At 37.9% G+C, this 57,671-nt stretch carries 43 protein-coding genes, 2 tRNA genes and 3 pseudogenes (1 of these 48 running past the window's edge); 12 read left to right on the top strand and 36 right to left on the bottom strand.

The window, feature by feature from the left end:
• Positions 1 to 818 (top strand): annotated as a pseudogene (locus ACFIKY_RS00240) (type ISP restriction/modification enzyme); its annotated part reaches 361 nt to the left of the window's first position; the annotation flags it as partial.
• Positions 819 to 3,261: 2,443 nt separating this feature from the next.
• Here ACFIKY_RS00240 and ACFIKY_RS00235 read toward each other — a convergent pair.
• A complete protein-coding gene (locus tag ACFIKY_RS00235; protein ID WP_375635796.1) occupies positions 3,262 to 4,635 on the bottom strand; it encodes a glutamate--cysteine ligase in 1,374 nt (457 codons plus the stop codon).
• 68 nt (positions 4,636 to 4,703) lie between these two features.
• A complete protein-coding gene (locus ACFIKY_RS00230) occupies positions 4,704 to 5,447 on the bottom strand; it encodes a 16S rRNA (uracil(1498)-N(3))-methyltransferase (protein ID WP_375635797.1) in 744 nt (247 codons plus the stop codon).
• Between the two features lie 235 nt (positions 5,448 to 5,682).
• Here ACFIKY_RS00230 and ACFIKY_RS00225 point away from each other — a divergent pair, with 235 nt between their 5' ends.
• The gene (locus tag ACFIKY_RS00225; RefSeq protein WP_012754785.1) at positions 5,683 to 5,826 is read left to right on the top strand and encodes a hypothetical protein; all 144 of its coding nucleotides are present in this window, start codon (positions 5,683 to 5,685) and stop codon (positions 5,824 to 5,826) included.
• A gap of 313 nt (positions 5,827 to 6,139) precedes the next feature.
• Here ACFIKY_RS00225 and ACFIKY_RS00220 read toward each other — a convergent pair whose 3' ends face one another.
• Positions 6,140 to 8,020, bottom strand: a complete 1,881-nt coding sequence (locus ACFIKY_RS00220; protein ID WP_375635798.1) for an AsmA family protein — start codon at positions 8,018 to 8,020, stop codon at positions 6,140 to 6,142.
• A gap of 316 nt (positions 8,021 to 8,336) precedes the next feature.
• Here ACFIKY_RS00220 and folD point away from each other — a divergent pair, with 316 nt between their 5' ends.
• Positions 8,337 to 9,236 carry a bifunctional methylenetetrahydrofolate dehydrogenase/methenyltetrahydrofolate cyclohydrolase FolD gene (gene folD, locus ACFIKY_RS00215; RefSeq protein ID WP_375635799.1) on the top strand — a complete coding sequence of 300 codons (900 nt, stop codon included), beginning with the start codon at positions 8,337 to 8,339 and terminating at the stop codon, positions 9,234 to 9,236.
• A 66-nt stretch (positions 9,237 to 9,302) separates the two neighbouring features.
• Here the strand turns inward: folD and edd are convergent, their stop codons facing one another.
• The 6 genes from edd to ACFIKY_RS00185 form a co-directional block, all read right to left on the bottom strand.
• Complete coding sequence (edd, locus tag ACFIKY_RS00210; protein WP_375661270.1) at positions 9,303 to 11,126, bottom strand: phosphogluconate dehydratase; 1,824 nt, start codon at positions 11,124 to 11,126, stop codon at positions 9,303 to 9,305.
• A gap of 56 nt (positions 11,127 to 11,182) precedes the next feature.
• Complete coding sequence (gene pgl, locus ACFIKY_RS00205) at positions 11,183 to 11,935, bottom strand: 6-phosphogluconolactonase (RefSeq protein WP_012754781.1); 753 nt, start codon at positions 11,933 to 11,935, stop codon at positions 11,183 to 11,185.
• Between the two features lie 10 nt (positions 11,936 to 11,945).
• On the bottom strand, positions 11,946 to 13,418 hold the full coding sequence (gene zwf / locus ACFIKY_RS00200) for a glucose-6-phosphate dehydrogenase (protein ID WP_375652829.1): 1,473 nt from the start codon (positions 13,416 to 13,418) through the stop codon (positions 11,946 to 11,948).
• A gap of 120 nt (positions 13,419 to 13,538) precedes the next feature.
• Positions 13,539 to 14,822 carry an NAD(P)/FAD-dependent oxidoreductase gene (locus tag ACFIKY_RS00195; protein WP_375656040.1) on the bottom strand — a complete coding sequence of 428 codons (1,284 nt, stop codon included), beginning with the start codon at positions 14,820 to 14,822 and terminating at the stop codon, positions 13,539 to 13,541.
• 11 nt (positions 14,823 to 14,833) lie between these two features.
• Positions 14,834 to 16,261 (bottom strand): glutamine synthetase family protein, encoded by a 1,428-nt coding sequence (locus ACFIKY_RS00190; protein ID WP_375635802.1) that lies wholly within the window; start codon positions 16,259 to 16,261, stop codon positions 14,834 to 14,836.
• Positions 16,262 to 17,152: 891 nt separating this feature from the next.
• Entirely contained in the window at positions 17,153 to 17,848 is a 696-nt protein-coding gene (locus tag ACFIKY_RS00185; RefSeq protein ID WP_375661269.1) for a hypothetical protein, read from the bottom strand.
• A 338-nt stretch (positions 17,849 to 18,186) separates the two neighbouring features.
• Here ACFIKY_RS00185 and ACFIKY_RS00180 point away from each other — a divergent pair, with 338 nt between their 5' ends.
• From ACFIKY_RS00180 to ACFIKY_RS00170, 3 genes are read left to right on the top strand one after another with little or no spacing between them, the layout of a single operon-like run.
• Complete coding sequence (locus ACFIKY_RS00180; protein ID WP_375661268.1) at positions 18,187 to 18,867, top strand: radical SAM protein; 681 nt, start codon at positions 18,187 to 18,189, stop codon at positions 18,865 to 18,867.
• Positions 18,864 to 19,607, top strand: coding sequence for a hypothetical protein (locus ACFIKY_RS00175; protein WP_375661267.1), 744 nt, complete (start codon positions 18,864 to 18,866; stop codon positions 19,605 to 19,607). Before ACFIKY_RS00180 ends, ACFIKY_RS00175 begins: the two co-directional genes overlap by 4 nt.
• Before the next feature lie 10 nt (positions 19,608 to 19,617).
• Positions 19,618 to 20,838, top strand: coding sequence for an MFS transporter (locus ACFIKY_RS00170; protein ID WP_375661266.1), 1,221 nt, complete (start codon positions 19,618 to 19,620; stop codon positions 20,836 to 20,838).
• Positions 20,839 to 20,886: 48 nt separating this feature from the next.
• Here the strand turns inward: ACFIKY_RS00170 and ACFIKY_RS00165 are convergent, their stop codons facing one another.
• Entirely contained in the window at positions 20,887 to 21,012 is a 126-nt protein-coding gene (locus ACFIKY_RS00165; protein WP_274532013.1) for a hypothetical protein, read from the bottom strand.
• Between the two features lie 576 nt (positions 21,013 to 21,588).
• Between ACFIKY_RS00165 and ACFIKY_RS00160 the strand changes: the two genes are divergently transcribed.
• Positions 21,589 to 21,768, top strand: coding sequence for a hypothetical protein (locus ACFIKY_RS00160; RefSeq protein WP_375628256.1), 180 nt, complete (start codon positions 21,589 to 21,591; stop codon positions 21,766 to 21,768).
• A gap of 27 nt (positions 21,769 to 21,795) precedes the next feature.
• On the opposite strand, the pseudogene ACFIKY_RS00155 reads toward ACFIKY_RS00160, so the two are convergent.
• The 18 genes and pseudogenes from ACFIKY_RS00155 to ACFIKY_RS00070 form a co-directional block, all read right to left on the bottom strand.
• Positions 21,796 to 22,094 (bottom strand): annotated as a pseudogene (locus ACFIKY_RS00155) (hypothetical protein).
• Positions 22,095 to 22,609: 515 nt separating this feature from the next.
• Positions 22,610 to 23,860: an MFS transporter gene (locus ACFIKY_RS00150; protein WP_375635806.1), complete on the bottom strand. Its 1,251-nt coding sequence runs from the start codon at positions 23,858 to 23,860 to the stop codon at positions 22,610 to 22,612.
• A 297-nt stretch (positions 23,861 to 24,157) separates the two neighbouring features.
• A complete protein-coding gene (locus tag ACFIKY_RS00145) occupies positions 24,158 to 27,355 on the bottom strand; it encodes a DEAD/DEAH box helicase family protein (protein WP_375661265.1) in 3,198 nt (1,065 codons plus the stop codon).
• Positions 27,356 to 27,383: 28 nt separating this feature from the next.
• Positions 27,384 to 29,252, bottom strand: coding sequence for a site-specific DNA-methyltransferase (locus ACFIKY_RS00140; protein WP_375661264.1), 1,869 nt, complete (start codon positions 29,250 to 29,252; stop codon positions 27,384 to 27,386).
• A gap of 328 nt (positions 29,253 to 29,580) precedes the next feature.
• Positions 29,581 to 29,952 (bottom strand): hypothetical protein, encoded by a 372-nt coding sequence (locus ACFIKY_RS00135; protein ID WP_375638743.1) that lies wholly within the window; start codon positions 29,950 to 29,952, stop codon positions 29,581 to 29,583.
• A 332-nt stretch (positions 29,953 to 30,284) separates the two neighbouring features.
• The gene (locus ACFIKY_RS00130; protein WP_081429731.1) at positions 30,285 to 30,413 is read right to left on the bottom strand and encodes a DUF2924 domain-containing protein; all 129 of its coding nucleotides are present in this window, start codon (positions 30,411 to 30,413) and stop codon (positions 30,285 to 30,287) included.
• Positions 30,414 to 31,163: 750 nt separating this feature from the next.
• Positions 31,164 to 31,319: a hypothetical protein gene (locus ACFIKY_RS00125; RefSeq protein ID WP_155914960.1), complete on the bottom strand. Its 156-nt coding sequence runs from the start codon at positions 31,317 to 31,319 to the stop codon at positions 31,164 to 31,166.
• Positions 31,320 to 31,754: 435 nt separating this feature from the next.
• The gene (locus ACFIKY_RS00120) at positions 31,755 to 32,258 is read right to left on the bottom strand and encodes a hypothetical protein (protein ID WP_375661263.1); all 504 of its coding nucleotides are present in this window, start codon (positions 32,256 to 32,258) and stop codon (positions 31,755 to 31,757) included.
• A gap of 1 nt (position 32,259) precedes the next feature.
• Positions 32,260 to 32,658, bottom strand: coding sequence for a hypothetical protein (locus tag ACFIKY_RS00115; protein ID WP_375652821.1), 399 nt, complete (start codon positions 32,656 to 32,658; stop codon positions 32,260 to 32,262).
• A 146-nt stretch (positions 32,659 to 32,804) separates the two neighbouring features.
• Complete coding sequence (locus ACFIKY_RS00110; protein ID WP_375635813.1) at positions 32,805 to 33,602, bottom strand: beta-hydroxyacyl-ACP dehydratase; 798 nt, start codon at positions 33,600 to 33,602, stop codon at positions 32,805 to 32,807.
• Between the two features lie 28 nt (positions 33,603 to 33,630).
• A complete protein-coding gene (locus tag ACFIKY_RS00105) occupies positions 33,631 to 33,894 on the bottom strand; it encodes a hypothetical protein (protein ID WP_375661262.1) in 264 nt (87 codons plus the stop codon).
• A 321-nt stretch (positions 33,895 to 34,215) separates the two neighbouring features.
• Entirely contained in the window at positions 34,216 to 35,130 is a 915-nt protein-coding gene (locus ACFIKY_RS00100) for a hypothetical protein (RefSeq protein WP_375647176.1), read from the bottom strand.
• Positions 35,131 to 35,132: 2 nt separating this feature from the next.
• On the bottom strand, positions 35,133 to 36,020 hold the full coding sequence (locus ACFIKY_RS00095) for a hypothetical protein (RefSeq protein WP_375661261.1): 888 nt from the start codon (positions 36,018 to 36,020) through the stop codon (positions 35,133 to 35,135).
• Entirely contained in the window at positions 36,013 to 36,846 is an 834-nt protein-coding gene (locus ACFIKY_RS00090) for a hypothetical protein (protein ID WP_375661260.1), read from the bottom strand. Before ACFIKY_RS00090 ends, ACFIKY_RS00095 begins: the two co-directional genes overlap by 8 nt.
• Positions 36,847 to 37,137: 291 nt before the next feature.
• Entirely contained in the window at positions 37,138 to 38,049 is a 912-nt protein-coding gene (locus tag ACFIKY_RS00085; protein ID WP_375652819.1) for a hypothetical protein, read from the bottom strand.
• 88 nt (positions 38,050 to 38,137) lie between these two features.
• Positions 38,138 to 38,452, bottom strand: coding sequence for a hypothetical protein (locus ACFIKY_RS00080; RefSeq protein WP_375661259.1), 315 nt, complete (start codon positions 38,450 to 38,452; stop codon positions 38,138 to 38,140).
• Between the two features lie 549 nt (positions 38,453 to 39,001).
• Positions 39,002 to 39,078 (bottom strand) — tRNA-His (locus ACFIKY_RS00075).
• A 138-nt stretch (positions 39,079 to 39,216) separates the two neighbouring features.
• Positions 39,217 to 40,299 (bottom strand): quinone-dependent dihydroorotate dehydrogenase, encoded by a 1,083-nt coding sequence (locus ACFIKY_RS00070; RefSeq protein WP_375635820.1) that lies wholly within the window; start codon positions 40,297 to 40,299, stop codon positions 39,217 to 39,219.
• Between the two features lie 1,332 nt (positions 40,300 to 41,631).
• On the opposite strand from ACFIKY_RS00070, the gene mscL reads away from it, so the two are divergent.
• Positions 41,632 to 42,039: a large conductance mechanosensitive channel protein MscL gene (gene mscL / locus ACFIKY_RS00065; protein ID WP_026500234.1), complete on the top strand. Its 408-nt coding sequence runs from the start codon at positions 41,632 to 41,634 to the stop codon at positions 42,037 to 42,039.
• Between the two features lie 18 nt (positions 42,040 to 42,057).
• Here mscL and ACFIKY_RS00060 read toward each other — a convergent pair whose 3' ends face one another.
• Together ACFIKY_RS00060 and ACFIKY_RS00055 are read right to left on the bottom strand one after the other, a co-directional pair.
• Positions 42,058 to 43,764: an ATP-binding protein gene (locus ACFIKY_RS00060; protein WP_375644548.1), complete on the bottom strand. Its 1,707-nt coding sequence runs from the start codon at positions 43,762 to 43,764 to the stop codon at positions 42,058 to 42,060.
• 1,141 nt (positions 43,765 to 44,905) lie between these two features.
• On the bottom strand, positions 44,906 to 47,488 hold the full coding sequence (locus tag ACFIKY_RS00055; protein ID WP_375652815.1) for a DNA translocase FtsK: 2,583 nt from the start codon (positions 47,486 to 47,488) through the stop codon (positions 44,906 to 44,908).
• Between the two features lie 469 nt (positions 47,489 to 47,957).
• On the opposite strand from ACFIKY_RS00055, the gene ACFIKY_RS00050 reads away from it, so the two are divergent.
• The 3 genes from ACFIKY_RS00050 (at position 47,958) to rpoH (ending at position 51,454) form a co-directional block, all read left to right on the top strand.
• The gene (locus ACFIKY_RS00050) at positions 47,958 to 49,388 is read left to right on the top strand and encodes an aldehyde dehydrogenase family protein (RefSeq protein ID WP_375652814.1); all 1,431 of its coding nucleotides are present in this window, start codon (positions 47,958 to 47,960) and stop codon (positions 49,386 to 49,388) included.
• A 29-nt stretch (positions 49,389 to 49,417) separates the two neighbouring features.
• Entirely contained in the window at positions 49,418 to 50,422 is a 1,005-nt protein-coding gene (locus ACFIKY_RS00045; RefSeq protein WP_375635824.1) for an RluA family pseudouridine synthase, read from the top strand.
• A 147-nt stretch (positions 50,423 to 50,569) separates the two neighbouring features.
• Complete coding sequence (rpoH, locus tag ACFIKY_RS00040) at positions 50,570 to 51,454, top strand: RNA polymerase sigma factor RpoH (protein ID WP_375635825.1); 885 nt, start codon at positions 50,570 to 50,572, stop codon at positions 51,452 to 51,454.
• A gap of 191 nt (positions 51,455 to 51,645) precedes the next feature.
• Here rpoH and ACFIKY_RS00035 read toward each other — a convergent pair whose 3' ends face one another.
• From ACFIKY_RS00035 to ACFIKY_RS00025, 3 genes are all read right to left on the bottom strand, one after another.
• The gene (locus tag ACFIKY_RS00035; RefSeq protein WP_375635826.1) at positions 51,646 to 53,067 is read right to left on the bottom strand and encodes a hypothetical protein; all 1,422 of its coding nucleotides are present in this window, start codon (positions 53,065 to 53,067) and stop codon (positions 51,646 to 51,648) included.
• A 241-nt stretch (positions 53,068 to 53,308) separates the two neighbouring features.
• Positions 53,309 to 54,598, bottom strand: a complete 1,290-nt coding sequence (locus tag ACFIKY_RS00030) for an adenylosuccinate synthase (protein ID WP_375635827.1) — start codon at positions 54,596 to 54,598, stop codon at positions 53,309 to 53,311.
• Positions 54,599 to 54,974: 376 nt separating this feature from the next.
• A complete protein-coding gene (locus ACFIKY_RS00025; protein ID WP_375635828.1) occupies positions 54,975 to 56,138 on the bottom strand; it encodes a phosphoserine transaminase in 1,164 nt (387 codons plus the stop codon).
• Positions 56,139 to 56,534: 396 nt separating this feature from the next.
• Here ACFIKY_RS00025 and ACFIKY_RS00020 point away from each other — a divergent pair.
• Positions 56,535 to 56,610 (top strand) — tRNA-Phe (locus tag ACFIKY_RS00020).
• A gap of 144 nt (positions 56,611 to 56,754) precedes the next feature.
• On the opposite strand, the pseudogene ACFIKY_RS00015 reads toward ACFIKY_RS00020, so the two are convergent.
• The 3 genes and pseudogenes from ACFIKY_RS00015 to ACFIKY_RS00005 form a co-directional block, all read right to left on the bottom strand.
• Positions 56,755 to 56,847: pseudogene (locus tag ACFIKY_RS00015) on the bottom strand (type II toxin-antitoxin system mRNA interferase toxin, RelE/StbE family); the annotation flags it as partial.
• A gap of 216 nt (positions 56,848 to 57,063) precedes the next feature.
• Positions 57,064 to 57,213, bottom strand: coding sequence for a hypothetical protein (locus ACFIKY_RS00010; protein WP_375635829.1), 150 nt, complete (start codon positions 57,211 to 57,213; stop codon positions 57,064 to 57,066).
• A 181-nt stretch (positions 57,214 to 57,394) separates the two neighbouring features.
• Positions 57,395 to 57,625, bottom strand: coding sequence for a hypothetical protein (locus tag ACFIKY_RS00005; RefSeq protein ID WP_375661258.1), 231 nt, complete (start codon positions 57,623 to 57,625; stop codon positions 57,395 to 57,397).
• Between the last annotated feature and the right edge of the window lie 46 nt (positions 57,626 to 57,671).

Genomic DNA, 57,671 nt, shown 5'->3' with positions numbered 1-57,671 from the left:
ATAGCTAAGAATTTACCTAATCTAGATGCAATAGATACAGGCCAATGCTTTCCACGGTATCTTTATAAAAATGTTGAATCTTCTATAACTGATCATGATGAGAAACAATCCCATTTGTTTACAAATTCAATAAAGGAAAGAAAAACATCTGGTTTACAGAGGCGTGATGCCATCACTGATAAAGGATTAGCGGATTTTAAGCTGCTTATCCTAGTGAGACCATAACTAAAGATGATCTATTCTATTACGCTTACGGATTATTGCATTCAAAAGATTACCGTACTCGCTATGCTCATAATTTATGAAAAATTTATGCAAAGAATTGCCTCGTATCCCTTGTGTAAAAAGCGCTGAAGATTTCTGGATATTGTGACAACAGAGTGTGAATTTGATCACTTGCACATGAATTATGAAAGTGTGGAGCCTTATCTTGTGACCTTTAAAAAAGGGTAATCCAAAACTGACTGACATCTCTAATCCCGAAAAGTTTTATTACGTGACAGAAATGAAATTCGCAAAAATTAAAAATAGTAAGGAAAAGGATAAATCTACTTTATTTACAACAGCAATATCATCATGACAGACATCCTTCTTGAAGCTTATGAGTATATCGTTAATGGCAACCCCACTCTTGAATGGGTTATGGAGCGTCAATGTGTAAAGACAGATAAAAAGAGTGGCATTGTTAATGATGCCAATCGCTATGCTCTTGGAACCATTAGTAACCCTGCTTATCCATTAGAGTTGTTTCAAAGGATCATACTATAAATTTAGAAACAATGAAAATTATTAAGAAACTACCAAAATTAGAAGTGTGAGAAACCGAATAGACTTATGAGGTTAACACACCTCATAAAGGTCTCTTGTGTATTGCTTTAAAACGGCAGTCTATAACTTTAATCATCTTATTAAGTTTATTACCTACAATCTTAAAAGGATAGCTTATCATGCGTTATTCTAAAAAAGAAGCTTTGCACTTTTAAACACTGTTATTTGGATTGCTTTTAAAAGATTATATCGTAATCTAAAATGATAGCTTTATTGTTTTGAAAAACTCTGTTGAAAAAGAGCTTTATGTATTCATTTTACTTATAGATTTTGAAGGTGTCTAAAATCCTAAAAATCTTCAAAAATCTCAAAACTAATAACCATAATGGTCTTAATAGCATTTTTTATGACTAGAACCTATCTTTTGAAATGGCTTTAAAGAATCACATGCTTTTCATAAGATTTAATCACTCACTAAAATGATCTATTTTGTCGGTTCAATTTACTGACAGAAAACTGACAAAAATGACAAAAGTCTATTAAAAGGGAGTTTGCTGACCTCTATAATTATCAGTCTCTCTTTAGATGTTTTTATAAAAGGCAATAAAGCGCATTATCATCTTTATCATTTATCTTATGAAAATGAAAAATGGTGCCATGACTATAAAAATATAATAGCTATAGAGCATGCGTGAAAAAAGCAAGTTTTCATAATCACAATGCAAATGAACGCGTTGGTTATAAAGAGCGCGGTGCCTATTAAAGTTGTTCAAATTAGAGCCCCTTATAAACAAAATCTACAAAAATCATTTAGTAAAAAACTGATACGTTATAAAGCTAAAAATACGCATGATGAGAGCGTTTATAAATATTATTAATGTTATAGATAATAAATAACGCAATTGTTTAATAAATTCCACAATATATCTTTAAAATACATAATAAAAAATAATCAAGTAATAAGCATATAAACAATATTTACACATAATATATTTAAAAAATATAAAATTATAAAATATTTATTTACAATAAATACGTATCGTGTTACATAAATTCTAGATATATTAGTTTATATGTTACGAAAAAGCCTTTTCCATACCTTTAAAATACTGATTGTCTTTTATGCTTTTGTTAGTATATGAGTACTTTGTCGGGTGTAGCTATGCCATACAATACCCTTTTATGGGAAATGCAACGCCACTCGTAATCTACATATCATTCAATATAATTTGAAACACAATACCAACAAAAATATCACATATACCATTGATATAACCAAATTAAATGATATCAACCGTCGTAATAGCCCCTATTCAATACCGGCCTATTTATCGAAGATAAGGAGTTAAATCACTCATGAAACGTACCGTAACATTTATTGTTTTATCTTCTCTATTGATCATTTTGTTTGCTGTATTAATATCACTTGGATATACTAAAGTGAATGATCTGAATCCGTACAACGAACTTTATCAGTCATACCTAAAATAACAACTATAGAAATTCAGAATATCGCTACAAAAAGGAAATAGCAAAAGAATAAATTATCTGTATAGAGAAAATGATACCCTGTAATTTTCCTACCCGTTTTAGAAATACATCTATTGCCTTCATGCTGACTGTATAACTATATCGTATAATGGTACAAAAAGGTATAAGAATCCCCTTGAGATCTAGCTACTAAAAAATGGAAGAAGAAAAATTTAAAAGCGCACTAGATATGTTTAGCTAACAAAAAAGTTTTTGTTGCCCGTCTCTGCAAAAACTGAAATTTTTTATTTTTATTCCATACTTTACTCTTGTAACAACAGAATAACACATATTGATATAATATAATCAAATACATGGAGTGAGAATAATAACTGTAAAGAAAAATATCTCAAATGCTGTTTTTCTCATGCATAAAAATTCAATTTATTAATATTTAATGATGTAATTAACACCTTAATTCTATATATTATAATCTCTATTTCTATCTCTTTACATAATATATTTCTTTTTTATATAAAAATAAATTTGAGTTATACATACACAGATCTATCGGCATTTTTTCTACTGTCTTTTTAGCTTACTGAACGATTGATATCGTAATTTTTGTATAATAAAATGCTCTTTCATATAAGCATCGTACATTGAATTATAATAACGGACTATTAAACGCAAATTATATTTTTTATCCCTTTTAAAAGTGAAAAATATTATTTTCAGACCTATTCATAAGTGGGATGAGCTATGTGAATAAAAAATGTTTGATAATAAGCTTAAGTATATCTTTTATGAGCTATCTTTAGCACAAAGGTACAACATTAAGATTACGGAAATATCGTGATATTATTGGGTATAAAAATCACACTGCCCAAGAGATTTTTGTATTGTACCCTTTATGAGAAATGTTAAAAGAAAGGCAGGATATGCTCTCTAGAGCAAATGAGTGAATGAGCCACCACGGTGATATGCATTTTTTAAAAAGTAGGAAGTCTCTTTTCTTCAAATTTAATAGGCACATTCTAAAAATAAAGGTTCTACAGATTCATTCCAAATAGAATAGTAATAAGACAAAAATTTTTCAGCATCTGTTTGTCCCATTGCAACAACCTCTTCTAAAGGATTAAGAAAATTTGTTTCATCAAAACCATTCGTATCATACTGTTTGCGATTTTTTAAGCCTTTGCGGGCAATAGCAAGAGCTTGTCGTGCTAACTCTAAAAGAATAGTTTGACGAAAAGGAGTTTTTAACCCTTCTTTAGGAACGCGTTGGCGCACATCTAAAACTTCTTCAAAACACCAATCTTTTGTCAAAGCTTCTGCCTCATTAAGTGCTTCCCTATCATAAAGAAGCCCGACCCAAAAAGCCGACAACGCACAAATGCGCTTCCAAGAACCGCAATCAGCTCCTCTCATTTCTAAAAATCTTTTTAAGCGGACTTCAGGAAATAACGTTGATAAGTGATTAATCCAATCTCCCATGTTTGGAATTGAATTTGCAACTTGTCCTTTTAATGCTCCATTCATAAACTGACGAAATGTTATATGTGTACAATCATAATAACGACCATCACGCACAACAAAATACATTGGAACATCAAGAGCCCATTCAACATAATCAGCAAAACCAAAACGCTCAGAAAATATAAAGGGAAGAACGCCTGTCCTCTGATTATCCGTATTACGCCAAATTTCAGAACGCCACGACAAAAAGCCATTTGGGCGTCCTTCTGTAAAAGGTGAACTTGCAAATAATGCTGTTGCAATGGACTGTAACTTCATAGATACTTGCATTTTTCGCCGCATATCACTTTCAGATGAAAAATCAAGATTAACCTGAACTGTTGATGTGCGATACATCATATTAAGACCATTATGCCCCACTTTAGGCATATAATCAGTCATAATCTGATAACGTGATTTAGGCATTCGCGGCGTTTCAGCTAAAGTCCACTTTGGACTAGCTCCAAGACCTAGAAAACCTATACCCAATGGTTCTGCAATTTTTTTGAGAAGAGTTAAATGCTCCATCAACTCGTGATATGTATGGCCTACTGATTTTAATGGTGCACCAGATAATTCAAATTGTCCTCCAGGTTCCAAAGAAATGGCTCCCTGATCAACTGATCCTACAAGCCCAATAATATTCTCTTCATCTAAAATAGGTTTCCATCCTAAGGCGCTTTGCATCCTCTCTAAAAGCGCTTGGATTCCCCTCTCTCCTTCATAAGGAACAGGGTGAAAACCATCTTTATAAAACGGAAACTTTTCATGTTCTGTACCGATACGCCAATCATCTTCTGCTTTATACCCCCCTTGGAAATAGCTAACCAAGGAATCTAAGTTATAAATTTCACTTTCATCAGTTATATCAAGCGCCATAACTTATCGTATCCTATCATTGGTATCATCATCTTAAATGAACTGTTTAGAATGATTTTACAGATTTCTCAATCCATTGCCCAATCCCCCACGGTAGCATTAAGAAGAGCCAAAGCAGCAACAGCGGCAGTGTCAGCGCGTAAAATACGCGGACCTAATGATATTGGAACTACAAAAGGATGTTTTTTTAAAAAGCTCCGCTCTTCTTCACTAAAGCCACCTTCTGGTCCAATAAGAATACCAGGTGTTGTAACGTCACGCTTTTTAAAAGAAGGTAATGGATTATGCGATTTATGCTCTTCATCACAAAAAAATAAAGGCTGTGTCTCATCCCACCGTACTAAAAGTTCTGCTAATGATAGAGCAGATACGCATTCAGGGAGAGATAAAATGCCACACTGTTCAGAAGCTTCAATAACATTGGCTTCCATACGCGCCATATTGATACGCGTAACCTGCGTATGATGCGTTATAACAGGCTGCAAAGTCGATACCCCCATTTCAACAGCTTTCTGCACCATATAATCCAACCGAGCGTTTTTGAGTGGAGCAAAGCAATAAATAAGATTGGAATGCGTCGTTTGTAATCTTTCTTGATGGATAAGTTGAACCACAACAAATTTTTTCTTAACAATGATAAGTTTAGCAAGCCACTCACCATCCTGTCCATTAAAAAGTAAAATTTCTGCTCCTTCTTTCATACGCAGAACGTGCACAAGATAAGAAGCTTGTGCCCCCTCTATCTTTATTTCTTCATTCAAAGCCAATGTCTGTCGTATAAATAATCTTTTAAGTTTATAATTTATGCGCATAAAAATTTTGCCAATGCTCACTATCGTCATCGAAAAAATAAAGAAAAATATATAGCAAAAAGAAAAAATTATATCTATAGAACTATAATATATTAAAGAAATATAGAGTTTTTTTAGCTTTATGAGATAATAATAGGAACTTATAGATCCTTAAGTGATTCTACTTTCATAAAAGTTTAAATAATGCACCATTCATCTTTGCATTCAGTCATTGATGCATCCGTGGAGGAAAAATATGTCTGCTAAAAAAGCTACAATTATTACGATTACAACCCTCTTAGCCTTTATTTTGATTACAGTGGGAATTGGTTCTGTTGGAGCAGATGGGAAGCATACAATTACCAAAGATGGTTATGGTATTTCTTCTGGGATTCAGTAAGCACTGGCCGACATCCCCCTTAAAAATTTAATGTTTTTTAGAAACTTTTATAAGATTTGCATCAATATTATGAATTTCTTGTATTTGAAAGATTCCATAAGAAGGATTTTTATTCCTCTCTTCAATCATTTATCTATATCAACCACACTTATGACGGAGAGAACGATTTTTACTGCTTCACCACGAACGGATTTAAAATGAGAAAATCTTCCGATAGAGTGGGACCTCTGATTTAAATTAAAAGACAATTTTAAGTTGCAAAAAGACGAATTACTATTATAAGATAGAGTGCTATATAGATAAAAAACAATTCTCAATCTGCGTCAATGTCTTTTGTAACCCAAAAATTACCATGGTTTTGCCCTTTAGAGCGTAGAGAAAATGTAAAAGGCCATGCAAGGCTATTAGCGAGACATTGGACATCTTTACATAAAGTTTCTGATCTATAGTTTTTGCGTAGTTGTGCCTGTAATATCAATTCATTCTGCTTCCCTTGCGCGATATCAGTTGCAACGGTTCCTTGGATGGATAAGCTCAAGTCTGCTGTACGCATTAATGACTCTGTCACCTTCATCATACCTTCTGAAAAGCTTGTCTGAATATCCCAGTGATCAAATGTTGTTGAAAAAGTATCATTAGTCATTAAAAGAAATTGTTGTTTATTTAAAAGTCTTGTTTGTAATTCATTCAAATCATATCCTAAGAGCCGACCAGAAGACATCTTCAGTGTTAATTCACCCTGCATTTGCGTAAAAATTTCTCGCCAAGAATCAGCAAGTGTTCGTATCGTTGCAGTAAAATTCGTTTTGCTTTGTATAAATGGAATCAATCCCAAGGTTTCTAAAGTCTCCTGCATATCAATAGAAGCACCTGAAATATTTCCTCCTATACGCACTTTCTGTCCAGCTGGCGTAACTTCAATATTACTTTGCACGGATCCACCAAAAATATTCGCATGTCCAAGATCAAAAATACCATGCCCATTTCTTATTTGTATTGCAGCAGCTAAATTTGTGAGGGAAATATTTCCTATTTTAGCTTGTGGCGCAGAAAGTCGTATATCCACGCCAATACGATCAAAAATTGTCATATCAAAGAAGGAATTTTTCTTTTTACCTGAAAAAAACATTGAACCCAAGAGGCTAAGATCTAGGTTATCAAAGGCTAACGAGCCCATAACATTTGGTACATAATCTTGAAAATCGAGTTTTAAAGCTCCTCGCGCATTGGCTTTCCCCATCGTAAATGTAACATTGTTCATTTGAATATGCATTGGCTGCGCTAAAAAATGAGATTCCCATACAATGGGTATTTTAAATTTATGTCCCCAAAACTGATTTCCACCAACCCAAGACAATGTCTGATTCCATCCCGGAGAACGCATCGATACTTTTCCGTCAAAAATATAATATTCAGATAACCGAGCCTTTCCTGTAAAAGTTATTCCCCCACGTACAGAATTGAGACTTGCCCTAATATGACTTTTTCCTCCTGCAAGAAGCAGCAATGCTTGAGAAGCATCAATTGATAACTTTGTAAATTCTCCGCGCCAACGCGCATCTGCACGTAACCGTACTTCCTGAGTCGATTCCGGCCAATGTAAAGTCGCATTTAATCCTGTTATTTTTTCTGCCATTCCCGAAAAACTATCGTGATACACAAGAACACCATTTTTAATGACAATCCGCCCAAAAGGTTGTTTTAAAAGGTGCTCTATCTCTGGATGTTCAGGATTATGTTTTAATATTTCACGCGTATTGCGTATTGCCAACCCTAATGCACCTTGTGAGCGAGAAAACCGATCAAAAAAATCTGCTATTGTTTTAACAGGCTTTTCCATAACAAATTGAGGACGCATAATCCGCGTCTCTGAAAAAGAAACATGTCCCCAAAGAAGATCGACGACAGAAAGATCAACTTCTATTGATTCAGCTTCCATTAATGGCGCAACATCATCCATTTTTGATGTTAAAGTAACGCCAGAAAGAAATGCTTTAGGATAAGGAAAAAGATGTAACCGCGGTGGATCACGCAATTGCACATTGTAACCGGTCCATACACTCAAATCCTGCGCTAAACGAATACGAATCGCATCTGTAGAGATAAGATAAGGTAAAACGAGAATCCCCACTCCAAATAAAAAGATAATTGTAATAAAAATTCCGCTCAAAAATTTTATTATTCTGATGCGCACAATATCCCTCTATATTTATCCCCCCCTATAACAGATTAAAAACAAACTTAAATGATTATAAAAAGTTTTTATAACCCTATAATTCACTATATCCACTTTGTATCTTCATTATTTTTGTTCTTTATCCAAAATTTATTCAAACAGCAATGTTGCTGCTTCTTTATAAAGCAATTATTTAAAAGTCTTCAAAACTATAAATCCACAACATTATAAAACCATTCTTACTGTTCTCACATGAATATTGCTATAAAACTCTATCGTATTATTAGAAAATGCTTTACAAAAAAACAAACAGCCTTACCGAAAGGATCTCTGAATGAATAATATTATCGATGGAAAAAAACTTGCTGAAGAGATTATTGCGAAAGTTAAGGCCGAAACAATAAAGCTCCGCCATCACTATAATATACAACCTAGTATCGCTGTTATTATCGTTGGAGATGATCCCGCAAGTCAAGTATATGTCACCTCAAAAAATAAAAAAGCCGAAGAATGTGGGTTTCTTTCAATCAAACATGTCGTTTCTAAAGAAACGCAAGAAAAAGAACTCCTTCAACTTATTGCAACATTAAATTCTGATCCAAAAATTCATGGTATTTTGGTACAGTTGCCTCTCCCTGCTCATATGAATACAAATCGCATAACACAAGCCGTTGCTTTCCAAAAAGATGTTGATGGTTTTCATTATATTAATGTAGGAAAACTCGCGGCAAATGCACTTGAAGATGCGATTATTCCCTGCACACCAGCTGGTGCCATGATGATGATTGAACGACACTGTGGGCAAGATTTATCTGGACTTGATGCTGTCGTTGTTGGACGCTCTAATATTGTTGGAAAACCTATGGCTGCCCTTTTAACAGCAGCCAATGCCACTGTGACAATTGCCCATAGTCGTACCCGTGACCTTGATGATGTGTGTCGAAGCGCTGATATTTTAGTCGCAGCTGTAGGCCGCCCACAAATGATTAAAAAAGACTGGATAAAAAATGGTGCAATTGTTATTGATGTTGGTATTAACCGCGTTGCTGCACCAGAAAAAGGTGTAGGGAAAACACGTCTTGTTGGTGATGTCGATTTTGAAAACGTAAAAGAAAAAGCTGCTGCGATTACCCCTGTTCCAGGAGGCGTTGGACCAATGACAATTGCCATGCTTATGGTTAATACACTCAAAGCCGCCGCGCGATCACACAATCTGCCTATACCAAAATTCTAAGAATTGTAACAATTCCTTGTATATGGTTTTATTGTACATGATTAAGCTTGTTTATTTTTGCATTTTTCATGTCATAAAAACAGATGCCCCTTGATCTGCACGATTAACGGATTGACGAAAAACATGAAAAAGTTCGCGTCCAACACCATGTTCGTTTTTTGAAAGATCAGGAGGTATGATTTTTCGCGCGTTAAATTTTGCTAAATCCTCCAAAATAGTTAGTTTACCCTCATGAGCATCAAGAAAAACAATATCACCATCCTGCAAACGTGCAATGGGGCCATTATCCATTGCTTCCGGTGTCACATGAATGGCAGCAGGAATTTTTCCTGACGCCCCTGACATACGCCCATCGGTTATCAATGCTACCTTTTGACCGCGATCTTGTAAAACGCCTAAAATGGTCGTTAATTTATGAAGCTCTGGCATACCATTGGCTTTTGGTCCTTGATAGCGAATGACGGCGATAAAATCTTTATCATACAACACTCCAGATTTAAAAGATTTTTGTAGTTCCTCTTGATCATTAAAAACAAAGACTGGTGCTTTAATCTGCCAATACTCTGGTTTAACAGAGGAAACTTTTATAATAGCTGTTCCCAAATCTCCCGATAAAACACGAAGACCACCGTCAGGCTGAAATGGCTTTCTCCACCCTGCTAACACCTTATGATCACCACTTTCCTTGAGAGCCGCTTCACGCACCACATGACCATCAGCAGAAAGCTTTGCTTCAATTGCATAAGCAGTGAGATCTTTACCAAAAACCGTAGAAACATCTTCATGTACTAAACCTGCCTCGATAAGCTCGCGAATAATAAATCCCATCCCCCCAGCAGCATAAAAATGATTGATATCCGCTAAACCATTAGGATAAATGCGCGCTAAAAGAGGCACAGCGGATGAAATTTCTGCAATATCATGCCATGTCAATTTAATACCGCAAACAGCAGCTATAGCAATCAAATGAATCGTATGATTGGTAGAACCTCCTGTTGCATTTAATCCTACAATGGCATTTACAAAAGAACGCTCATCAATGATCATACCAAGTGGCCTATAATGATCACCAAGATCTGTCATTTCAAGTACACGTTTCGTGGCTTCTTTTGTTAAAGCATCACGCAACGGTGTATTCGCATTAACAAAAGAAGCTCCCGGCATATGAAGCCCCATCATCTCCAGTATCACCTGATTAGAGTTAGCTGTTCCATAAAATGTACATGTTCCTGGTCCATGATAAGAACGTGCTTCTGATGCTAGAAGTGTTTGGCGATCTATTTTATTTTCCGCGTAAAGTTGACGTATCTTCGCTTTTTCATCATTACCTTGACCACTTGTCATAGGACCAGCTGGTATAAAAATTCCTGGTAAATGACCAAATGTTAGTGCACCAATCAATAAACCTGGTACAATTTTATCACACACCCCAAGATACAATGCTGCATCAAAGACATCGTGTGATAAGCTTATAGCTGTCGCCATTGCAATTACTTCACGCGAAAAAAGGGAAAGCTCCATCCCCGCATTTCCCTGCGTAACACCATCGCACATCGCGGGAACACCACCTGCAACCTGTGCAACACCACCAACCATACGGGCCGACTCTTTAATTAAGTGAGGAAATTTTTCAAAAGGTTGATGAGCTGAAAGTAAATCGTTATATGCCGTGATAATGCCAATATTCCCAACGATATTTCCCTTCAAACGCTCTTTATCTATTGCACCACAAGCAGCAAAACCATGAGCCTGATTGGCACATCCTAAAAAACTTCGTTTGGGGCGATGAACTTGTGCTTTCGTAATACGATCTAAGTAAATTTCTCGTGTTGATCGAGAACGTTCATAAATCCTTCGTGTAACTGTGGCAATTGTCTTGGAAAGTGCCATATTCCCCTCCCTCTTTCATTGTTGCTTCCCCTCATTCATTGAGAGAGATTACGTTTTTATTCACCTTGTCTCTCATATTCTAATTCACTTATTTCATTATCTGCAGGCGACCAATAAACCTGCACAAGATGAGGGGAATTACGCAAAACTGCCCGAATAGGCATTTCTATTTCAGATCCATCCTGACAAGCTTTTTCAAAACAATCGCGTTTCTGAAAACCTTCGATATGGAGAATAATACAACGAGACTGCATAATAACTGGCAAAGTTAGTGAGAGTCTTGGCTCAACAGCACTCTTAGCATGAAGGGGCAGAACAAGTGCTTGTGTTCGCAGATCAAGCGCTTGCTTTAAACGATCAGCATCAGGAAAAAAAGAAGCCGTATGTCCATCACCCCCCATTCCTAAAACAACAACATCAAAGGGTTTAGGCAAAGTATTAATACGACTCGCCGCTGAAAAAGCAGCAAGTTCAGCAGTAATCGCTTTATGATAAAGCCCTACAAAACGCGCTTTTTCGGCAAAATTTTGTAACAAATGACACCGTACCATATGCTCATTTGAACGTTCATCGTGTGTAGGAACGAAACGTTCATCGACCAAAGTGATAATGATATTTTGCCAATCAATATCCGCTTTTGACAAATAATGAAAAAACAATTCTGGTGTTTTACCACCAGACACCGCTAAAACTGCTCTCTTACGCTCAAGAACAGATACACTAAGTTCTGCGGCTACTCGATCTGCTAATGCCAAGGCTAAAGTCTGAGGGGTTTCAAAATCTAAACGGTCAATATTCATTCTATACATACTTATTGCTCTAAACTAAATTGTTCCATATACGCCCATCACGTTCCATGAGAATCGTCGAAGCAGATGGCCCCCACGAACCAGCGCTATAACTGTGAAACGGCTGTTTTATTGCTTCCCATCCCTTAATGATTGGATCAATCCAACGCCAAGCAGCCTCAACTTCATCACGACGCATAAACAGCGTTTGATCTCCACGAATAACATCCATTAATAAACGTTCATAAGCATCAGGATTACGTTCAGAAAATGCGGAAGCAAAACTCATATCTAATGGAATGTGACGAAACCGCATACCGCCGTAACTTGGATCCTTAATCATCAACCATTGTTTCACACCCTCATCAGGTTGGAGACGAATCACAAGCCGATTAGAAAAAATTTCATCTAAATCCACATTAAAAATATTATGAGGAATAGGTTTAAAAACCACAACAATTTCAGACATTCGCGTGAACATGCGCTTACCTGTTCGTAAATAAAAAGGCGTATTAGCCCAACGCCAGTTATCAATCTTAACCTTAAGCGCTACAAATGTTTCACTCTTACTCACTCTTCCCAGATCATCGAAATAAGACTCTACAGATATACCATTTGATAGACCAGAAAGATACTGCCCACGTACAGTATGCTGTCCTACATTATGTACATCAAGCGGTGTTAAAGAATGTAAAATTTTAAGTTTTTCATCGCGCACAGCATTAGCACTGTTGGTAAATGGTATTTCCATCGCAACCAAACAAAGTAATTGCAGCATATGGTTTTGGACCATATCCCGTAGAGCACCAGTGCTTTCATAATATTCTGTACGCCCCTCTAACCCTAAAGATTCAGCAACGGTTATTTGAACATGATCAATATAGTTGGAGTTCCATAGCGGTTCATAAAGTGTATTAACAAACCGCAATGCCATTAAATTTTGAACAGTTTCCTTCCCAAGATAATGATCAATACGAAAGATCTGCTCTTCATTAAAGACGCTTGCAAATGCATCATTAAGTGAAACAGCTGTTTTTACATCGCAACCAATTGGTTTTTCAATGATAATCCGTGTTTGTGGTGTCACCAAATCATTTTTTCCCAACTTCATCGCAATATCAGCAAAAAGTGACGAACTAACAGCCAAATAAAAAGCTCGAATATTCGCTGAATCTCGTGACAGAAGGAGAGCTAAATCCTCCCACCCTCGATTTGAGGAAGCATCAACAGAAACATAGCTTAAACGTGCAAGAAAACGATTGAGTTCTGTTGAATTGAGATCTTTTGGATGGATATGTTTTTCTAAAGAAGTGCGGACAAAATTTTGATATTCTTCATGACTTAAGGGAGTGCGGGAAGCCCCAATAATACGTGTTGGCTCACTGAATTGACCAACACACTGACAATGATACAAAGCCGGCAAAAGCTTGCGCGACGCCAAATCACCATTGCCACCAAAAACAATACAATCAAAAGAAGAAACTGGAATAATTTTATGTACCATGAACTTGTTTATTTTTCTATTCGATTATGAAATCCCATATCACTTATAAAAGCTTCGCTCATTAAAGCAAACAGATACTAAAGAAGCCATTAATTTGCTTCATTTCAAGCAATGTTTCCATCAAAAACGATCCATTAAAGAAAACCAACGCATTGCTAAAAATATAAGCGGATAACGCAAAACTCTTCCCCCCGGAAAAGATGAAATCTTCAAGTCTTGGAAATAGGAAAAACGTTCATATTTTCCAGTCAACCATTCTGCGTATAATTTTCCTATGAAAGGAGCCAGCATAACGCCATGCCCTGAATAACCACCACAATAAGTCATCCTTGAGAAAAGTTGTCGAACATAGGGCATGCGCTCAATTGTAATGGCAACCGTTGCTCCCCAACAATGGCTTAAATTGATAGAGTGTAATTGAGGATAAACTTCAGCAATTTGCCGTTTTATACGTTCATCTAAATTTAAAGGATGTTTATTATCATAACTTTCTACGCCACCAAATAAGAGACGATTATCAACGCTTTTGCGAAAATAGCGAACCATAAAACGGGAATCATCAACCGATTCCCCGCCTGCGAGAATTGAACTGTGCTTTGGTAATGGGTCCGTTGCTCCAATATAAGAACGAATAGAAACAATATTTTTTTCAATAAAACGCTCCAGACCAAGTTTATACCCATTTGTTGCAAGTAACACATGCTCTGCTGTTACACTGCCTTTTTCTGTTATCACTTTCCAATGGGCTCCCGTGCGCCTTACGGTCGTTACTTGTGACTTCTCATAAAGCTTAGCACCAACATCTTTAGCTTTTTTTGCCAATCCAATAATCAATTTTAAGGGATTTATATGGCCGGTATCCGCATCATAAATACCACCACAATAAAAAGACGATCCAAGTCGCCTAGATGTTTCTGCCCTATCCATAAAAGTAAGCGCATGATAGCCATAACGCTGCATCACCTCAATATGCCGTTGATAAGAGAGAAGCTCACGCCTTTTATGTGTCACAGAAAGCTGTCCTCCTATCAAATCACACGAACAATTAGGCATCGCGCATAAAGATAAAATATCTCTTTTAGCTTCTTCTGCTAAATCAAACAGAGCCTTACTTCGCTCAAAACCATACTTTTTTTCTAATGTTTCTACCCATTGCCGTTGCCCTGTTCCCAGCTGTCCACCATTGCGCCCTGAAGCACCATCACCAAAACGTGATGCTTCAAATAAAACAACATCTACTCCAGCCTTGACTAAATGATAAGCAGCCGACAGACCCGTAAATCCGCCTCCAATAATGACCACATCACACTGTCTGTTTTCACAAAAAGAAGGATAAGAGGGACGTTCTTTTAAAGTATCTTCATACCAAGAAATTCCTGGAGAAATTGAATTATAATCAATCATCGTCATAAAATTTAAACATTCAGCAGAAGATATTCACGCTCCCACGGACTAATTACTTCCATGAAAGTTTCAAACTCTTGTCGTTTGATTGCAGCATAAGTACTGACAAACACATCCCCTAAAATAGCACGTATCGCTGTATCTTGTTCAAACAAATTGACTGCCTCAATGAGTCCACGCGGTAACTCAATATTATCAGCGTTTACATTATTTGTTGCTGGCTCATCCGGCTCAATTTTTTGTTGCAAACCAATAAGACCACACGCTAGAGAAGCTGCAAGGGCTAAATAGGGATTCGCATCTGATGAAGGAAGTCTATTCTCAACACGCCGCGCTTGAGGAGCAGAACGGGGAACTCGAAAAGCTGTAGTACGATTATCATATCCCCATCTCAAATTAACAGGAGCCGAATTATCAGGGACAAGACGTCGATAAGAATTCACATAAGGCGCAAGCATCACAAGTACCCCTGGCATATGTTTTTGCAATCCACCAATAAAATGGCGAAAACAGATACTTTCTTCACCATTTTCCTGTGTAAAAATATTCATACCGGTTTTCTTATCAACAACCGATTGGTGAATATGCATAGCAGAACCCGGCTGCCCTTGAATGGGTTTTGCCATAAAAGTTGCATACATATTATGTTTTAGTGCAGCTTCACGAATTGTTCGTTTAAACATAAAAACTTGATCCGCTAATTCAATAGGATCACCATGACGTAAATTGATTTCAAACTGACCTGCTCCTTCTTCATGAATGAGGGTATCAATTTCCAATCCTTGTGCCTCTGAAAAATGATAAATATCATCAATCAAATCATCAAATTCATTCACACCGGCAATGGAATACCCCTGTCCACCACCAATTGAACGCCCAGAACGACCAACCGGTGGAACTAACGGATAATCAGGATCGGGATTTTTTTGTACCAAATAAAACTCAATTTCTGGTGAAACAACAGGGCTTAAACCCATTTTTGTGTAAAAATGAACTACCGTTCGTAAAACATTGCGTGGTGTGTAATCCACAACCTGACCATTTTGATACACAAGATCACAAATCACCTGTGCTGTGGGAGCATCTTCCCATGGAACAATGCTTAACGTAGAAAGATCAGGCTCAAGGCGTAAATCACCATCTGCTTTAGGATATTCAAAACCATGACCATCTTCAGGATAATCCCCTGAAATTGTTGCCATAAAAACTGCTGAAGGCAATGCCAATGATGTTTCCGATGTAAATTTTTTAGAAAGCATCATCTTGCCCCGTGGTACCCCTGCTTGATCAGGCGTAATACATTCAATATCCTCTACCTTACGGAAAGCAAGCCATTGTGAAACTTGTTCCCAATTGCGCACACCACGTAAACTTTTGAGAAAACGAGAGACAGGTTTAAAATTTTTACTTTTCGTTTGTTTACCATTTTTTACAGCCATAACATACCAACTTTACAAACAATCAAGTTCTATTCTTATAGTATCAGCCCCTGCATAAACGACACGAAAAAAAATTATCAACTGATATTTTTGAAGAATACTATAAGATCTATCAAGGTAAAAGAACTTTACGCTCAACAAGCTATCCTATCACCATAGTGAAAAAGTTGATATTGCACGCGATACATCGGTGCGAACCTTCTTCTTATATAAAACAGCGAGAAATACCATATTGTACGTAACCTAATTCCGATTCAAATAATCATATATAAGCAAACATTGGCGAGAATAATAAAGGCGAGATATTTAATTTCCTTTTGGTTGTAGTAATGCTTAATTAAAAGAAAAGAAACTTTTCTTTTAATATGAAGCAAGTTTTGTAACTCTATTGTTATCCACATAGAAGTAAACACTCTAGGATGGTGAGTAGCCTTTACAGCTAGTGCTTACAAACACTCACCCCGCCGTAATATGCGTAAATGTATTTTCAGGACAAGACATACGCTTAGCATTTCCGACATGAAACTTAACCATCCCCTGCATAATAGAGCTATCAACCTTGTTCTGAGCGGATACTTATAGACTCTGCACTTATATCAATTCCCACCGCTTGACATTGCACTTCGCACACAATATTTAGGGCTGAAAATACAGTAGAGCATACCAAATCCAATAGATAGGATTTTTTGCTAATTGCGCCATGCGGGATCCAACATTTGATAGTCTCCAGCCCACTAGGAGGTTTGTTATTTATATCTAAAAAGCCAAAAAATCAGGATATGAGAACACAATAATATCAAGTTCCTTTGAACTAACGTCTTTCATCGTCGATCTTCCACCATCGTAAAATCTTTTTTGTATCAGTTGCTTTCACATACTTTGACTTATGATCTAGTGATACTGTGTAGATTGAGTACACATCCCCAGAGCCCAGATTGTAATTAAGTTCGTACCATTCTGCTCTTTTATAGAGCTAATATTTGAAAATAAATAACCATGATCTTCAGATATAATACGCCTAGGTTCAATAATTACCGTAAGCTTATATAAATCACAACCCAATTGTGATAATGCCTCATAAATTTTACGAGGGTATTCGTCATTGACCGTCACGGCATCGCAGAACGCTGTGGAAGTCGGATATCCCCCGCCTAGACTGATAAAACTTTTTTGATCCTTCAATGCGTAAATATCCTTTCCAGCCTTAGTTAAGGTGGATACTATTAACTCAGTCGAATTCAAATGAGAGCCCACATGCAAAGGCACCCCATTAAGCCTAATCCTATTGGATTCTAGCAAAGATAATGCGGCAAGTAACTCCGCCGCAGTCATACCAAAACGCGATCTATCCCCGTTTGCCAGTACATGGCACAATCTCAATGAGATTTTAGGCAATATGTCAAAATGGCGGGCAAGAGTGATGATGTCATGTAATTCGATAATATTATCACACTGGACATTTATATGTTTTCTAATAGATAATTCTATCTCTTCTCGAAGTTTTACAGGGGTATTAAAAAATATATCTCTACCTTTAAAACCATCTTTTTGCGCTAATGATATTTCATAATCAGACGCAAATTCCAAGTCCCAGCAACATAACAATGATGCCCCGCACGTCCATTAAAATACCCTGCTTTTTCTCGCCCTAGGCATTCATAGCCCGACCACGTAAAACAGGATACCAATTACAATATCAGACCATAAGGCTGCAAGAGAAAGTTCTTTTATATTTTTATCTTTAGATTGCCTCTTAAACAAGCGAGCCTGTTCATATAATAAGTTATATGTATTATACATATAACTTCTACAAAAGGAGGATTCATTATGTTCCGTGAAAATCTTTGGTAATACACTCGGGTGATTGGATCACCAGTCGCCCGTCAATAATATAGTGCAAGTTAAGAAATTGGGGGAGGTAAGCTATGCAACTCGTGGATCATCCTTTTGTGAAGTTCGATCAACTCAAGCCGATTTACAACTTCACATATCCGTTATTTCGCACTATTTCAAATGAATTTTACGATTACATAGACTTTAATAAACTAGCGCAAAGTAAGCAGATTCCACAAGCGCGTACCATTTCTCTTTATTTGCATATTCCCTTTTGCGAAACCATCTGTTCCTTCTGTCCCTTTCAGAAAGGGGCCTACAAGCACGTTAAGCAAATCGAATCTTATATGTCAGCGCTCACCACAGAGATCAGAACCAAAGGAAATTTCATTCGCTTGCTTAGAGGGTTCATCCGCAGCATCTATATAGGGGGCGGCACACCGTCGCTTTTGTCCGCAGATAATATCCGACACATCGGAAAAGTATTGCATGCCGAATTTGAGCTCTCTTCCTTAACCGAGTTTACACCGGAAAGCGAACCGAAGAGCGTCACACGTGATAAACTTTATGCTGCCCGTGAGATCGGCGTTAACCGGATCAGCTTCGGTATACAGAGTTTCATTGAGCGTTTCCGATCATTGTTTAACCTCACCTCAACACGTGAACAAATCAACAATACCGTGGCTTGGTCACAAGAGATAATTGGACATGTCGGTTTCGACCTACTATTGGCATGCACAGCCAGCAAGCCGAAGAACTATTATACGATTTGAAGCAAGCCAGCGAGCTTCATCCTGAAACCATCAACCTCTATGCAATCAACAATCTGGCTATCACGTCGCAACTGCATAAGTCTTACGCACAAAAAGGGCTAAAGCCATCCAGCCTACAGCATCGACAGATGCTCCGCTTATTTAGCGACATCGTTATGCGCAGCTGCGGCTATGCGCCGTGTAATGGACATTCCTATATCAAAATTGCCAATAACACTCCTCTAACGCTCGCTAAAACGAGTTCAGCTAATTATTTCCGCTATCACAAATATTTGCATGGTTATCATGACGATTATGTGGTTGGATTCGGAGCGTCAGCACTGTCGGTTCTCGGCTCACTCGTCACACGAGCCAATCCCAGTCGAAGCGGATACATTACCGACATACAACTTAAAGGCAAATCCAAAGTATACTACAATTGGGTATCAGCGGAGCAACAAGCCTCCAAGGCTTTGTGTATGAGGCTACCTTATAACGGTTATGCCAAAAAAGAAAGAATTGACTGGACCGCACTCCCCTCTTTCGTTTACAATAACCTACAACAGCTCATAGGTGCAGGTCTCATCGCAGAAAGTGATAACGATCTCCAGCTGACTCAGCGTGGTTGGCAATGGTATTCCAACCTTATGTATTTTCTTCTACCTCAGGCAGATAGGAATATCTTGGACGGCTATGTCGCAAATATGCTGAATACAACCGCCGTACTTGATGGACCAGCGGAAACCTGTGTGGCATCTTAAGGAGAAAAGAATGTTCACGCTTTTTGCCAATAAGAACATACGCTATTTTTGCCTAACCGTTAGTCTGCTCGCCTTACTCAGCGGTGCTTTGCGCACTGCCATCCCGCTATTAGCAAGACAATCTGGATATGGCGTAGTCGGAGTAAGTTGGGCGCAAGGTCTCTTTTCATTAGCGTGGCCAATTTTCGGCATCCTTGCAGGCATTTTACTTGATCGCTGCGACAAAATAAAACTTGCCACCTCGGCTCTCTTCATCTTCATGCTACTGCATATTGTCCTGTTCGTACTGCTCATGATACAGATTGCTCCAGCCGAACAAATTTTCTTCTATGCAACCATTGCTGGATTCATCGTCGTTTCTGCCGAAGCTTATATAATGACGATTCCACCACTTATCATGGAGGGAGAGCGATTGATGACCTTCTACTCTATTGTCTTGTTTTTAGATTTCGGGGTCTCCTATTTTCTTGCCCCTGTCATAACAAGCAGCATTTTAGCGCATAGCACACTGCTATTTCTTGGCCTTTTAATCGTGCTTTTTATCACATTGATTTTTACCGCTCGCCGTGCTGTTCCGACATCGCCAACACCTGATAAAGAAAACATCACTTTCCGTTATATCATTGCCGGCTTTCGTTTCATTTTTTCAAATCGGCATCTTACCTCCCTTACATTACTCACATTCTTTCTATCGGTAGTATTTGGAGCATTCCTAACCTCGTTCATCTTCTTCGTTACCGACGGTCGGTATCTGGGCCTACATAGCAGCCAATATGGCGTGATGTTTGCAGCCTACGCGCTTGGTACAATGGCAGGTGCCCTATTTGCACCACATATACGCTATGCACCGGTGCGCCTAGCTGTTCTCACTGACGGTTTAGGGACGGTTATCTTGCTGCTGGTTCCAGCCTTTTCAAAAAGTGCTGTCGTCGTATGGGGCGTCACCTTTATCGCTGGCGTTGGAGCAAGCTTATGGTTTATTGGTGTTACCGCCTTCAGGCAGCGCCTCACACCAAAACAACTTCTCGGGCGAGCTAATTCTGCTTTTCGGGTGATCGGCTATGCTGGAATGCCGGTCGGAAGCTTTTTGGTCGGCGTCCTTGGTTCTTTTATATCATTGCAGTTTGCTGCCGCCTTTATCGCTGGACTACTATTGGTGGCTATCGCGATAACGCTTCCATTTCTTTGGCAGGCTGATCATATAGACACACCCAACCCTGCCACGAGGTAACAGCTGCCTTTTAAAAAAGACACGGTCAAAAAAGGCACACATACCCTATTACGCAATCGATTGACCTGTTCTTTGGACGAGGAAATTATAACCGTAATGGCTAATAGAGCCAGAGGCAATAATGGAAGCAGCTAAACAAGCGTTAAAGGCAAAATAGCCCCTTTTACGTTGCATTGGGCGATGATCTCAACGCCTATATGAAGGATGCAGAGAGCTTATAGCGTACGGAGCACAATTCTTAACTAAAAACTCCGCCCTAGCAATACCCACTTATACTCCAATTAATCTGTCACCCGCTGGACATCAAATGCCTCACCCCTTTACTGCTCCTCAAAATACATTTTGCTGCACTTACGCGCCGTATTCTTCCTTTGTAATTAAAAGAGCAGCCCTCCTTTCCTAATTTAAGATCTCTGTCTACAAAACGCAGCAACAGATGCGACCATATATGCAATCACGCCTTAGGACCTGCATAGTAGAAAGCTTAGTTCAAGAGATTCATAAAGCCTATATCCCAATAAATTTACCACCCAATTCACCTTTTAAAAGGGCGGCTTTATATAAACCGTTAGAGCAAGCTATGAAATCCTTAGGTGTATTAGAAATAATTGGCGGTTTTACCTCAGACCAATGTTGATTGACTTTTACTCGTGCATATACGCAAGCGGTGCTACTCTTTTCTCAGATAGAAAGGACATAATCGTTACCATCTGACCTATTATTGTTTGAAAATAAAGAAAAAGTATCAGTGTGACTGATGATATTGAAGAGCTATCTCATTATGTGGCTGTACTTAATTACGGCATTGGGAAGCTAGACACGCAATCACCCATTTCTGCGCGCCTTCTGCATGATATTCATAAGATTTTATTACGCGGTAAACGGGGTACGTCCAAAAGCCTTGGCGAATTTCGCAAAGCACAAAATTAGCTTGGCGGTACGCAACTAAAGACAGCGTCATTCGTGCCGCCCGCTCCTACCACAGCCCCCCACTTTCTCTACCACCATCCCCCGCTTAGAATCGCGCCAACTCATTACCAGAGCCTCGTCAAACACCACACCAGTCTCAAGGGCGATAAAATGCGCCTTGCCGCATTTAATCTTCAGCATTTCTTTAAGGCACAAATCAAACTCGCTATTCGTTCCTTTTGTTTCCAGTACAAAATAAAGCTTTTGCGCGCCTTCTCACTCTTAAACACCCCAAAATCCGGCGTGTAAGAGCCTATGAGCGTCATGATTTTAAAGCTCCTTGGCAATTAAAAAAATAATTTTACTTCGGAGGCATTATCATTAATTTTGCGCAAATTCTTTCTCAATTATAAACCACATGATCATATACACTCTTCTCACTCACCAGAGCTGTACGCTCTAAATTCGCCAAAAGTTAGCTACTTGCAAAACATTCTTGCACACTATAGTCTTGGCCAGCTAGTTTTAAATATTTAATACCAGCAATAGTAAAATTGACATACGCTTTATCGAGGATTTCCTCCGCGCACTCTAAAAAAGCTTGCGTTTTTTGCAAAATCTAATACGCGCCCACTATTTAGCAAAACATCAATATCACAAGCTTCTTGATATGCTCGTTCGCGATATTTCTGGCTAATAGCCGCACAATCATTTGGCGCATTCAAATCGGTAAGTATCTCTACTAAAAACGATGGACAGCTATTAATTTCGACTCAATCCATATAAGATGACCCACACACTATTTTTTCCTGTGTCTTTATGTAAGTCATAGGCAAGTTCCTATTTAACAGTATCTTCACTTTCAAACCTTCTCGTCTTTTATTAACTTTTTATCAGTATAAAGCCAGGCCAAATTAAGCGGGATAATTAAACATATACAAAGCAAGGTGAAACAAAAAGCTGCTTCTATACAAACATTGTTCGCCAACCAACCAATCAGCACAAGCGCTAAAATACCAAAAATACGTGCAAGAAAACTAACAATGGATAAAACCGTATTTGCATTCTTTTGTTGAATATGTTTAAAAAATTCTGCTTCAAACTGCGTTACGGGGACAGAAAAAAAACTGTGAAATACGGTGAATAAAATAATGGGGGCCCAACTGTTTGCAACGAGAAGCAGAGCAAGCATAACAACAGCACTCAGGACTAGTGAGTACAAAGTTATCGCCATAGGAGCGTATTTTTGCATAAGATATTTAATTACAAAGCGATTAAATAAGTATTTTACGAGAGTATAAGACACAAAGCACAGGCCAAGAATAAGAATTTTAGTCTTTCCTGTTGCATTGTCTAATACTCCTGTTTGTCCCAAAATAAAAGGTTGCCAAAAATGAAATATTGGCTGCAATGCGGCAACAATAAAACCACATATCAATATATAATATAACCCGATTTTTGAGGTAACTAAATAAGCAAAAGCTTCTGTTGCATGCAACAAAGAACCTGAGTCTATTGGCTGACTATCCGAAACGGATGCAATACCTATCCCCGTCACCCGACTAAACAAGAATACAAGTACGAGAAATCCGAAAGAACAAAAATAATATGCCGACTGATAATTATCCATACACAAAACAATAAGAACACCTAGCGCACCAGCAACCGTATTCATGAATGCCGTTAGTTCCCGCTTATAGGCGTTTACTTGGTGGTAGATCAAACTATCCTTGTAACCACCGCCGTCGATTAAGCCTTTAATCCATGTGCTATCAGCGCCAGAACATAAAGCAAAGCCTAAAGCATAAATAATTTCTGCCGGAATTAAGACAGAAAGATTAGGCGCGTAGATACATAAAAAGAAGAAGAGCGAAAAAAAGAAACATGATAAGATAACATTTTGTTTAACGCCGATTTTATCTCCTAAAATCCCACAAGGCACTTCAAAAATACAAATAGCTACGCTAAACACAATTTGCAATAAAGCTAACTGTGTTATGCTAACGCCCATAGACAAGAAAAAAAAAGCATGGAAGGAACCTGTAATCAGCCGAACCCCACTCATTGCCGCACAGCCATAGAGCAACTTTTTAACTTCATAATCTATCGTCATTAATATATCCAAAGGCTATAAAGCTGCCAGCTTTATATATTCTAAAACCTCAATTCAGAAGGGAGCTTCGAGCAGCCATTTTCTGCTCACTTGCTCGGGCTTTGAGCACAGTAACATCACCCCGCTTAATTTGATTTTTTCAGTTGTTTATACATATTTTTAGTTTTCATAACTTTACCTCCTATATTAGAAGTGTGGATTATAGCTACTTTGTAGCCACCTTTTGTCAATTTATTATCTTGATATAAAAAGTTTGGCTGTCCTCCCCGCGCTCACGTTAAGTATTTCATGCACCAATCATTCTGCAACAACCACCGCAGCACTTGGAAACTCATGCGCCGCTTCGGGCAAAGTACGCTTATATTCACGCCAATTTGTCACCGGCTGGTCGTTAAATGCAACGCTCGTTTGCAGTGCAGCAAAATGCGCTTTGCCGCATTTAATTTTCAGCATTTCTTTAAGGCGCAAATCAAACTCGCTGTTTGCCCCTTTTGTTTCCAGCACAAAGTAAAGCTTTTGTTCGCCATCCCGCTCTAAAAAGACCGCCCAATCAGGCGTATAAGAACCAATGGGAGTGGCTATTTTAAAACTTCTTGGCAGTTTAAAAAACAATCTGACTTCAGGATCATTTTCAAGACTTTGTGCAAACTCTTTCTCCACACTGCTTTCATAAACCACATGATCATACACACTCTTCTCACTCACAACAGCTGTACGCTCTAAATTTGCCACAAGTTCTTCACTGGTAAAAAGCTCTTGCACACTATATTCTTTCCCGACCAGCTTTAAATATTTAATGCCATCAATTGTAAGATTAACATGGGTTTTATTGAGTATTTCTTCTATGCGCTCTAAAAAAGCTTGTGGATTTTTCACAAACTCATGCTCACGACCACTCTTTGTAAAAATACCAATAATTGTCTTTGCGGTTAATTTCAACTTTAAGGTCAGATAATGTACAATGTTCGGCAGTGCACACAAACTATAATCAAGCGTACTCTGCTTTAATAACTGCTCTTCGTAGGTCACACCAGCACTATCCAGTTCTATCTCTGCTGTTTGATAAACCAAATGCGCGGGCGCAACTGGCGCCATTTTTTTCACTGAATCCACTGCTTTGGCAACAAACTCTGTACGATCAAGCTTTGCACGATAAGTGGTTTTTTTATTGATCTTCTCCCACAAGGACAAAAACTCGGGCGAAGCCACTGTTTGCTTTTTAAGCTTAACCCGCACCTCGCGCGCAGCATTACGAATAATCGGCATGGCTTGGCTCGCTTCTAGCGCCTGCAGCACAGCCTGCTTTTGCCCTTTACTAAAACGTTCACTTAAATCCAACGCCCCAGTCGCCCATTGCGCTTTTAATGTATCTGTGATTTTTCCTGCTGATGTAAGCAAGGCTTTTTCACGCAACTCAACCAATATATCAGCAGCCTCTTGCGAAGACAGAATTTTTGTTTCCGTCACAGCTGTCATATAAATCAGATCTTGCAGCGTCTCAACATTAATAAGTGCGCCTGAATCAATTTTTTTCATAATTTCTTGACGCAATTCGCGTGGCATTTCCTCCGCCCCTATAGCTTCAAATTCGCTCGCCACTAAATCCTGATCTACTTTAACGACACCCGCCTCGTCAATCAAATCTTTTGCAACAAGCGTTTTAATAATTTTTTGTGCTTGTGGCACTTCCACTTTAGCGGCTGCATATTTTACATCTTCATAAATACGGCCAACCAACTCCTCCATCTGCAATGTACCAAATTTATAACCAATATCCGCCTCTAATTCTTTTTGCAATGTACTCACAAACTCAGCAAAGCTTTCATTCACCATGACATGCAGCACATTTATATCTTTATCTTCCACCCGCTCACCTTGTTGGTTTACACACAAACGCAAACCGCGACCAATCTTTTGCCGCGCGGTAAAATTCGATTTTTGCTCAATCAACATACACACTTGAAACACATTCGGATTATCCCAGCCTTCTCTTAATGCCGAATGCGAAAAGATAAAACGCAAGGGGCATGCAAAAGATAATAACCACTCCTTATCGCGCATAATCGTGTTATAAGTGTCATCATCAGCTTGGCTGTCGCCCTTTGTATCCTTATACACGCCTTTCTTGTCTTGCGAGAAATAACCGCCGTGTACGTTTCGAACATTTTGCGCAAACTCAGTTCGCAAGGAGGTATATTTCTTTTTCGCCAACAGCTCTTCATAACATTCTTCAAACATACGCTCATAAAGTGCTGGCTCTTCATCATTGCTACGATATTTAGCCACCTCATCAATAAAAAAAAGTGATAAAACTTTAATCCCTAAAGGCGCAAGCCGCAATTCTTTATCTAAATGTGTTTCTATAGTGCGATAAATTTGCGCGCGTTTAAGCTCTACTATATTCACATCACCAAGCGCGTGGCCAAACTTGACAATTTCAGTATCAGAAAACTCAACGGCTTCATCCCCCGCCATGCAATTGATACCCGAAACAATATAACCCCTATAAAGCTCACGCCCGCCCGTAACGCGATACAGATCATCGCCTTGTCTCACTGTAACTGTTTTGCGGCTCACAGTGCCATTCTTTCCCGCAATATCCAACTCTAAGCGCGCCTTAAAGCCATGTTTGTGTGATACGGATTTCAAGGCAATATAGGGACGGTTAAAATCTTGCTCTATCTGATTAGAAGAAACACAAATTTGCTTTACCAGTCCTTTTTGATAAGCATCAACAGGTGTTAAACGATATAAAAGATTAATCTCATCTTTATGCGTGGCACTATAGCGGAAAACACAAAGCGGGTTAAGGCTCGCAATAGCCTCCTTCGCTTTTGCTGTATTATCCACCGATTGCGGTTCATCTATGATCACAATCGGATTTGTATCTTGGATATAACGCATAGCACTTTCGCCATTCAGTCTATCTTGCGGAAGGTTGATAATATTTTCTGCTTTTTTAAATGCATCAATATTGATAATCATAATTTCAATATTGGTAGAGCTTGCAAATTGGCGAATTTGCGAAAGATCTTTTGAATTATAAATAAAATAACGATAGGGCAGATTATCAAACTCTGTTTGAAAATGCTCCCTTGTTACCTGAAGTGATTTATATACCCCTTCGCGAATAGCAACACTTGGTACAACAATAATAAATTTGGTAAAGCCATAGCGTTGATTTAACTCAAAAATCGTCTTGCTATAAACATAAGTTTTGCCTGTTCCCGTTTCCATCTCAATAGAAAACTGCTTTTGCTCTAGCGTCTTACTCGCCAAGAGTTTATTGTTCTGTTGCACCTCTTGTAAATTTGCTAATATGCTTTCATCACTAATTAATAATTGATTACCACAACCAAATTCATTTAACGCTAATTGTCCTTGTTCTGAATGCAAGAAAATAGAAGAATTCCGTCGTGGTTGGCCTTTAAATAAATCAATAACGCTTTTAACCGCATCATTTTGAAATTCTTGTTGTTTAAATTTAAGTTTCATATCGCCGCCCCAATCGTCTCTCTATAGTTTAAATTTTATCAAAACTTACTTCATTGTCTTTAAAGATAAAGTCGCAATTAATAAGCGCCTCATCACTTTTAAAGGCCGCATCAAGCGCTACGATTTTTACAGGCAAATACTTTATCATCTCTTCCGCATCTTCGGGTTCAAAGGGCGGGTCTATGGCTATAATTACCAAGACATCGCCTTCGCTCTCGCCTATATAATAGAATTTTTTGCCATTGATTGGTAAAGGGTAAATTTTTAAATCCAGTGGCCAACCATATTTAAGTATGATCTCGAAGATAATATCTTGATGAGAGCGCTCGGGATTCACCCCCTGCAAAATATGATCCAAGCGCATTTGCAATTGTTCTTTAACATCAAGTGCATTCGGATCAATCGGGCTATCGTCCCATATGGAAAAGTTGGAACTATCGAGCTCTAGAACGCGAAATCCGGTGTCTAGAGGCTGCTCACTTGTGAGTTCTGCTTCATGCTTTTGCTTGATTTGTGCACCAGCGCGGCGAATACGTTCAATACCTATATCGCAGATAGTTTTATAACCAGCTTTATAGGCTTCGCTCTTTTCATCACATAATTCAGGCAATTGCACCATGATGAATTTGCGATTACCACCATCTTCGGCATTCAAAGCCATCACTGCATGCGCTGTTGTACTAGAGCCAGCGAAAAAATCGAAAATGATGTCGTTGTCACTGGTCGTCTGTTCAATCAATTGCTTTATAAGACTCACACCCTTGGGATAATCAAAAAATTGGCCGCCTAAAAGTTCTCGTAATTGTTTGGTCGCTATAAAATTCATATCTGTTTCAAGCATTGTACTAAATGGTTTAGTTTGAGATTTAACTTCTGTTTGATGACGTTTATAAGTAGGCGTACCTTGTCCGTTTTTTGGGAAGATCACCTTGCCTTCTTTGATGATGTTTGCCATTCGTCCTTTTTCATAAGCCCATACACGATTGGGATTACACTGGTAAACTACACCCGTTTGTGGATCAGTAATCGGGTAATTAAGATTTGGCCGCTCTGATGCTGTTTTATTGCATGTCAAATTATCAGCCATCCAAGGCCCGCGCGGGTCATTATCGGGGTTGGTATAATTTGCAAAACTCTTTTGTACTCCACTAAAAACAGTGTGCCTGCGACTATAACACAAAATGTAATCATGGTCTGTACTTACATTGTTTTGCGCATCATTAGCACCAGTGCGTTTCCTCCACACCAGCTGCGCAACAAAATTCTCTTCGCCAAACACTTCATCACATACTTTGCGCAAATTATGAACTTCATGATCATCTATTGAGATAAAAATCACCCCATCGTCACGCAATAAAGTCTGTGCCAAACGCAAGCGCGGATAGATCATATTGAGCCACGCAGTGTGAAACCGCCCCATTGTCTCAGGATTCGATTTTGTCGTTTGGCTCGTCACTTCTTTATAGCGCGCAAGCGGGTCTTTAAAATCATCACAATAGATAAAATCATTCCCCGTATTATAGGGCGGGTCTATATAGATCATCTTCACTTGGCCAAAATAAGCCCGCTGGATAAGTTTTAACACTTCAAGATTATCGCCCTTAATATAAAGATTATGTGTATTATCAAAGTTTACGCTCTCCTCGCGTTTCGGGCGCAATGTCGCAAATGAAGGCTTTTGAGCAAGCTTTAAACTTGCTCCTTTGCCCTTCCATTCAAATTTGAACTTCTCAAAATCATTATCAATATATTCGCCGCATAGATTAAGAAGCTGATCTATATTGAGCTTTCCCTCAGAAAAACATTGCGGAAAGGCTGCTTTTAACTTTTCTATGTCTGGATTAACTGGACTTTGACTCATGCCCTCTATTTTATCTTCACCTGCTATTATACTCATCTTTGCGCTTCTCCGTTACGCTTAGTATAAAATATGTCTATGAATATTTCTTTTGTACGTCGCAATTCCTTTTATCCTATTTATTTCTATATCCTCTGCAAATTTACTTTCATGAAAAGTGTCGTATAAGCTGTTCTCTTTATTTTTTAAAGTTTCTTGTGCTTGTTTTATTTCTTTTTACTTACGCAAGTCAGCTAGATCAATTCGCATTACCACATGCGGCGATTTTATATTTTTTCTTGTGTGCTATTATGGCACTTACAAACATTATCAGTAAGCTTATCAATTGGCACAAACACATCCAAAATATGTCTATATTTTAGCATTGTCATATTTCTGACAAATCGAAAAACTGTATCGTCAATTTGATGACATGCCACCATGGGTAATTTAAAAATTGCGTCACATGTGGCTTGGTCAAGCACATACAAGTACTATCACTGTCAATTAAAACATAAATTTCTTCATCATTTATTTCGACGCAATAAAAACCAATTTCACAAGGGATTATATCGGCATCCACTGCTAGTTCTCCCTTGTCCGTGCAAGCAAGATTTGTTAAAATACCTTTTACGGAGAGTAAGAACACCCTCAAACGCCCGACAGCATGTTGAAAATCCTCCCCCATGCCATAAAACGCTTTACCTTTATAGGTTTTATACTGTGCGCCAGATTCATAACAAAATATAGCTCTTATCATTTTGTCCCTGAATGATTTGTGTTGCCTTATCAATCATATAATTAGGCTCATGTGCAAACCATGCTTTTATAATCTGCCATAGGAATGTATTAATCTCTTGCACTCGCTCCTTAAATATATTGCGGCATGATTTTTACATTATCAGCAACGTTGGTATTAATTGCCAACCTTCATGACAATAAGCTTTAACAAAGCTTTCGCCTGCTTCTTTTTGTCGTCCAGTGAGCTAAACTCTTGCTCTAAGCCTTCTTCGGTGAATTTACGTCTATATATAGCACCGCGTATTGATTTTATCGCTTGTTTAAGCACCTTTCTTGTCCCCTGTCATCCTCTCATCCACGCCTTAAAAGGACAAAAAATAAATAGCCATTCCAATTGATGTCGGTAATATGCTTGGCAATAGCTTTCAAGCTTTTGTAAATCTTTCCCTCATATTGATAGCCTTTTGGCACCACAAGCACATGATGCGTTTAGCCTAAATAATCGTCACTGAAATAAGTGTGCCATAAGCTTTGGACTCCTGCATTGACGTATACTTTACAGTGGCTATTTCTTGCTCTAATTGCTTACAACTCATTGTCTAATCCTCTCAACACATGAATGTTCTATTTCCTCGATTAGTCAGAAATAGTGTGTGTTCACAAAGTTAGACCAAAATGCAATTATGTCGAAAAATAACCAACGCTCAGCGCAAAAAAACAATTTATTCTTTTGCATTGGATAGCTCAACCCCCTCCACGCTTAGAACCAATAAACCTAAGCTTATTGATCACGTTTTTCTGTATACCTCAATCGATCAAACACAATTTAAATAAACTCCTCAATAATGACGGTATCTGCTAACTATACGCCTAAGCTTGTTACTGCTATAAGTCTACCGCGCACCCAAAACGAGAAATTTATATCCTATTGAAAAAAATAATAAATTTAGAAGATCCCTTCTTAAACGAAGTCTCGACTAAATAAGATGGTTTGGGCATTTTTAGCAAAAAGAGAAAAAAATTCACTGTCTCAAGGAACTTGAGCTACGTTATCGATCATATGCAAAAAAGGCTGAGAAGTGCAGATTTCTTAAAGAAACAAAAGAAATGAGAATAGTTTTATAAAGGAAAACGGTACTGCACGCGATACATCGGTGCTAACGTTCTCTTTAAAAACACACAGATAATTACAACCAGCTTCAAAAAACAGCCTTACCAATGAAGTACTCGCTAGAGGGTTGCATGCACAACACAATAATGACACACTGATTCCCACAAGCGTGCTTCACATATTGTACGCATAGCCTGTACAGAGTCTACCGCTCCTAAATACTCAAACGTAATGCTACTGGATCGTACAGTGACTGCAGTTGCATCCTTAAACATCGGTTCCTACCCCATATCATAATGCTTGACAAAAGCATCATGCCATCATAGCAACCGCTTTGCGTATGGGTTCCACAACATAGTTCTACAAATTGTTGACGGCATTGCCAAGCTAACAGTTTTCTTGCCCACCTACGCCAATGAGACCATCACTATCCTCTTTTTGAATCGTAAAACAAAATGATTTCCCATGAGCGATAAACCATCTGCTCAAAGTTCAGCTAGCTCAAACTCATAGCATTCTAAACCTTTAGGCTCGCTCTTCCCCCAAGGGGGCATAGTCAGATATATCACTTCCCTCACCTATTCACGCGCTGGGATAAAAAAATCTGAAACTACGAGGCAACGCTGCATTTGTATGCAGCGTTGTTGTTAGGAATAAGCTTCTATTGAGATAGTTCTAATGGGAAGCACCCACAGCTAATGGTATAGGGATTAATTTGAATTCTTTCGAAATGCTATATATAAATTTAATGTGCTGCCCCAAAACACACCACCAGTGAACCCACTTAAAAGACCAAAAAGAAGGTTAAAATCAAATGCATATCTCAAATCAGGTTCAATCTTGAGAAAAGCAATCAATGTGAATTTGATGACAAAAGCGATAAGAATAAATGTCAGCGTCAACCGCGTACCAGGCAGAATAATTAAATCCGTTCCCTCTTTGATTTTTAAACGCGGAGTGGCATGCCAGAGCAACCAGCCAACGCCAACGCCGATCATCAGCCCCGCCAACATTGAGATTGCTCCCCAGCGCGGGAACACCAGCTGGTTAATCACATCGCTTGCGCCCAAAAAAAGAAAGATTATCGGCAATAGAAAAAGGCGGTAAACCTTCATTTCCCTATCTTTCAATGCGATTATTCCCCTCGCGATGAGAAAAATAAGTAAAATCCAGGCCCATAAAGGGGTTCCAGTCAGAATGTTAAACAATGACATATTATGCTCCATGATGTTTGACGCGATAAAAATATTGTATGATGTTAGGAAGATATTTAGAAAAAAGAATACCAACACAAATTAAACTCATAGTGACCAACCAAATCTGGGGGGTCCATGCAAAAAAAGCCACTAGAAGACCATTGGCAAAAAAGATGATTACCCAAATCCATGTAATATATTTATTGATGAGATAAAAGAGGATATGTTTGCGTTTTTCTTCAGAAACACCAGCAGGAGCATAAAAAATGGTAAAGGGTTTCTTTACCAGCAAGCTCATCAATGAAACCAGAGCAAGTGACAGATAGCAAAAAACTGTGGGGTATTTCAGTAAAAGTGTAGACCATCCAGCGAAATAATTAACAAACAGGACAATAAATGTCAGAATGTTCGTAATCATCACGGGTTCTCCCTGTCGGATAATTTTAATATTCAGAGCAATAATGAACAATAAAAGCACAGTCAAGATGAGAGAGCGTTCGACCAGAGTTAAAACGTTTCCATTGATAACCCAGGAGTAAATACTCCACGGAAGAAAAGAGATTATTATGTTAAACATGGCGCATCCTCCTTTTTATATTTGATAGAAAACTTACCGCAAGTGCTTCGTTTTTTAGTTTCCGTATGAATATAAAAAACGCCACCCAGTTCACACTTTGTATCCTGTTTAATGGTCAACTGATAGGTATCTCTCGGATAAACTGCTTCAATGAACTTTACTTTTTTCAGCGCAACAGATGCGATATTTTTCGCCCTACCCTGCGTGGACAAAGCCAGAACCATCTCAATCAATAGTGAACCAGGACATACGGCGCGGGAGGGGAAATGTTCCTCAAAAAGCGGGTGATGCGCATTAAAGGAAAAAGTACAAGAATCTCCGGTTACGGAGGAAATCTTACATAAATCGCCTAGTAATGGAAGAGCGGCTTTCTCAGAACACGAGCTAAGGAAGCAGACCTTACTGACCATGATGATTGCCTGCGCAATAACGGCCCTGCCATTGCCGTATGGGCTGACCTTACAGTGAATACGGTAGGCCTCATTAATGCGTTCAATATGTCCTTCAACGCGCAACCGATCGCTATCAAAATGGGCGGTAGAGAAAAACTGTTCAACCATAACAGGGAGATAGCGATAAGTAAGATCCGAGTTTTTAGCCACCACGGTGGCGAATCGAACTGAAAACTGATGCAAGGCTTCGAGTAACAAGCCCTGTTTCAAATAGTTATGGGCTAAATCCCAGTGAGAAATATCGATTTGCCCGCAAGCACGCATCGGTGCGGTTAAAGTGATACTCTGACATATACCCAAGAAATTTGGCTCGGTGCGATGCTTCATAGCCATGATTGGGGGACCTTTTTATATTTTTCTCTTAAATCCTTTGATGATAAACCGAAGGAATGGCACTAAACCGCGCTTGATAGTGCGCGAGAAGTATCGGCATATGACAAACGAAAAAAGCCAACAATCCCAGCTCAGAAGCAGCCCCATGTTTGCTCATGATGCTTGCAATTAGAAAATCGACATTGGGTTGCAGTCCTGTATTGTCCAAAATAGATCGCGCAAGCGAACTGAAGGGGCGCATAGGCACCTGAAAGCGTGAAAAAAAGAAATCAACCCGGACATCCCGTTGCATAATCGGGTGACCAAACCTTGGCCAGGGTTTGTCTTTGCAATAATGCGTTACCGCCGCCTCAAGATTCCCATCTTCAATCTCATGGAGGATAATAGAAAGGAGAACACTAGAAAGTTACATGATAGCATATTTGCAAACTCCCATATGCGCGTGGCCAGTGGCACACCCTCCCCCCAATTAGTACAGAAATGACGTCGCTCTTGGTACTGGACGCGTTACGTCGGTGCTAACCTTCTCTATTTTTTTGCAGAACAGAAAGCGCGTATCAGGCTCTCTAGCCATACTTAGAGTACGCAAAGTTATTCATCACTCTACAACACTTTAAGCGCGCAATTTTATGTTTTGTATTAAAGGATTTTTGCTTTCAAAATATACGAACAACATCACACAAAGTAGAATAAACAAGCTGCCCCCAACATTAAACCAAACCTTCTCTGTAACCAGCACTGTTGCACCGAAACAGTTAACAATAGCGTGGACAAAAAAAGGCGCACACGCATAAAATTTAGAGCGCGTAACAACACCACGATACGCCAAGCATGTATTGAAAATATGCATGAGTATGACGCTCATTAAAGCACACAAAAAAATACTCGCTTGCGTCCAGGAATAAAAAATTACATACTCATTGGCTAATAAGCTAGATCGAATAGGCCAACCATTATAAACAAGGAAAGGCCCTAGCGCCTTATGAACTAATTCGCATAAACCCCAGCCTATGCCAATATTCAGCGGCAAACGCCACAAAAAACTAGGCGAGCACCGATAAAACTTAGTAACTAACCAACGACGCATAGCTTCTTCTGCTACAACAAAAAAAACCGTAAATGTTAAAAATAAAAAAACAAGCGCCAGCCCCTGCTCTGCACGACTCTTGGTTTCAACAATACTCATCATATAAAGCGTTTTTATTACAGATTGCTTCCAAAAAGCAATAAACCCGCCAGCAATGCAGCTAGCAACAAACCATCCCACAGCACCAGCGACAACCAATTTGAACTTCAGAAAATGATGAAACACACATAGAAGAAAAACAACGCCAAGCACTTGCAGTAAACGTAAGGCATCAAGTTTATGTTCTGTTTCCGAGTAACGCCATACTAACAGAACAATCACCCCAAAAACTATGCCGCTCAACAGCACATTTATCCAACTAAATGTAGAGCGAAAAAAATTATAAATGACAGCGCCATAAATAAGGCCTGCGAGAAGCGAAGTAATAAATAAAACCAACATTATTATGCCCCCTCATTTACTAAAGCGTAACTGCTATTTTTCTTCATGGATAATCTGTCTTGCACAAAATCATAAATTTGCCGCATAAGAGCAAACATAAGAATAGTAGCGATTGTATAATGCCCAATTGCAAGAAGTTCTGGCTCAGCGGCCCGCCATGAAAAGCGCGCCCAAGCCGCCAAGCATTGTAAAAGCAGGATAAGAACAAAAAAACGCCATTTCTTGTCAAGGCAAACCACAAGAATTAAAAAAGTTGATAAAAGATTCAGACCTATAATAAACGTATAATATATTACCGTCTCAAGTAAAGAAAGTAAGGCGTCCCTATCAAGACTAAAAGCCCCTTTTAGGATTTTCACAGCTTCTGGTAGAGATGTAAGCAGTGCAAGCCCTATAGCAGCCCCCCAAATCCCCATTCCCACGCCCAGTGCTGCCTCTACACCATTGCCATTATCTTCTGCCACCCAATGAGAGAGCAAAAAAAACTGCATAATCGCCATGCCTATAGGGAATAGACCAACAGCAAAAACAATATTAGGCGTACTATAAGCAGAAAAATCTAAAATCAAACTGCCTATCATACGCATAAAGCCGTATAGAAAAAAAATCAAAAGCACATAACAACCAGCGCTTGACCCAATAATCGCCTTCGTGCCTTTAAACGTTTTAACCAAAGAGAGTAACCAGCGGTACCCCAATATAAGCGAAAGCGCCAAAACATAATAAGGAAAATAACTCGTAGCGCCATAAACATAAAGAAAAACAAGACACAAAACAACGAGCAAGAAAACCAAATGTTCAACCAATGTTTTTTTCTTCATCAAAGGAAAAATAATCAGCACCAGACAAAAAACGGCGCCGATAACAGATAATGTCAATTTGTCAAGCATTATTGCAAGCCTCAAAAATAGAATTTATTAATATTGCATAGCCTGAAGAAATGTCAAACATAAACAAAAGACCAACCGCAAAATGAATTACAAAAGGCAGATAGGAATAGACCTTGCGCTTATCTTGGAAACCAAGATACATAAAACGCGTATTTACAACATGCATCAATACAATCATGCCCGCGGCAATAAGATAGCTGATCGCTTGTGGACAAGATTCAAATGCGACATAGCCCACCATTTGTGGCGCCCTATCAACACGGTAATTCAAGTAAAGAAAAAGAGCTGGGAGGGTCTTATAGCATAAGTCTAGAACACCCCAGCCCAGCCCAAAATAAAGGATCTCACGCGCAGCTAATTCTGACTTATATACGCGAAGCAACCACAAACGCAAAAGCTCCGCAGTTAAAACTGATATCAAAAGGATAAAAAAGGGATAGTTTGCAGCAACCAAACTCATGTAATGCACCACCTGCTGCTGGCTATTATTAGCAGCAGACAAAGCAGGCAATGGCAACAAAGAGCTCAAATATACAAAACCTGCCCCAATACACAAGGCAGCAACTGCACCACAGAATCCAAGAACTAAATATTTATATAAGTAGTGCTCGTACAGAATTAAAAGCATGCCAAGATAACATACCAAAAGCAAAGATAAGTCTGTAAGCCCACTTTCACTATGTGGATAAGCGAAGATGATAGCGCAGGAAAGGCCAGCTAGCCCCCCTAAAATGACGCGCTCGCCCAACAAGCCATTGTTTTTAAGGAGACGAGGGCTGGAACTTATCCCAAAACTAAGCAGCATTCCAAAAATTAAGTCAGACATATAATTTCCTTAAAGCGCCTTGCCCTCCCAAGCATACCAAGATATTATTGCGGGAGAAAAACTCCCTGCTAAGAGGCTGATAGTGTACCCCTTAGCAAGGCCTTTACCTTGTTAAAAAAGCCAGGTCAAACAACAATTTCACCACTTAGAGCGAGCACAATCCCAACCAGCTTTAGCAATACCCGCGGCTGCGCCACGGGACCCCGCCTACTATTGCTCCAGAAACTGCCCCTCCTGGGTTGGCTGCTCTAGGCTTTAGGATAACCCAAAGAACTATAGCCTCCTGTCTTCTCACTCAGTTTTCTTTTTAAACGGGTTAATCACGCTAAGCTTCACATTCTTTGATTTAATGTAACGCGCGTACACATAAACAACAAACATCAAACAAATCCAATTTCTAACCATTCTATAGTCATCATCTGTATGAACAAACGCTACATAATAAGAAACAAAGAGGCTAAAAAACAGCTCTGCAAGAACATCAAGGACCAACCAATAATATTTCTTTGTAGTAACAAAGAGAACCATCAAAAATGTCAAAAAAACTTGGCCCGTTAGAATAGCAAAACCAAACACCGCATAATCAAACATTTTTTTCACTGCCTCCCTGTTTGCAAAACCTATCTGTTGATAGATTTCTCGAAGGTCTGATAAAAGCAGTGATGACACAAAAAAGATGCCTATGGCAAACCCACAGCCAATACAAATGCTTAAATCTAGCACTGACATAGATTTTTCCTTCAAAGCTTTAGCAATTAGGACATAGCGAGCCCCCCCTATCATCAACGGAATAATGAAAAGCAGATAAATATAGCTCGAAAGCTGCAGATCAAAAAAATCTAACAGAACGTCATCACTCATAACAATAAAACCAGCTGCGATGAAAAAAATGGGGCAACTTGCGATAATGGCCAAACTAAAGCATTTTATATTGTTTACTATATTGGGTATAAATTCAATGCAAAAAGAAAGAAAGAACATAATTATAGCAACATGAGAAGATGTTATCGGCACACTGACTATATACTCAAAATACTCAAAGGCATAAATGAGAGGAGGAATAACCAATGCCGCCACTATGAATGCAACTATGTTCTCCCTGCCTAACATGCTTTTTCCATTAATAGCAATAGTTTTGAGGAATAGATACAACATGCCAAACCACAGACAAAAATAAACGAGCACTATACTAAACTCGCCCATAGCTCCTCCTGTGTAATATTCTAAACATAAAGGTGGCACCTTTTACAGTACCACCATTCTAGGCTTTAGGATAACCCAAAGAACTACATCAAAAGTGCATCAACATCCCACCACCTGAATTAGCAAAAGATTGACCCAACAACTGTGTGCCACACTGGGCAGCAGCCACACCATAACCAGCATAACCGCCTATGGTGTCTCCGAATTCATTGCCTACAGCTTGCCCAAAGCTTGCTACGGCCATGCCAGTCATAGGATTACGCCCCGCTGCCCATCCTAGGAAAAAACCACTCGCAAGGCCAACCTTACCACCATGCTTGCTACCAAACGCACTACCAGAGTTATATTTGCTACTAAAATTATCGGCACTGCAATAATCGTACGAACTACTTGAAAATCTCATTTATTTTCTCCAATTTAGTGTATAGATACCCCCCCCAAGGTTACTTATGTCCCCGCGCCAGAATGGCCTACCCATAATCAACCACCGAAACACCCCTGGAGATATGAATGCATTTTCATGCAAGTTCGCATTTATAATATATAGTTGACAAAATCAAGAGTATTGTGTCAAAAATATGTCATATTTTAGTAAATTTATGCTTACTTACTTATTTTATGTGTTTAAACTTAATGGTTTATATTATGAGCAATAATAATGAAAGTCGAATAAGATTCTCTTAGTTTACAAAATATACTAAAAGTATATAAATATACTGATAGAGATATTTATTGTTGCAATTGCAATCAGAATTATAGATTTAGTTAACCCGTTTATATTTCAAGCGATTATTGATCGTATCATTCCGTTTTGGGCAAAATTTGAGGAAAATCATCCGCGCAAGGTCTCTGCTCCGTGACGGCTCACACGCAAAAAAGCCCGCCAAGCACGGCTTTTAACCGCCTCACAAAACGCCAAAAATAAGAATTAGAAAAGTTGTAACAAGATAAATGGTACGGTTGGTGGGATTTGAACCTACGACCTCTGGTGCCACAAACCAGCGCTCTAACCAACTGAGCTACAACCGCATAAAAAGAAAATGTATCATAACTGTTCACGATTTCGTAAACATTTATTCTTATGCTTATGTGACATAAGGAAAATCAACAAAGTTTGCAAGCCCCTTTAAAAAAATCTCGCAATTTTTTGTGAAGAAAAAAGCGTTTTTACAAAGGAAATTTTGCCCAACGCTCAAGACTGTGATCACGATAGCCTTTTATGTTATCAACACCGTCTTGTTGCATCATCTGCAAAATCTCTTGCAGAATAGTTATAGCAAGATTTGGACCTTCATAAACCATCCCACTATATAATTGAATTAAATCTGCACCAGCTTTTACTTTTTCCAAAGCGGTTTGTGCGTCCTTTACACCGCCAACACCAATAATTGCAATCTCCTTCCCTAATTTTTGACGCATTTTTGCAAGCACAATAGTAGAACGCTCAAAAAGTGGACGTCCAGAAAGCCCCCCCTCTTCATTACTGAGGTGACTATTGCTAAGACCTTGGCGTGAAAGAGTTGTATTGGAAACAATCAGTCCATCAAAATCAGAAAGTTTTATTTCTTCTGCAATATCATCCAATTCTTTCTCTGATAAATCTGGAGCAATTTTTAAAAAAATGGGAATGGAAAATCCATGCTTTTTCTCTTGCTCCTTTCGCGCTTGCGAAACTGCACTCAACAAAAGATGCAAACTGTCACGGGACTGTAAATCACGTAAACCTGGTGTATTAGGAGAAGAAATATTAACCGTAAAATAATCAGCAACATCATAAAAATGAGCAATACCAACAGTATAATCATCAATCTTATCGACCGTATCCTTATTAGCTCCAATGTTAACTCCTACAACACCAGTTTTTTTACACGCGCGCAATCTGTTGTAAACAACTTGATGTCCGTCATTATTAAAGCCCATTCTATTAATAATCGCTTCATCTTCTTTTAAACGAAAAAGCCGTGGTTTAGGATTTCCAATCTGAGGCTTTGGTGTCACTGTCCCAATTTCAGTAAAACCAAATCCTAAACGAAAAATACCATCCACAACCTCTGCATTTTTATCAAACCCCGCTGCGAGACCAATAAAATTTTCAAACTCAAGCCCAGCAACAGTTACACACAAACGTTTATCGATAACCTTTTGACAGCCATTTAATCCACTTTTCAGCCCGAGAATCGCTAAACAGTGTGCTTGCTCTGGATCCAACATAAATAAGGCAGAACGGCCAATACAACGAAACAAACTCATCAATCCTTCTCCACAACATAAAAATAATCCATCGCACCTCACCTATATCTTTTAACACAAAAGATCACCAATCAAAGAGAGCATATTATCCAAATAATATTCCCCTTCTAGAAGAAAATTTATCACATAATAGCCATACATGTTTATATTGATGTATACTGTGTAAAAAAATTTTATTCTTAAAAAACGTTTTTCTTTTTCGACATTTTTCAAAGATTAAAACGTGAATCCTAATCTTATAAAATGCAGCATGAATTGAAACATCAATGGCTCTTCACTATAGCCATGGTTTTGTGACATCTCATGCAGACAAGCTCATAATTCTCTTAAAAATGCACGCAAATTATCCCTATTCCAAAAGTTCCTTTGTGTAATATTGTTTCCAATAGAAACAGAGCTTGCTCTATAAAGCTATTTTTTCCTAGCATTTATAGAATACATGGTTCATAAAATTATCTAAATTCATACTATTGTTGCGCTATTTATTAGCAACAGGATATTCAATCATTTGTACTCTATTGATAAATTTTTGAAGAAACTGCATTGTTTGCTTTGCCATTTCTGATGCGCTAAATACAATTTTGCATCTATAAGTGCTCTGTCTAAAATATAGTTTAAGTAATGACAGTTGATCATTGAACTCCCACCTATCATACCAACGATTTCCAAACCAAAATGATCTTGCAAACCCTAGAGCTCTGCTATTTATAAACTAATACAATCTTCCAGTAGATGAAATGTGTTTCTTCCATCAGAATTATCGCCATTTTAGCTCATGCACCCCAGTAAAAATAGCTTTTAGATAAGCCATAATGCCCTCCTCCTAATTGCTATTATCGCTTACTGAATTAAGAGGAATTAAATTATAAGTTTTCTCCTGCCTCATCTATCTATTTCTTCCATCAGTGCTGAAATATATTTTTTATTTCCAAATTCTCTTTTTATAACAATACGTTATACCAATATATGCACTTCATCTGAGAAGCGTCCTGATAGCTCAACTTTCAACCCTGCTCATTTTGTGGTATTCTGTAAAAATCTTTCTTTTTAATGTTATCATAAAAATCTTGAGGCAATTATATAAATTAAGCTACGGTTTTCTACTTTCTGTTGAAAAAAGCATATATAGTTTTTATCAAAAAAGCTTTTTTCTCAGAAATGTTCTATGTACATTCAAATAGAGCCCTAATGCTCTTTATTAAGCCTTATAAAGTTCTTTGAAAATAATATTAATATTGTAATATAATCCTAAAAATAAAATCTGCCCTTTCCTTTTTCATCAAAAGCGGTAAGTAAATTACCGTATATCGCTTACATAAAGGGGAAAACGCAATGCTGAAAGAATTCAAAGAATTTGCCCTAAAAGGTAATATGATTGATCTTGCTATCGGTGTGATTATAGGGGGCGCTTTTGGTAGCTTGGTCAACTCAATTGTCAATGATATTTTTATGCCAATCATTGGACTGATTACAGGTGGAATTGATTTTTCTAATATGTTTATTCAACTTGCTGGCGAAAAACAAGCAACATTGAGTGCCGCCAAAGCAGCTGGAGCAACCATTAGCTATGGACACTTTATTACTTTACTTATCAATTTTCTCATTATTGCTTGGGTTCTTTTTTTATTCGTTAAAGCTATGAATAAAATCCGTAGAAAAGAAGAAGAAAGCCCCAAAAAAACGTCTTCAGAAGAACAACTTTTAACAGAAATTAGAGATCTTTTGGCTAAGAAAAAATAATTTTATGCAAGATTTACATCATGGAACACGAGGAAAAAACATTTCCACAGTTGTTCCATGATTGGGTTTTGAGAACAATAAAAATTGTCCCCCTCTTTCTTCCACCATTGCTTTACACATTGGGAGTCCTAAACCTGTTCCTATAAAAGCGCTATCTCCAGATCGTCCATCTTTGCGCTCTACTTGACCATAAGGTTTCAGTGCCTGTGCAATCTCTTCTTCGTTCATCCCTATACCATTGTCACTCACTGAAATTTTTACACGTTCTTTTCTATAAGAAACGTGAACAATAATCTGTCCACCCAAAGGTGTAAAACGAATAGCATTGGAAAGAAGATTCCATATAATCTGGCGAAACACTTGTTGTGATACAGGAATAAATGGAACGTGAGGTGGAGCAACAATGCGCATGATAATGCCGTTCTGATTGGCTTGAGTTTCAAGAAAAGCTATCGTCGCACGTAAACAAGATATCACATCAAATGTTTCAGAAATAATGGAAGAATCAATCTGGTTATTGGAACCAGAATAATTTATCTTCGAGCACTCTAGTAATTGATTAATCAGCAATAATATATGTTTTCCAGAGGAAATAATATCGCGTAAATATCCACGATAGCGCTCATTTTCTATCGAACCAAAACGGCCTTCTCTCATAATTTCTGCAAAACCAATAAGAGCATTCAAAGGTGTTCGTATTTCATGAACAACCCCAACAATTTTATCCTCTTCTGCTTTTTTTCCTCCTGATGGAACTGTTTGTGTCCTATCCCGCAACATAATAGCATAATTGCCTTGCTGTGCCAAAAATACAATCGTTATCAAAACGGTTATATTTTTATGATTTTTCGTCATTAAATCAGCTGTTTCTCTGCGATTTAAAACCTGATTTTTCCCCTCCACACGGATTGATTTAAAATATTTTTCAACGAAAAATCGGCTTTGCAAAGTAAATAATGAAGAGAGTGGCTGTCCTCGTAGTTCATTTATTTCATAACCCATCAATGCTAAGGCTGCCCTACTTGCCGATTGAATAAAGCCCTCTTCATCCAACCATAAAACACCATCTGTTGCTGTATCCAACAATGATAAAACTGCTGCGGGCTCTTTTACGAGAGCTTGTTCTATAGCATTTACCGGCAATGTTTGTGTATATGGTAACTGAATAGCTGTTTCTTCAACTAATTTTTTTTCTTTTACCGATGAATTCAATTCATCACGTAATTTCTCTGCAATTTCATGAAAAGCTGAACGTTCTATCTCCGTAAGACATGGCATTTCTGTTTCCAGCTTTTCATCTCTTTTTTCTTGGACTTTTTTTCGTATTTTTAAAATACCAAAGCCACGAAACCCCTTAAGCTGCTTTTTAACATCAAAAATTGGCAAAGCCGACAACTCAACATCAAGCCATTGTAAGCAACCATCAACAGGCCATTGAACAATCTCTTTACTCCAAGGCATAGCAGCTTCAATAAAATGACTGAGAACCAGATATCGATCATCATTAAATTGATGAGCAAGCTCACGAAAGCTACATCCTAAAATAGAGGAAGAGAGAGGACCAACAACTTCAGCTAGCTCTTTTGAGACTTCACAAAATAAACCATTATGATCGATTTCCCACGTAAAAGGCCGAGGCAAAAGCTCTGGTGTAAAACGAAAAGCTTCTTGCTGACATTTTAATTCATTTGTATTTAACTTCAATTCATCTGCTTTTAATGGCATAACTAAAACTAAAAAGTGTTGGATTTACTCTCAAATGAATAATGCTAATTTGTTTACAATTACCTGTTCTGGTTAAAATAACTTGATATCTCATATCAATTGTCTGTAGCAAAATTTTGACTGTTTCATCAACAAAACAAGAATAAAAAGAATCCTCCAACTCCTGTTGCTTATTCACCCATTATTGTAACAAATCTTGTTACAATAATGGTAACATCTCCCTCGCATAAATAGTACTCAAAAAGAATACACTTATTTTACACATTCATGTGCCTGTTTTAAAAAGATATCTCCCAAGCTCCCCAAGCTTATTTTACGACGGCATCCGTAAATGGTATAATGTAAAGTCCCCCATAACAGATAGCAAGGCATTGTACATTACATTTTTATGCTTATAAAATAGCTGGTTAAAACCATCATTATACTAATTTTAACCCCTAATGTTGTTACCAATAGTTCTTGGCATTTGAAGGCGTTCATAAGCAGCATTTTTATTTCTTTTTTTTTACTTTTTTACCCCTACATTATTATGATACGCAAGAAAATCGTTTTATTTGTTTCAACAGAAACAGATTTGAAATGAAAAAAAATTACGATATTTGAAATTTTTATTCAATATTTACAATGATAAATTATCATTATAAATCAATAAATCGCATTATAAAAATAGAAATAAAAATTTCTTTTTCACATAAAGTTTCTCGTAAGAACACCTTTCTTGTGCCAATAATATCAAATGATGACAAATTTAGTATAGTGCTTTAAAGCACCCAATGCAATAAAACTTGCATATTGGATACTCTTCTTATGATGCTCTCCATAATTCCCAAAAGACCTTTCTTTCATCAGAACCGCTATAGAAGAGAAAACAAAAATTATCTGTTCTCATATAAAGATTTGTTTAATTTCTTTACATTCCAGATCATCTAGAAATGTTAAAAATATCTCCCCTTTTGGTATTAGCAGTCAAAAGATCGCTTTTGCTTTATTACTCTCCACTCAATTTTTTAATATTATTATAAAAATAAATACATGGTCACATCTGCTTTGAAAAAATAAAACAAGCATTCGCTATTTAAATAATAACTGTCAAACATTTTAAAAATCGCATATTTTAAATCGCACATTTTAATGTGCTTTTTTATTTCCCTGCATTGAGTAAAATTTCACGTTTTCCCACATGATTAGCGGCTCCAACAATGCCTTTTTCTTCCATCCGCTCAACAAGAGAAGCTGCTTTATTATAGCCGATTGAAAGTCGGCGCTGAATATAAGATGTTGAACATTTTTTATCACGCATAACAATCTTTACAGCTTGATTATAAAGCTCCTCTCCCTCTTCATCAAAATTTTCTTCCTCAGAAACTTCAACCGTTGAATCGGCAGAAGCATCCTCTTTGTTATCGTCTTCGTTATCTGTGACGGTTGCTAAATAATCAGGTTTTCCTTGCAGTTTAAGATGTGCAACAATAGATTCAACTTCTTCATCAGAGACAAAAGGTCCATGAACGCGTACAATACGCCCCCCACCTGCCATATGAAGCATATCTCCTTGACCTAAAAGCGTTTCAGCACCTTGTTCACCTAGGATCGTACGACTGTCAATTTTTGATGTCACTTGAAAAGAAATGCGGGTAGGAAAGTTCGCTTTAATTGTCCCTGTGATAACATCAACAGAAGGGCGCTGCGTTGCCATAATAAGATGAATACCAGCCGCACGCGCCATTTGTGCTAAGCGCTGAATGGCATTCTCTATTTCTTTCCCTGCCACCATCATGAGATCAGCCATCTCATCAACAATCACAACAATATAAGGAAGCTGCGTAAGATCCATGGCTTCTTCATGATAAAGCATTTCCCCTGTTTCCTTATCAAAACCCGACTGTACAGTACACATGATCGTTTCACCTTTTTGAGCCGCAAGTGCAACGCGTGCATTAAAACCATCGATATTACGTACACCTAACTTAGCCATTTTGCGATAACGCTCTTCCATTTCACGAACCGCCCATTTTAAAGCTGTTACCGCTTTTTTAGGATCTGTTACAACAGGTGTTAAAAGATGTGGAATGCCATCATAAACAGAGAGCTCTAGCATTTTAGGATCAACCATGATCAAACGACACTGTTTTGGTGTCATACGATAAAGAATCGACAAAATCATTGTATTAATTGCTACAGACTTGCCTGATCCTGTTGTTCCTGCAACCAATAAATGAGGCATTTTTGCTAATTCTACAATGACCGGCTCACCACTAATCCCTTTCCCCAAAGCAAGAGCAAGTTTAAATTCACTTTCACGAAAAGAACGTGTTTGAATTAATTCCCGTAGATAAACGGTTTCACGAACCGCATTGGGTAACTCAATCCCTATAACATTCCGTCCAGGAATAACAGCAACGCGTGTAGAAATAGCAGACATAGAACGCGCAATATCATCAGAAAGATTAATAACGCGCGATGACTTTACACCCGCAGCAGGCTCAAATTCATACATTGTAACCACTGGCCCTGGATGTACATGGATAACTTCACCCTTAATGCCAAAATCTTCCAAAACACTTTCCAAAAACCCAGCACCGCGTTCCAATGTTTCCTGAGGAATCATCGTACCTTCATGAAAAACAGGTTCCTGTAATAAATTGATCGGAGGAAACTCATAAGCATCACTGTAAATAGATTGAATATTTTGCATAAAAGCAGAATCATAATTGCTTAATGGCACGCGGGCAGATTGCAATATTTTCGTTTTACCGTTTGCTTGCATCACAGACAAATCTTTTAAATTTGGTGTGACATTCTTTGTTATGCAATCGACAATATTATTGGTTTTTTTCGTCTCTATACTAGATTCAGCGTCGCTTAGTGCCTCAATATCGTTTAACGCCCTTGCATTACTTAACGTATGAGCGGAATCTTCAACAGAAAGCTTAGAATGACATTCTTTAGTAATATCATTATTTGTATGCATTAAATCAGAAATTTGCTCAACGCCTCGCATCCTTTCCGCTGGAGATTCCGATGTAATGGAATCATAGAGTTGCGGAAAGCGGTATTCGAGAACACGGTAAAGAGCAGTTATTGACTCATCAAAGACAGAAGGAATATCGGATGTAATTTTATTTGTCGTGTCAATCGATGTTTGATCCTCTTTTGAAGTTTGAGTATCCATATGTTCAAATATCAAAGATACGCATTCAAAAAATGCATCATCGGAAAGATGCCAAGCAGGATTCATTTTTTGTAGCACATTTTCTACTTGTAATTTATGCTCTTGTTTACCCTCCTCAAGAGGGATATTTTCTGATGGTATACGAGTAACTTGTCGTGACAACTGCTTCAAAACTGTTGAATGACAAACCGACGTTTTATTTTCTATTGATTGAGGATTAATGACTTTTTTTGTCGATGAAACGCTTGTTGTTTTCTTGTTACAACGTACAATATCTGTATCTGTATCTGTAATTTTTTTTTGATCTTGCTTCGTAAAAATTTTAAACTGCTTTGCAAAAACTGGATCTGTTTCTATACGACGACGCAAAATCTCAACTTCTGGGGTTCGCGTGAAACGGACATTTTTTCCGAGGGTAAATGCCTTTTTCCATACTTCCGGATAAGGAAATATCTCAGTAATCTTAACAGATAAATCTTCTCTTGATGCACCTTTCGTACCATCATCAGAAAAAGAAGACGTAGAAATAGATTTTGTTTTCGAATTATGCATGGCACCCAACAAATTTATAGCAATGAGAAAAATAACCTTTTCAAAAAGAATTCGTAGAAACTATCATACGAAGGTTAATAACCTTTTGCTGATGGTTACTTTTTAATGAAAAAAATAATGCCATAATGCATATTCATAATCTCCCTTCTGCGTATTTACGATATAAATTGCCTAGTTTATGGTGTCATAGAGCTCGTATTTCATTTGTTTTAAAGAAAACTTCATGATAAAAAAGCTTCAAGAAAATTGTCTATAGCTCTCTTTCTCTCCCATTTCATAAAAGCAATTAGTCCCAATAATACAAATGGGTATATAAGCATTGCTCTGTTGAATTCTCCATGCTCAATTATCATGATACAATCTAATTTCTCGCGTTTTTATAAGATTACCCTTGTTATCCTCGTTTAAAACGGCTTAGACTAAGATAATCATAATTAAATAAACACAAATAAAAAAAAGGGAGTGAATTATGTTTAATAAACGGAAATTTTATATCAATGGTCTATGGGATGACCCAAGCACTCCTCACGATTTTGACGTCATTAATCCATCAACAGAAGAGGCTTGTGCTGTCATTAGCCTTGGAAGTACAGAAGATGCCGATAAAGCAATTAACGCGGCTAAAGAAGCGTTTCAAAAATGGAAAACAACGTCACCAAGTGAGCGTCTTGGGTTCGTTGAAAAAATTCTAAATATCTATGAAAAACGTTCTAAAGACATGGCAAAAACCATTTCAATGGAAATGGGAGCACCGATTGATATGGCACTTAATGCGCAAACCGCAACTGGCAGTTCCCACATTCGCAATTTTATCGAAGCTTATAAAGAGTTCTCGTTCCAAGAAACTTTAATAAAGGGAAATGAGCAAGCAATTCTTCACTACGACCCTATCGGCGTCGTAGGATTAATTACGCCATGGAATTGGCCCATGAATCAAGTAACTCTTAAAGTTATCCCTGCTCTCTTGGCTGGCTGTACCATGGTATTAAAGCCCTCTGAAATTGCGCCTCTTTCTGCTATGCTTTTTGCTGAATTTTTAGATGAAGCCGCGCTCCCTGCCGGTGTTTTTAATTTAATCAATGGTGATGGTGAAACTGTCGGCTCTTACCTCTCAGCACATCCAGATCTAGAAATGATTAGCTTTACTGGTTCAACTAGAGCAGGAAAAGATATTTCTAAAAATGCTAGCGCTACTTTAAAAAGAGTCTGTCTAGAACTTGGGGGAAAAGGAGCGAATATTATCTTTTCTGATGCCGACTCAGATGCTATTCAACGTGGTGTGCGACATTGCTTTTATAATAGTGGACAAAGCTGTAATGCACCGACTCGTATGCTTGTGGAACAAAGCATCTATGACAAAGCCATAAAAATAGCTAAAGATATTGCAGAAACAACAAAAGTAGGACCAAATTGCCAAGAAGGAAATCATATTGGTCCCGTCGTTTCAAAAAAACAATATGATAAAATTCAAGATCTTATCCAATCGGGAATTGATGATGGTGCAACTCTTGTTGCAGGCGGAACTGGTTTACCAAGAGGAATTGAACGCGGTTATTATGTCCGTCCAACAGTCTTTGCTGATGTAAAACCTCATATGCGTATTTTCAAAGAAGAAATCTTTGGTCCAGTTCTCTCGATTCTTGCTTTTAATACAGAAGAAGAAGCTGTCGCTTTAACGAATGACACTGAGTATGGTCTTACAAACTATATTCAATCACAAGATCGCAACAAATGTCGTCGTATTGCGGCACAAGTACGCTCTGGTATGGTAGAAGTTAACGGACATGGATTACCCAGTGGAAGCTATTTTGGAGGTGTAAAATTTTCTGGACGCGCCCGTGAAGGGGGACATTGGGGAATTAAAGAATTCCTCGATAGTAAAGCAATTTCGTACTGGTAAAATCTTATTAAAAACTTAATAGGAATCGTATGGTAATACAAAAAATAACGGATGAAGGTGCTCTTGGGCAACGTCTTGATCAGTGGCTAGCAAAACAATATCATAATGTGTTCTCACGTTCACGTTTGCAAACCCTCATCCGTGAAGGCTATCTTAAAATTGATGGTCAATTCATAAAAGAACCAAAAACAAAATTAAGACCTAAGCAAATAATTGAATTGGCAATGCCTGACCTTCGTGATGCAGAACCTAGTGCTGAAGCTATTGCATTGGACATCCTTTTTGAAGATGATCATATCATTGTTATTAACAAACCAGCAGGTCTTGTTGTTCATCCTGGCAATGGAAATTGGACCGGTACGTTGGTTAATGCCCTTATCTATCACTGCGGTAATAGTTTATCTGGTATAGGTGGTGTTAAACGCCCCGGCATTGTCCATCGTCTCGATAAAAATACAAGTGGTGTTATGGTTGTTGCAAAAAATGATCTGGCTCATAAAAGTCTCAGTGCTCAATTTTCTGATCATGGACGTACCTGTGCATTAGACCGACGCTATCATGCCTTGATTTGGGGGACACCTCACCGCAATGTTTGGACAATTGATGCATCACTTGGCCGTTCGCCCCACAACCGAACAAAGCAAGCTGTTATCCATAAGCAAAACCCTTATGCTCGTCATGCTGTTACACATTTTTCTTTGCTAGAAAAATATGGCTCTCATGCAAACTCAACATCTTTTGCTAGCCTTCTGGAATGTCGCTTGGAAACTGGACGCACCCATCAAATCCGTGTTCATATGGCTCATATTGGGCATCCACTCATAGGCGATACAGTTTATGGAAACGCTTTTAAAACAAAATCAAACGCATTCAACCCCACTATTAGAAATGCAATCGATCAATTCAACAGACAGGCACTTCATGCCGCAAGTCTCACTTTTGAACACCCTTCTACCGGTAAAGTTATGTCGTTTTCCGCACCACTACCTCAAGATATGGCTAAACTTATTAAGCATTTTAAAAAAATGAATTGAAACTTTTCTCCTTCTCAAGATTTCACAATAAAATATCTTTTTTTGAACAAAATTGAAAAATATGCTAAAGTGAATGTGCACAGGTATTACTATCTGAAACATAGAATTTGCCTTATCAGGGAATTCAGACAAAAGGAGGGTGCTATTATGGCCCATATGAATTTGTTATCAGTAACCACAAGCGATGGCGGATTAAACCGTTATTTGGAAGAAGTACGTCGTTTTCCAATGCTTGATCCAAAAGAAGAATATATGTTAGCTCAACGTTACCGTGAGCATAATGATTTAAAAGCAGCGCATAGGCTAGTAACCAGTCATTTGCGTCTTGTAGCTAAAATCGCGATGGGATATCGCGGCTATGGACTCCCCATTGGGGAAGTCATTTCAGAAGGCAATGTTGGACTCATGCAAGCTGTTAAGCGTTTTGAGCCAGAACGTGGTTTTCGTCTTGCAACCTATGCAATATGGTGGATTAAAGCATCAATCCAAGAATATGTATTGCGGTCTTGGAGTTTGGTGAAGATGGGGACAACAGCTAATCAAAAGCGCTTGTTTTTTAACCTTCGTAAATTAAAAAGTAAACTTCAAGCACTTGATAACGGTGATCTCAATGCAGAACAAGTAAAAGAAATTGCAACTCAGTTGAATGTCTCAGAAGATGAAGTTATATCAATGAACCGCCGACTTGGTGGTGACACTTCACTCAACGCACCCCTTCGTACAAAAGAAGGGGAAAACAGCGAGTTGCAAGATTGGTTGGTGGATGAATCTAACGATCAAGAACAAGTTTTAATTGAAAAAAGTGAATTGGAGAATCGTCGTTCCATGCTTATAAATGCCATGGACAATCTCAATGAACGTGAAAAACGTATATTCAAAGCACGTCGTTTAAACGATATACCATTAACTCTAGAAGAACTCTCTGGTGAATTTAACATTAGTCGAGAACGAGTAAGGCAAATTGAAATGCGTGCATTTGAAAAAGTGCAAAATTCTATCAGAGATTCCGCTTTATCTCAAAGTCAAATATAAGACTCTAGAATTAGGTATGAAGCCAATTGTTTGCGCATTTTTAAAGTAGAAATGAGAAAAGCGTATGTTGGCTTTGTACTTGTAAATTAGTCTGTAGAATCCTTTGAGTTATAGTATACAATTTTATTGAGCGTGTTTGATATAACTAATAAAAATCAATATCGAGAAATAACCTTTTATTTTATTTGCATCTATGTTTTATTTTTCTGATCAAGAACTGTTAACTTATCTTGTTGTGCAAGCCATTGTCCAATAACTTTATTGAAAATAGACTCACCTGTTGGCCCTTTTGCAAAAGTTAATTCATTTATACGTCCGTTTTTATCCGTTAACACTAAACGCACCCAATCTAATTCTCGCATCAATTGCAAATTTCGATCAAGAAATGGATGATTACCACTCAATGCAACAAGAAAAAAATCATCGTTAATTTTTGTAGAAATAGTTCTTACTAAAGGCTGCCCAATAGATTGTTCACTTGCTTTAAAGGTTAATGCTTGAACACTGCTTATAGCTTTACCTGAGAATTTATCAGAAAGAATAAAAATAAGATCCATAATATATGCAGCAGGAAATGACCGATCGGTATTGCGACGTAAAATTAACCGTAATGATAGCCCTTCATCAGGAATTGTTATATCACCTTGTATGGCTGTTTCTTCTGGAGCCCCCTTCACATAAGACTCCTTTATAAGCGTCCAGCGAACACTTCCGGTTGCTATCTTTTCTGCATCATAATTTGTACGTGCTTGATAAAAAACAGCTTCACCTAATTTATCAAGCGATTGCAAATTGCTGGAAACAACGGTTGAGATTCCTTCTTCATCCGAAGAATCTGTCGCTTGTTTTAAACCGACATCAATTTCACTCCCATCCTCTAATAAACGTTGTGTTAACTTTCTCTTAACCGAAAGTGCCTTTGGTACTTCGTGAGAAACTTGAAGATTTTCTCCTAACACTTGATGATCATTTGATACAAATACACGCCCACCAATAAAAAAAATACCAATAGTAAAAACAGCAAAACTAACAATAGAAACAGCACTTATCACAATACGCCTTTGCACCAATGATTTATTAGCACGACGTAAAGCCTGAGAAAAAATATGCGAAACAATATGAGGATTATCTTCTTGCGACGAAGAAATCTTTAACTCACAGCTATTAACATGCTGAGAAGGTACATCAGCCTCCATATTAACAGGCTCTGCATCTGGTATATCTGATACCCAAGGCTCATCAAATAACTTGCTATCCTTTGGATGTGTAACAAAATCCTGCTTTCTTTTTATGTCTACCACTGAAAATTCATTATTCTTTTGTAATATAGTTTTTTTTGTATATTTCTTATCTTCATTTACATTTGTGGAATCCCACCCAATAACTGAAGAAAGCAACTTCTTTTCAACTGCTAAATATTCTTCTTCAACAGTTGCAATAGCACTCTGAAGAATCTTTCTTTGTTCATCTGCTATTGCTTGTGGTATTTTTGCTGTTACAAATTGATATTCTAGTGTTTCGATAGCCCGTTTATAAATCCGCTTACGCACTTGTGGTGTAACATTATTTTGTGCATTAATTGCCTTTTTTAAGATTCCAACGAAATCTACCATTTCCTCTATAATCTCTCTTAAACTAAGCAAAGAAACCCTAGCACTCAGGCTAAAACAGCTTTATTTTAGGCTCATAAGTTTATTGTCATTTATATTGGTACAACTATTGTCATAGTGTAAAATGAATATGAAAAATAAACAATGTCATTTTACACCTTTCTTTCACGCACTCTTAAAAACTCTTTTTGTTAAAAGATATAGAAGTGAACAAAAGATCTATATGGAAGCCTAAAAATAATAATCAATTTGCAAAAGGATCTGTAATAAGAATAGTATCTTCACGTTCTGGACTCGTAGATAATAAAGCCACTTTTGTGTTAATCAGTTCTTCAATATAGCGTATATATTTAACAGCCTGCATTGGTAAATCTTCCCACCTCAATGCATGGGCTGTTTTTTCCTTCCAACCTTCTAATGTTTCATAAATAGGCTTCACACGGGCTTGGGCTCCCATGGAAGAAGGTAAATAATCAATCCTTCTACCATCAAGCTCGTAACCAATACAAACTTTTATTTCATCCAAACCATCCAAAACATCAAGTTTTGTCAATGCTATACCTTGAACACCGCAAACTACTACCATCTGACGGACTAAGACAGCATCAAACCAACCACATCGACGCTTTCGACCCGTTACAACACCAAATTCATGCCCACGCACTCCCAGAAATTCACCAATATCATTTATCTGCTCTGTAGGAAAAGGTCCTTCTCCAACACGTGTGGTATACGCTTTTGTAATACCCAAAACATAATGAATTGCACTAGGTCCCATCCCTGAACCTGTACATGCCTGCCCAGCAACCGTATTCGATGATGTTACGTACGGATAAGTCCCAAAATCATTATCGAGTAAAGCACCTTGCGCACCTTCAAAAAGAATGTGTTTCCCTCCTCGATAACCTTCATCTAAAAGACGCCACGTACAATCCATAAAGGGCAAAACTTTATCCGCAACTTGCATCAATTCATCATAAAGCGCTTGAGAATCAATCTCTACAACACCCATCCCACGACGCAAAGCATTATGATGCCTCAAAAGCCGCTCAATCTTAGCCATAAGTGTATCTTTTTCTGCTAAATCCATCACTCGGATAGCACGACGTCCCACCTTATCTTCATAAGCCGGTCCAATACCACGCTTTGTTGTACCAATCTTTAAACCAGATAAACCGCTTTCTCGAATTGCATCAAGATCACGATGCAAAGAAAGAATCAAAGGAGCATTTTCAGCAATACGTAAAATTTCCGGTGTGATTTTCACGCCCTGATCACGTAGCTTTTTTAACTCTGCTACAAAATGATGGGGATCAACTACAACACCATTCCCAATAATTGATAACTTCCCACGAACTAGACCCGATGGTAAAAGTGATAATTTATAACTAACTCCATCAATAACCAATGTGTGGCCAGCATTATGCCCCCCCTGATATCTCACCACGATATCTGCTCGCTCAGACAACCAATCTACAATTTTACCTTTGCCTTCATCACCCCATTGTGTACCGACAACAACTACATTGGCCATAACTTTCTCCGTCGTGTTTAGTCAAAAAAACCAGCATTCAAAAACAAACACTTCTTTATAACGAAACCTTAGAGCAAGTGCGACTCCTCATTTCAGATTTTTCTCAATCTTCAAGTTATTAAATTTTCAAATTTTAACGATAAGCAAATATCAAAATATTTTAAATCTGTCATTTTTGCTACAAAAAGTAAAAAAATAGAGATTTTAATTTGTGCGTATCCAACACCTGACAGAGCATTTATTCCTCCTCTTAATCTTTTACAATTCATGTAATATTTAGAGGCTGTTTGTCTGATACAAGAATACGAAAGATCATCATAATCTCTCGTATCCTTTTTCTGTTTAAAAACACCCTGTGAAAATCACCAGTAATTATTTAAAGCTGTGCTTTTTCAAATTGGAACGCCCACTCAAGCCATTGTGTTAAAATTTCAAGATCGGAAGCCTCAATTGTTATACCCGCCCAAATTCGAAGCCCCGGAGGAGCATCGCGATACGAACCAATATCATAAGCAACTCCTTCCTCATCAAGACGTTTCACAACCGCTTTTATGAAAGATACTCGCTTTTCCGTATCCAAAGCAGTAATCACTGGATCCACAATATCTAAACAAATAGCGGTGTTAGAACGCACTTCAGGATCTTTTGCCAAATATTCTAGCCATGGTGTTTTGCGAACAAAAGCATCAAGTACAGAAAAGTTTTTCTCCACCCGTGCTCTTAATGCCGCTGCACCTCCTAGAGATTTTGCCCACTTCAACCCATCAAGAAAATCCTCAACACAAAGCATAGAAGGTGTATTGATTATCTTTCCTTTAAAAATATCTTCGTTCAATTTTCCATTCTTTGTCATATAGAAAAGTTGAGGCATAGGCCAAGCTGGAACATAATTCTCAAGCCTCTCAACAGCACGAGGACTTAAAATCACCATACCATGCGCAGCCTCACCTCCCAAAACTTTCTGCCATGAAAAAGTAACAACATCTAATTTTGAAAAATCAAGATATTGCGCAAAAGCTGCAGATGTTGCATCACAAATGGTCAATCCAGCCCGCTTATGGGGAATGAAATCTGCATTAGGAATACGCACACCAGAAGTGGTCCCATTCCATGTAAAAACAACATCACGATCAAAGTCAAGTTGTGTTAAATCTGGTATTTCACCATAAGGAGCTTCAAAACGACGCACATCAGAAAGCTTTAATTGCTCGACAACATCTTTATTCCACCCAAATCCAAAACTTTCCCACGCCGCCATATCAATGCCACGCTCACCTAATAGAGACCATAGAGCAGCCTCAACAGCACCGGTATCTGAACCTGGCATAATTCCTATACGATGATCAGAAGGAACCTCAAGAATCTCACGGGTTAAATTAATAACTTCAGCAAGTTTTAATTCTGCTTCTCTAGATCTATGTGAACGCCCAACTAATGCATTTTTAAGAACATCAAGAGTCCAACCAGGCCGTTTGCTACAAGGACCTGAAGAAAAATTAGTATTATTGGGACGACTGCTTGGTTTTTGTAACATTATCATTATTTCTCCCCTTTTAGATGTTTTTTTCTTTATAAAGAAAAACAAATTATTATAAAGACTAATCAATAATCTTTTTAGAAAAAAGTCAAAAATATTTTCTATTATTTCGTATGCTTAAAATTCACTGAAACTTTATTAAAAAAACTTTCTTAATCATGCTTCTCGATTGATTCTTTTAATTTTTTGTATCATCACCACGATAAGACATTATTCTACTAACAATACACTAACACGTCCAATATGCCTATCAAATTTATTTTATGATAAAGATTCATTGATAAGTCTCTAGAATAGGGAGATAAACTTATTAAAAAATCAATTATTTTTCTTTTGATGACTGGACAGAGAAAATTTTAATGTTATAACCGCAAGCGCTTTATATTTTTTATGAAGCATGCCCAGATAGCTCAGTTGGTAGAGCAGCGGACTGAAAATCCGCGTGTCCGTGGTTCGAATCCGCGTCTGGGCACCACTTTTTATTTTTCCTTATTTAGTATCTTGTTTTATTATATTTTTAAAACATGATGGATTCGTAAATAAAGGTTAGGGAATAGGATTTTGTGACATGCTTCTCAATTATTGCGAATCAGTTTTTTTAAAGGGCATAATCAACTTCTTAATTAAATAAATCTGAATGCGTACCTGTCCTATCAAAATGGATACGCTTTTCATCAACTATATAAATTAATAACCAATCGGGTTCTATATGAAGATCTCGACGAGGCTTCTAGTTTCCTTGTAATGTATGATCATTTAAAATAGATAGCAATTGCTTCTTATGAATTAGAAGTTGCATCACTCCTGTGAACTTTCGCATATCTTTTCCACGCTTTTTTGCTCATTTTACATCCTTTTTAAACTTTCCTGAATAACTCACTGAACGCATAATCAGATATCCAGTTGCTTAATCAAATCAGCAATATTTTCAGCATAAAAAAACATCTTCATTGCTATCGCTTTTATGAAAAATTTCAAGCGTTTCTTTATTGAGTATCTTATTATTTTCAACGTACACACAAATAAGATCACGTAAAATTTGAGATGCTGGACGGTGTTTTATTTCAGCTATAGCCATAAATGCGCTTTTTAGATTCATATCTACTTTAGCTGCTATAAGTCACTTTTTTCACTCATAATATTTCCTCTTTAAGAATTTTAATGATTAACATTATTTAGCTTAGTTAAAACATTTAACTTAGTTAAACATAGTGTTACTTATCATTAATATTAATTTCTTTTCTTAAAGAAAAAGTTTTTCAACTTTTTGTTAGCCACTTTTTGAGGTGTGAGAAGATACTTTCTAGAGTATCCATAAAGCGGGCAAAATCGATAATAAACACAAAGACAATGAAGGCAATCAATTTCATGATGCGTGACATCATCTTTAAGCCTTGATAGGTCTCTATCATCTCATGAAGGAGCTGTTGTTCTTTTTCTGTAAGACCTTTATCTTTGCTGCTTCGTTTCTTGACCATCTTTCCAACCACATAAATGGGCTCCCTGCTTGTTATGCTTCAAAATATCTCTTGCAAG

Source organism: Bartonella sp. CR127HXZ, from assembly GCF_042194555.1.
Classification (GTDB): Bacteria; Pseudomonadota; Alphaproteobacteria; order Rhizobiales; family Rhizobiaceae; genus Bartonella; species Bartonella grahamii.
Note: the sequence above shows the minus strand (reverse complement) of the source record. Positions and strands in the feature narration are given on the sequence as shown.

Bases quoted from the DNA above. Each gene is read 5' to 3' on its own strand.
- folD (WP_375635799.1), top strand. From the start codon at position 8,337: ATGAATAATATTATCGATGGAAAAAAACTTGCTGAAGAGATTATTGCG.
- ACFIKY_RS00050 (WP_375652814.1), top strand. From the start codon at position 47,958: ATGTTTAATAAACGGAAATTTTATATCAATGGTCTATGGGATGACCCA.
- ACFIKY_RS00010 (WP_375635829.1), bottom strand. From the start codon at position 57,213: ATGGCTATAGCTGAAATAAAACACCGTCCAGCATCTCAAATTTTACGT.
- ACFIKY_RS00060 (WP_375644548.1), bottom strand. From the start codon at position 43,764: ATGCCATTAAAAGCAGATGAATTGAAGTTAAATACAAATGAATTAAAA.
- ACFIKY_RS00105 (WP_375661262.1), bottom strand. From the start codon at position 33,894: ATGCAACGGGATGTCCGGGTTGATTTCTTTTTTTCACGCTTTCAGGTG.
- ACFIKY_RS00110 (WP_375635813.1), bottom strand. From the start codon at position 33,602: ATGGCTATGAAGCATCGCACCGAGCCAAATTTCTTGGGTATATGTCAG.
- ACFIKY_RS00025 (WP_375635828.1), bottom strand. From the start codon at position 56,138: ATGATAATGTTACAAAAACCAAGCAGTCGTCCCAATAATACTAATTTT.
- ACFIKY_RS00165 (WP_274532013.1), bottom strand. From the start codon at position 21,012: ATGCAACGTAAAAGGGGCTATTTTGCCTTTAACGCTTGTTTAGCTGCT.
- zwf (WP_375652829.1), bottom strand. From the start codon at position 13,418: ATGGTACATAAAATTATTCCAGTTTCTTCTTTTGATTGTATTGTTTTT.
- ACFIKY_RS00140 (WP_375661264.1), bottom strand. From the start codon at position 29,252: ATGAGTATAATAGCAGGTGAAGATAAAATAGAGGGCATGAGTCAAAGT.
- mscL (WP_026500234.1), top strand. From the start codon at position 41,632: ATGCTGAAAGAATTCAAAGAATTTGCCCTAAAAGGTAATATGATTGAT.
- ACFIKY_RS00045 (WP_375635824.1), top strand. From the start codon at position 49,418: ATGGTAATACAAAAAATAACGGATGAAGGTGCTCTTGGGCAACGTCTT.
- ACFIKY_RS00055 (WP_375652815.1), bottom strand. From the start codon at position 47,488: ATGCATAATTCGAAAACAAAATCTATTTCTACGTCTTCTTTTTCTGAT.
- ACFIKY_RS00095 (WP_375661261.1), bottom strand. From the start codon at position 36,020: ATGCTTGACAAATTGACATTATCTGTTATCGGCGCCGTTTTTTGTCTG.
- ACFIKY_RS00235 (WP_375635796.1), bottom strand. From the start codon at position 4,635: ATGGCGCTTGATATAACTGATGAAAGTGAAATTTATAACTTAGATTCC.
- ACFIKY_RS00195 (WP_375656040.1), bottom strand. From the start codon at position 14,822: ATGATTGATTATAATTCAATTTCTCCAGGAATTTCTTGGTATGAAGAT.
- ACFIKY_RS00225 (WP_012754785.1), top strand. From the start codon at position 5,683: ATGTCTGCTAAAAAAGCTACAATTATTACGATTACAACCCTCTTAGCC.
- ACFIKY_RS00070 (WP_375635820.1), bottom strand. From the start codon at position 40,299: ATGAGTTTGTTTCGTTGTATTGGCCGTTCTGCCTTATTTATGTTGGAT.
- ACFIKY_RS00080 (WP_375661259.1), bottom strand. From the start codon at position 38,452: ATGAGATTTTCAAGTAGTTCGTACGATTATTGCAGTGCCGATAATTTT.
- ACFIKY_RS00090 (WP_375661260.1), bottom strand. From the start codon at position 36,846: ATGTCTGACTTAATTTTTGGAATGCTGCTTAGTTTTGGGATAAGTTCC.
- ACFIKY_RS00170 (WP_375661266.1), top strand. From the start codon at position 19,618: ATGTTCACGCTTTTTGCCAATAAGAACATACGCTATTTTTGCCTAACC.
- ACFIKY_RS00180 (WP_375661268.1), top strand. From the start codon at position 18,187: ATGCAACTCGTGGATCATCCTTTTGTGAAGTTCGATCAACTCAAGCCG.
- ACFIKY_RS00135 (WP_375638743.1), bottom strand. From the start codon at position 29,952: ATGATAAGAGCTATATTTTGTTATGAATCTGGCGCACAGTATAAAACC.
- ACFIKY_RS00100 (WP_375647176.1), bottom strand. From the start codon at position 35,130: ATGTTGGTTTTATTTATTACTTCGCTTCTCGCAGGCCTTATTTATGGC.
- ACFIKY_RS00150 (WP_375635806.1), bottom strand. From the start codon at position 23,860: ATGACGATAGATTATGAAGTTAAAAAGTTGCTCTATGGCTGTGCGGCA.
- rpoH (WP_375635825.1), top strand. From the start codon at position 50,570: ATGGCCCATATGAATTTGTTATCAGTAACCACAAGCGATGGCGGATTA.
- ACFIKY_RS00230 (WP_375635797.1), bottom strand. From the start codon at position 5,447: ATGCGCATAAATTATAAACTTAAAAGATTATTTATACGACAGACATTG.
- ACFIKY_RS00085 (WP_375652819.1), bottom strand. From the start codon at position 38,049: ATGGGCGAGTTTAGTATAGTGCTCGTTTATTTTTGTCTGTGGTTTGGC.
- ACFIKY_RS00125 (WP_155914960.1), bottom strand. From the start codon at position 31,319: ATGTTTAAGGATGCAACTGCAGTCACTGTACGATCCAGTAGCATTACG.
- ACFIKY_RS00190 (WP_375635802.1), bottom strand. From the start codon at position 16,261: ATGGCTGTAAAAAATGGTAAACAAACGAAAAGTAAAAATTTTAAACCT.
- edd (WP_375661270.1), bottom strand. From the start codon at position 11,126: ATGGCACTTTCCAAGACAATTGCCACAGTTACACGAAGGATTTATGAA.
- ACFIKY_RS00030 (WP_375635827.1), bottom strand. From the start codon at position 54,598: ATGGCCAATGTAGTTGTTGTCGGTACACAATGGGGTGATGAAGGCAAA.
- ACFIKY_RS00120 (WP_375661263.1), bottom strand. From the start codon at position 32,258: ATGTCATTGTTTAACATTCTGACTGGAACCCCTTTATGGGCCTGGATT.
- ACFIKY_RS00145 (WP_375661265.1), bottom strand. From the start codon at position 27,355: ATGAAACTTAAATTTAAACAACAAGAATTTCAAAATGATGCGGTTAAA.
- pgl (WP_012754781.1), bottom strand. From the start codon at position 11,935: ATGTATAGAATGAATATTGACCGTTTAGATTTTGAAACCCCTCAGACT.
- ACFIKY_RS00035 (WP_375635826.1), bottom strand. From the start codon at position 53,067: ATGGTAGATTTCGTTGGAATCTTAAAAAAGGCAATTAATGCACAAAAT.
- ACFIKY_RS00115 (WP_375652821.1), bottom strand. From the start codon at position 32,658: ATGATTACGAACATTCTGACATTTATTGTCCTGTTTGTTAATTATTTC.